Origin of the sequence: Paraburkholderia sp. BR10923 (assembly GCF_040948765.1) — a bacterium.
In the GTDB taxonomy this organism is placed as follows: domain Bacteria; phylum Pseudomonadota; class Gammaproteobacteria; order Burkholderiales; family Burkholderiaceae; genus Paraburkholderia; species Paraburkholderia youngii.
Genome location: NZ_JBFPKO010000039.1, coordinates 1 through 43,243, shown reverse-complemented (window position 1 = coordinate 43,243; position 43,243 = coordinate 1). Strand labels below are relative to the sequence as shown.

Below are 43,243 nucleotides of genomic sequence, written 5' to 3'. Positions count from 1 at the left end.
GGCAAACGCCCGCGTGCAATGCCCGCAAGGGCCAAAAACCAAAGGATGACCGTCGGCTTCACGACCTGAACACCTCTACATCGCCGACACGTCGCAAATTCAGCTGCTTGTTCAGCGTAGCCCTAAGACCTGTGCTCGCTTCATTGATCACTGCCCTGTCGGTCGCAAACACCGCGCCGGTGAGCCCGTACGGGCTGGTTTCGTCGACGAGCTTGAGAATTTCAGGCCACTCTTCATCGTGGTACACATACACAGACAGGACCGGCCCGAAGATCTCCTCCTGCATCATGACAAATCGAGGATCGCTGACCTCAATGACCGTGGGCGACACAAAGTAGCCTTTACGGGCGTCACACTGCCCGCCGGCGATGATCGACGCCTCACCGGAACGCCGCGCGGTGTCGATATAGCCATTGATTCGCTCGTAGGCACGCTGATCGATAACCGCTCCCAAGAAGTTCGAGAGATCCCGCACGTCCCCCATCTTCAAAGTCGAAAGATCGTCGAGGAGTCGCGCTTTGACCCGCGGCCAGAGCGATGCCGGGACGTATGCGCGCGACGCCGCGCTGCACTTTTGCCCCTGGTATTCGAATGCGCCTCGGAGCAAGGCGGTGCTCAGGGCGTCCGCATCCGCCGACGCATGAGCAAGAACGAAGTCCTTCCCGCCCGTCTCACCAACCAGCCGGGGATAGCTTCGATATTTCGGAAGCTGCTCCGAGACGGCACGCCAGAGGTTGTCGAACACCGCAGTCGAGCCAGTGAAATGGAGGCCCGCAAATGAAAGTGAGCTAAGCGCGACAGACGAAACCGTCTTTGCGTCTCCTGGGACAAAATTGATGACCCCAGGCGGGAGTCCCGCCGCCTCGAGTAGTTGCAGAACATAGTAGTTGCTGAGCGCCGAGGTGGCTGCCGGCTTCCATAGCACAGAGTTGCCCATCAGCGCGGGCGCACAGGCCAGGTTGCCGCCGATGGCCGTGAAGTTGAAGGGGGTAACCGCGTAAACGAAGCCTTCGAGCGGCCGATACTCAAGTGCATTTCGCGCACCCGCAGCGGAGATTGGCTGCAACTCCTGCAACTCTCGCGCGAACTGGACATTCCACCGCAGGAAATCGATCAGTTCACACGCCGAGTCGATCTCGGCCTGATATACGGTCTTGCTCTGCCCCAGCATTGTCGCGGCGTTCATTTTGTGACGCCACGGCCCCGAAAGCAGATCGGCGGCCCGCAGGAACACCGCTGCACGCTCCTCCAGCGGCCAGTTGGACCACTCCAGTTGATTCTCACGATGCGACTGTATGGCCGCCTGCACGTTTTCTGTCGACGCCTGCTGCACGTTTGCGATCAGGTGATTATGATCATGGGGACACGTTACCGGCAGCCGTTCTCCCCCCCAATTCGCTCGCCATTGACGATAACCGGAATATTGACGACCTCTGCGGCCTGACACACGAGTTCACTTTCGAGCGCGGCGCGCTCCGGTGAACCCGGAGCATATGTGAGGATAGGTTCATTCTGTACATGCGCACATGCCATAAGGCTCGTCTCCAATTCTCTAGAAGTTCGAAGGAATTGAAAACGTATCCAATACCAGCGTCTCCAACCATCCTTCCAAGGGAGGAGCACGTTGCCGACGTCGCTTCAACGACAGCACCGGACAGTACAGGTTTGCGATTCAGCTGCAGTGAGCAGAAAGCGTCGCATCTCCAGTCCGACTTTTGATGCGAATGGACGTTCGTTTTCCTGCAAGGGGTTCCTATCATAAGCGCCGGTGTTATGAAAACTGATTGGCTTATGTAGAAGTCCGTATAAACAACCTCCTGCTTGAAGTCCCGTGCGGCAAACGCCTGATCGAACTGTCGGGCGCGCTGCACTTCATCGCTGTGCAGATAGGTCGAGGTCGTCGAGATCGACGAATGGCGCAGATTGTCGCGCACCATGAGCAGCTCGGCGCCCCGCGCCAGCGCGTGCGAGGCGTGTGTGTGCCGCACCCAGTGCGGGCTCGCCCGGCGCAGCTTCTCGGCCGTCCCGGGCCGCTCTTCCTGGATGGCATCGGCTACCAGCACGAAGAACCGCCTCAGCACGCGCGAGAGCCGCGTGCTTTCGATGCCGGCGGCGTCCCCCTCGAGGCTAGCCACAAGCGGCGTCGCCGGGTTCCAGCGCGCGGGCGTGACCGGCAGGCCGCGCTGCACGAGATACTGGTCAAGTGCCGTTCGTGAAAGCGGCGGCAACGCCACCTTGCCGCGCTTGCCCCCTTGCCGGCCACGTGCAACCAGTGATCGCCGTGCTCGTCCCGGCGGATGTCTGCGAGCGTCGCGCCAACCAGCTCGCTAGCGCGCGGGCCCGTCGCATAGCCGAAGTCCAGCAGAATACAGCGGACACCGAACAGGGCGACATTCCGATGGACTATGTTATCGATGTCGGAGCGCAGGTCGCGAAGCGTTTCCCGGCGTACGAGACGGCAGGCATTGCGTCGTCGTGGACCGGCGTGTACGACGTGACACCAGACTGGAACCCGGTGCTCGGTACACTGCCCGGCATCAGCGGGCTGGTGGTGGTCGGCTACGGCTTCTCGGGCCACGGATTCAAACTGTCGCCGACAGTCGGCAAAATCCTAGCGCAAGCAGCCCTTGGCCAGCCCACCGACGTTTCGCTCAAGCCGTACTCAGTCGAACGTTTCGCCACCGGCGAGCTTTTGACGGGAAAATATGGCCTCGGTGCAGTTTCTTGATGCGATGAGGTCCGCTCACCTCGCGATTCGTCCGCTGGCGTCATTCACGCCGCAGCCGTGGCGCAACGGCGGCCGGCAGGAATGGTATCGAGCGGAGGGAAAAAGTGCAGTTGCTGGAAGACCTTCAGCAGCACCAGCAGGCCCAGTCGAGGTCGCTCGCCGCGCGTCGACCGACGTGCCCAATCGAGCTCGTCGGGCAGTGGCGTGTAGCAGGTTTGCAGTTCCCGGGGTGCCAGGACCTCGGGGGAAGCGCGGGTACGCGGAGCGTTCGAGGGTAGCCATTGCGGATCGTCCGGATCAGCAGAGGGCCGCTCAGATTAGCACAAGAAAAATCAGACGTTACCGCTGATACCCCTTCATCGGCCAGCAATTCGATAACCGTGCGCAGAAGGCTCCGGATCGACGTGAACTGCGATGTTGATGTGACTCTTATGCACTTGACTCACAGTCACGATAAAGCGCGCCGTGGCCGCACTGCGCCATCATCAGGGGCCGCCAGCGCCCGCGCGCCGGTTCTTGGCGATAGACGCGAAATCGACAGACAGTGTTTGTGATTTCTAGTCCGTTGACCTGCTCACGCCCTAGCGACGATCGCTGTGCATTTCGGACGGTCGATTTTCTAAATTGGTGACCGTAGAAGACGGCGGCGATATCGGTACCACCGGCGGCCTGATGGAAACGAGAAAGATTGCGGCGATGGCCGAGGCCTCCAATCTGCGCCTCGCGCCGCATAATTGTGCTAGGGAAGGTCTGCACAACTCGTTTTCAGAGAGTTGGCCGTTTGCCACTTGCGTTGTATCAGCCATGAGAGTCTGCTGGCAGGTTGGTCGCCTGGCTTTTTGAAGCGTGACGACCACTGTTTGCCGAGATTCGCGGCCTGAATCTGCGAGCGTTTCAAGCGTTCCACAAAGCCTTGCGTGCCATCCACAGGTTGCCCAGAGCAAATAGTGTCGTGATCTGGGCGGTGTTCTTCATCAACCCCCGGTACCGGGTCTTCGTATAGCCAAACTGCTGTTTGAGGACGCGGAACGGATGTTCAACCTTGGCGCGGACGCCGGCCTTCAGGCGTTCAATCTGATCGAATATCGCGTCCAGCCGATCGGTTAGGTCCAGTTGTCTGCGCCTGCCTGGTCGCATCGCGACATGCCAGCGAACCGCGCTTACCTGGCAGCGCTTTTCGATACCCTGATATCCGGCGTCAGCGGACACATCCATTTCCTGGCCGTGCAACAGCGCTTCGGCCGCATTGATGTCATGAACGTTGGCGGCTGTGCCGATGACCGTGTGGACCAGGCCCGACTCTGCGTCCACGCCGACGTGCGCTTTCATCCCGAAGTACCATTGATTTCCCTTCTTCGTCTGGTGCATTTCCGGGTCCCGTGTACCAGAGCCGTTCTTCGTCGAAGTGGGTGCGGAAATCAAGGTAGCGTCGACCGCCGACCCCACCTTCAGCATCAAGCCTTTCTCGCTCAGGATCTCATTGACCAGCGTGAGCATCTGCGCAGCCAGGCCGTGCGTTTCGAGAAGGTGACGGAACCGGAGAATCGTGCTCTCGTCCGGCAAACGCGTCATACCCTCGTCCAGCCCAGCAAATTCACGATACAGCGGCACGTCATAAAGCGCCTCTTCCATCGCCGGGTCTGACAGACCAAACCACTGCTGCATGAAGTGGATCTGCAGCATCGTCGCAATAGGAAACGGCGGCCTTCCAGTCTTACCCCTTGGATAGTGCGGTTCGATCAACGCAATCAACCTCGACCATGGCACAACGCGCCTCATCTCATCGAGAAATTCCCGCTTGCGCGTGCGTTTCGTTGAAAGATCCAGACCAAGACCAAGCTGTGTCATCGAGGTACCCCTTAAACCTGCCTTCTCCCAGGATAGTCCACCGAGACGTCAACGCCAGGACTTTTGCAGACCCTCCCTAGCATGTTGTGCACAGCAGGCACGCTGCAAGTAAGCGTTACCCTCACAGACTTCATGACGCTCGAAATCTATCCATACTTCAGCGACGCCCAAAACTACGTGCAAGTACTCGAGAACCCGCCCGAAGCTCGTTGCGCCGGCTTCCCAGGCTTTTTATCGGCTTTCCTGCATGGTTAGCGATCGCAACGTCCGGCGAGTTTGAGTAACGATTTGCACAAGAGATTCGCTCCCGCCTCTAGCTGCTCTGGCGCGGTCCATTCATCTTCGTGATGGCTGATACCACTTCGTGAAGGAACAAAAATCATTCCGGTCGAGACAACTTTGGAGAGCCGGCACGCGTCGTGCATCGCACCACTGGTCATCCGCAATGCCTTATAACCGTCACTCAGAGCCGATGATTCGACGATATCCACGATTTCATGGTTGAATTGGATAGCTGGAACGCGCATCGTAGATCTCACCGTCGCTTCAACTCGCTCATCCGCCGCGAACGTCGCTGCAATGTCGCTCACGGATTGCTCGATCCGATCAAGTACTGCCTCGCTCTGATGCCGCAGATCAATGGTAAAAGACGAAAAGCCGGGAACCGTATTCGGTTACCTGGGCTGAACGGCAACTCTTCCAATTGTGAATCGAACTTCGCTATCGAGAGAAAGCGCAAACCGCCTCATTGCTTCGGCCATTCGCGCAACCGCGAAAAAGCTGTCTTGCCTGTCATCCATCGGGGTTGTGCCGGCATGACGATCACTGCCGGATACATCTACTTCGTACCAGCGAACACCCTGAACGCCCGTGACGACGCCGATTTCCCGACGGCAACGCTCGAGGACCGGTCCTTGCTCAATATGAAGTTCAATGTAAGCGGCAGGCTTGATAGCGTCTCTGTCCATCGAGCCGGCGTAACCGATGCGTCCGAGTTCAGCGATGAAGTTCTTGCCATCGGCGCCAGTGATTGCCGAGGCTAGGCTGCCCCTATGTCGATATGCCCCGAAAAGCCGCTCGAACCCGTGAGCCCCGGTGAGAATCGCGCACCTTCCTCATTGGTCCAGTCAATGACGACTATCGGTCTGCTCGTTCGAATGTTGTGATCATTCAACGTACGGATGACTTCAAGGCCGGCCAAGACGCCATAAACGCCGTCCAGCTTACCTCCATTCGGTTGCGTGTCCAGATGGCTACCAGTAAGCACCATGCCACTGTCCCCGTCCGAGCCGCAGCGAACCGCAAAGATGTTTCCAAAAGCATCGACGTGAACCTGACATCCGGCTTCAGTGCACCATTCAACGAAACGGTCTCGCCCCTGTTTGTCTTCATCAGTGAGAGCGATCCGACAACAGCCCCCATTCGATTTGATCCCGAAACGAGCCATTTCGGCGATGGATTGTTCAAGTCTCGGTAAGTTAATCTTCGGAAATGTATTCATCGCTTGTCCAGGCAAAGGTTCGGGGTTCCAATGCTTGCTTATTCGCCCCGCTACCAAGTCAGTCTCGTCGGCTAGATCAGGTTAAACCAGGTGGTCTTCAACGCTGTGTACTTTTCGAGCGCATGCAGCGATAGGTCACGACCGATACGCGGTCTGATCATAGCCGTTCAAGCTGGTTGCCACATCATCCGCGTTGCGAATCCCGTAAAACGGCAGCTCCTCGACCATCAAACGCGCGACGATCTCGATCTTGCCGCGATCTGCAACGCGGTCTTCTGCGACAGGATCTCCCGCTGCCCGACCAGGAACGTAAAGAGCTTGATTTGTTGCCGGTCGAGCGCGTCGTGCACATCGCGCAACCACTCGTATTCGTTATCGTTGTAGCGCTGCGCCTCATCGCAAAACAGCAGCAGCGTCCCACTGCCCTCCCGCTCGGCCGCCTCGCGGATACGCAAGGTCAGGCGCATCCGTTTGGCGGAGTTGATGCCCGCATTGGCGCGTGGTCGCCGACCGCTTCCAGCAGGTTCACGACGAACGGCCCCTCCGCGTGAGAGGGTTTGTGTTCGCACTGCGCGTGGTAGCTCGTCAATTTCGGCAGGTCGCGGGCCAGCAGCAACCGCATACTCGATCGCGCGGGTCTTGCCGATGCGCGGGGGACCGTAGATCAACGCCCCCATGATCGGGTAGCGCAAGCATTTCATCACAAGTTCGTGGAGCACTTCGATCGCGGGCGTCGCGATTCGGTAGTTGCCGGTCGCCAGCGGACGAAGCGAAGGATCGATGGGACGTGGAATCTCGACGGACATGATGCCCTCCTCTCGGAAGCGGTGGATCAACCTACCTGGCCGGTACCGATCTTCAGCTTGCGTGGATGGACCCTCGCCCGGGAGGTTTCGGACTGCCCTACATTGGGAGCCATGTCGGAGACGGCGGTCTGTCAATGCCGACCGTAATTTCCCCAAGGGGGATTATTTATCCGACAGCGACAGCCTGTCGCTACGACGCAGGGACGTGCGCGGTGCCGGCGATGCCTCGCCGGCCGACGGTGGCCGCAATGATTCGAAATCGGGCTGCGCCCCGAAGCCCGACGGTGTGCTCGCCTTGGCCGCGGCGGCGGCCCCCGAACCGGCGAATAGCGGGGCGGCGGATGATCCATTGGCAGGCGACGCAGCAGCCGAATCGGTAGTTGAAACGGCCGTCGAAGCATCCGGCGCAGTAGCCAATGAATCCTCGGCGCCGAGTGCAACCGGCGCGGCGAAGTCGGCCACCTGTCGCACACCGGCGCCCGTGGCTTCGTGCGCGGGCACGGTCTGGACCGGTGATGCGCTCCACGCGCCGCCCGGAGCGAAGCTCCGTGGCGCCGTGCTGCTGAAATAGGAGGACGCCGGAGACGGCTAACCGTAGGCACCGGCGGACAACGGCGTGTTATCGCTCATGACGAGGGTCTGGCTCGCCCTTCACGCGAATAAAGAGATGAGAGATACGTTATCTTTCAAACGTACCACGGGTAGACGGGAGCGCCGCCCACCCGTGGAGCATTGTTCTACATCTTTGGATGTCAGAATCGGTGACGCATACCGACAACCACCAGTGTCTGGGAGTTACCGTTTCCGGTCAGCCCATATGAACCCACCGATGCAACTGCGTCAACGAGCCCTCCGGCGACGGTTCGCTGCGTTCCGCTCGCATGCTGGTAAGCGGCAACCGCGTAGAAGTCCGTGCGCTTCGACAAGGCGTAGGTAACGCCCCCCGTCACCTGGTTATACGTTGCAGACGTATCACCTCCAGCGCGGGTGTAGATGTACCCGATTCCGCCAAGGACACTGGGAGTAATCTGATAGAGGGCATACACTTTTCCCGAATTGAAGTGCTCTTGCGATTTGAACGTCGACTGCGCGTCCGCGTTAAACGCCGAATAGCTATACACAGCTCCGAGGGTCAACGCAGAAAGCTGGTAGCGGGCCGCCGCATGCGCAATTCCGATCGATGCCGCTGTTTGATAGCCGTTGCTGATGGGTCCGTCAAAAATCGAATCCATCGTACCGCTCCAGGTGGTCCGCAGCTGTCCCGGGGCAGCCGCAGTATTACTTCCATGAAGATAGCCTGCCGCGATGCTCAAGGGTCCGCCGGTATAACTGGCTGCCGCAGAGTAGGTATTTCCTGAGCCAGGTTGCCCCGCCACACCGTTCAGTGCGTACAGTCCTTCGAACCGGATACCTCCAAACAAGGGGCTAACGTATTTGATTGCGTTCGAGATGCGCGCACTGTTGTCGTTGTTATCGACGTCTCCGGGGGTTGTGGCTGGAGATCCGAAGACGCTTTCGAGTGTCAACCCTTGAACCTTGTCAACCATCGGGTCATACTGCCGCCCCAGCTTAAGAGTGCCGACACTGGCGCTCGTGATACCGACCCACGACTGCCGGCCAAATTCGCGCCCACCTTGACCAAGTGTCCCGGTGCCAACATTAAAACCATTTTCAATCTGAAAGATTGCCGCCAACCCACCACCTAGGTCTTCTACGCCTTTCAAACCCCATCGATCACCATTGAGATTACCGTTCATCATCGCATAGCGGCTGCCTTGATTGGTGTTGACGTAGCCAAAACCTGCGTCAATCAAACCGTACAAGGTAACGCTCGGTTCCGCATGGGCCACGCCAGCGAGTGCGGTTGACGCCAACACAACAGCAACAGACTTTTTCTTTTGCATTTGATCTCCATGAATCGTTGAATAATGACTGCGCAGACTGAGACACAGTGCCCTGTTTTTATATGTTGTACTAAGTTGATAGCCATCCGCCATGCCCCCCGTCGTGACCGGACCGCGTCTTGAACAAGTCCGACGTTCCCCATCACGTACACATGTCCATTTGAATTCGAACGGACACGGTCGACAGCGCGTCCGAATCAAGGTGACTCCTACGGAGTGGCGTTACGGCTGGATTGCGTCAAGCTCAAGCATCGCTATCAAACATGAACAGTTGTTGATTCATACAACGACGACTGTTACTGCCGACAACCGCGGACCCCGGTCAGCGGGGCAGGCATCCGTGCCGCGTCAGCGACGTTCGTCCCCACTCCGGAAGCCGAGCCGACGCATGGTAGAAAGCTCGCCTGCAAGGGATGAGCGTCAGACGCGGCACGCCGTCGGGGGCCAGCAGAGAGCACGCCCGCCCCCGGCCCCACTGTCACTCGCCAGGCCGTCTGGGACTGCGACGGGCTCGTTCTCAGGCGGCTTGTTGCGGCAAGCGGGGGGGAGTTCGGCGGGCATCAGACAGGTGAATGGGTCAAGCGCACTTTGTCGCCGGAACTCATCCTTGATGGCCGTACGGAGCCTATCGTCCGTCAAGACGTCCGCTCCGGTTGCCGCCATGATCTTTGCGGCATAGGCCAAACCCTTGCGGGCCGGATCCGAATTGCTCTGCGCGGTCCATTGCCAAGTGTGGGACGGCGGGCCAATGACATGAGTCGCCGCCAGAAGCTGCACTGTTGGCACCGTGCGACTCACATCACCGACGTCCGTCGATCCCATGACCGGCTCAGTGACGTCGCGCAACGGCCAGACTTCGTCACACAGCACCGTGTGCTCGCGCGGCGCGAGCTGCCACAACTCGTAGGAAGCAGCGATCGCTTTCGCCGAACAGGACGTCTGAAAAGGCGCTGCGATTGCGCGGTCACGTTCGTCGAAGCCAGTAGGCCCCAACTTCACCAAATTGGCGTGGAGCGCTTCTTCCAAGGGACGATTGCGAAGCAAGCTTGCGACCGCAGCGTGCACGTCTTCGCTCACCTCGGTCTCTGTCATCAACGCTGCGCCTTTGGCTACCTTGCGGACCCGTTCGGCCAGTTCGACCAATTCCGTCTGTTGGGCCGCGCGGATCGAATAACGAACCGTAGCGTGGCTCTGCACGACATTCGGCGCGATGCCGCCCGCATCGATAATGGCATAGTGTATGCGGGCATGGCGCGACATGTGCTCGCGCATATAGTTTACGCCGACGTTCATGAGTTCGACGGCGTCCAGCGCGCTGCGGCCGAGATGGGGCGTAGCTGCAGCATGGGCGGTGCGCCCCGTAAAGCTGAAGTCGATTCCGAGAGTGGCGAGAGAGCCAGAGTCCCATACCATGTTAAAAAAGGCTGGATGCCACGTGATGGCGGCGTCGACGTCGTCGAAGGCGCCTGCGCGCGCCATAAAAGCCTTGCCCGCTCCGCCCTCCTCTGCTGGACAGCCGTAGTAACGCACGCGCCCTTTCAATCCGTTAGCCGCGAGATAGTCCTTCACAGCCGTCGCCGCCAGGAGAGCCGCGGCGCCAAGAAGGTTATGCCCACACCCGTGTCCGTGTCCGTCCTTTTCGACCGGCGAGAACTCGGCCAGTCCGGCCGCCTGGCTCAGTCCCGGAAGCGCGTCGTATTCGCCCAGGAACGCGATGATGGGTCCGCCTTCGCCGGCCTCACCCATAACGGCGGTCGGAATGCCGGCGACATTTCGGACAATGCGAAACCCCTCCTGCTCCAGCATCGCCACATGCTCCGTAACCGATCTGAACTCGTTATAGGACAGTTCAGGCGTTGCCCATACTTTGTCACTGAGCACGAAGAAGTCTTCCTTTTTTACATCGACGAGGTTCCAGATTTCTTCCGCGACTGCCATTGATTTGCCTCTCTGCATCAGTTGAAAATAGGTTTGAAACTCTAGCCTTCCGAGGGACAGTCCGCCTTCAATCCAACACAACTCCATTCGCGTGACCGAATCGGTCAAGACCTTTTGGAAAGGCCATGATGGCAAACAGCATGACCGCGCTTGCCATAACCGCATAGAACGCGGGAGAAGCGGGATTGCCGGTGTGTTTCAGCAACCAGGTGACGACAACCTGTGCGGTGCCACCGAAGCTAGTGATCGGAACGGCATAAGTGACACTGAGGCCGAGAGCTCGCACGCGCGCCGGCAACGCTTCGCCAATCAGCATCAGAACCGAAGGTCCCGCCACGGCCGGCATGGCACTCATCAATATGGTGGCGATGAGCAAGGTCGACACGCTCTGCGAGAGAATAAGAAGGTGGTATGCCGGGTAGATTCCCGCGAGCAGGACCGTGTATGGAAGCGCCACTATGACCCGGACGTTATAGCGATCACAGAGCCACCCACCAAGCAGACCGAACACGATCAGCGACGCACCTAACACTATCGCCGAAAACATGCCGATATGCGGCGGCATTTTCAGTACCGCGATGGAGTATGTGGTCATGTAGACCGCTACGTAGAAAACCGCGGTGCTAGCTCCCAGCATCGCCATACCGGGCAAAATGGCTCGGCGATGGCGCCACAAATCGCGCCATGGAGTGGCCGTCGTATTCGCCCCACGGCTACGGCCATCGAAGGTCTCGGGCATCTGTTTGCGCAAGTAGAGCGCAACCGGGACGAGTAGGAGCCCAAGGGCGAACGCTAATCGCCATCCCCAACTCTGCATGTTCTCCGGCGCCAGTAGCGATGTGAACGTGACGCCGACAATCCCTGCGGCGAAACCCGAAATGCCCTGGCTGGCGGTCGACCAACTCGTATAGAAACCGCGTCGCCCCTCGGGAGCAGCTTCCATAAGGAATGCGACGGCCGGCCCGACTTCGCCGCCCAAGCCGAACCCCTGGATGAGCCGGCTGATGACCACGATGATCGGAGCGGCGACACCGATGGTAGCCTGATCGGGAGTCAAGGCCAGTCCCATAGTGCCGACAATGATCAGCGCGATGGTAAGAAGCAAGGCCGGCTTGCGTCCGAGGCGGTCGCCGAGCCGGCCGATGAACAGCGCACCAAGAGGGCGAGTCACGAAACCCACCCCAAAAACTGCGACGGAAGCAAGAATTCCTGTCAGTCCGTCCAAGGATGGAAAGAAAGCCCTTGCTGCGTAGACCGCGAAGAACGAGTAGATCCCAAAATCGTAGAACTCAAGAGCATTGCCCGCGATCGCCGCAACAACCGCTCTCGTAGGCACTCGTCGTTCCGATTGCGCGAATCGCGAGTGTGGCGGCCGGCGCTCATCAAGCACAGTCATCTTCTGTCTCCATTGGGCGAATTCTTCGTTCGCGGTTCGTGATTCGTTGCTGTCCTCCACTAACGAATGCAGTGGCATCGATAGAAGTCTGCCTCGCTGATGTGAATGACACAATCCGGCCAAAATAGGTCAGGTATTTGAAACCCGTATAGGGTGCGCCTCGATACCGATACTGGATCGACTCGCCAGCATCCGGTGCTTCACTAGGGTAGACTTGATACGTCCTTTGAAGTAATTCTCACAAAAGACCGTACCGACATTCGAACTGGCGAGCCACGTGAAAACATCAGACGGAGCGTGTCACTACGTCAGCATTCAATACAGACAACGACTGACTGAGGCTAGAATCGACCCGTCGGTCGGCAGCCGGCCGACGACCGCGAGAACGCGCTGCATGAACCGATGAACGGCATCTCCAAGACGGAACCGTTTCATCGCCGCGCCCCTTGGAAAACGAGGGAATCCGTCGAATAGGCAACCCTGGAATGTGTGGGCTGGCAAGACCGTCATCGTCTGATGGAATCGCTCGGCTATCTCCCGCACGCTGGGGCTGAAGCAAGCTATTACAGGCAAGTCTGAAGTGCCTGCATGTAGTTAAACCAACCAGCCTGCGGTTCAGCTCGCTTGCACGTGTCCGCAACACAGCGATGATCGGACTCTTGGATCGGAGCGACAATGACTGTGCGTGTGACTGTGCGTGGAAAGCACATTCAGCGGATCCTCACATCGGCCACACAAAGGGCTGTTAGCTTACTCAAAGCTATCCGGAATCATCTCCGTCTTTCCCGGCAATCGTACTCGTGGATAAGTCTTGTAAAGAACGTCGTCCGAAAAGCCTCTCACATTCGATTTTGAACGCCTCGATCTCTCGCCACTTCTCCGCAGAGGAAAGGCCAGGCTCCGTCGCTAGCACGGACGCTGCTTGATCGAGCTCAGCCTCGCTGAATTGACGCCGCCAACCAAGTCCGGTGCGCCGAAAAAGAAGATCCATGAGGGTCACGGCATGTTCTTTCTGTATGCCATGCTGGAGATCTGATAGTCGTGTTGACAGCCCCGATACCAATGCGGGCGAACTGTCGCTTGCGGGCGGCTGCTTTGGCGCATAGTCTGGTCGTTGCCGTCGGCGCCGGGGTCTTAGCCGCTTTGCCACCGCCTTAGAGCGTGTTAGGAACTTCGATTGAGACCTGGTATCCTGGCGGGATGAAAACAACGGACCGCAAAGGGTATCCGACTGATGTGTCGGATGAGGAATGGAGTTTCGCGGCGCCGTATCTGACGCTGATGGACGTTGACGCGCCCCAGCGCAAATACGAACTGCGCGACATGTTTGATGCATTGCGCTGGATGGCTCGTGCCGGCGCGCCGTGGAGGATGCTGCCCAATGATTTCCCGCCGTGGGAGTTGGTGTATCAGCAGACTCAACGCTGGTTGCAGGCTGGCTGCTTTGAGAGCATGGTGAGTGACCTGCGCTCGGTGATAGGCGTGGGACAGGGCCGTCGGGGACAGCCCAGCGCGGTCATCCTCGATGGCCGCACGATACAGTCGACCTGCGAGAGCGGCCCGCGTGCGGGTTATGACGGTTATAAGCGCAAGCGCGGTAGTAAGGTACAGATTGCAGTAGACACGTTGGGACAGTTGCTGGCGGTGCACGTGACCCCAGCCAATGAACAGGAGCGCGCACAGGTAGCGGAGCTTGCGCGGCAGGTCCAGCAGGTAACGGGACGAACGGTCAAGGTGGCATTTGCCGATCAGGGATACACGGGCAAAGAGCCCGCGCAGGCTGCGTTCGACGAGGGCATTGACCTTCAGGTGATCAAACTCGAAGAAACGAAAAAGGGTTTCGTTCTGCTCCCCCGCCGGTGGGTGGTCGAGCGCAGCTTTGGCTGGCTCAACCGTTTCCGGCGTCTCGCACGTGACTATGAACGGCTCCCCGAAACTCTCGCTGGGCTTCATTTCGTCGTCTTCGCAATGCTCATGCTTGTCCACGCCGTGTCAGTACTTCAAAGTTCCTAACACGCTCTAGCCAATCGCGGTGCCTGCCGCCCGGAGTCTGGCCGGCGACAAGCGATCCCACGGACCACGGTAACCCTTATGCGTTTTATGACGCCGGAATGGGGTTCGTGCAGGCAGGAATTGCAACGGTGAAGGAGGAAGGACCGAGTTCTTCCACGAACTTTCGCAAACAGGCGATCTTTACGCTGACCGAAGAAGGTAAGAAGCTGCTGGTTACGAATGAGCGGCAGCCGTTTCCCAGCAAGCTGTACGGCGCATTCTGCTATGGGAAAGCAAAACTCACGAAGGTCCTGAACTGGGACGAACCGATGAAACTAGGCGGCGCCGTGGTCACGACTGTGACGTACGCCTACGAACTAACAGACGTACCGAAGTGGGCGGAAAACAAACAGCTTCAGACGTCATTCCCCGCCTTAGGCAACGACGTCACAGGCAAGGGTAAAGCGAACCTTGGTGTTTCGTTGACCGATGGGCATTGGCAGCCTGCCACCTGATTGGCTCGCTGGGGCTGAAAATCTGCCCAATGCAGCCTCACCGTGCCATGGGCGGAAATCGAACGTGGCCGGTGCCACAGAACGTGCGTGCTCGAAGCAAGAATCGCGAACTTTCGACCGTTACCGCCCTACGACCGAGCCCCTCGGTGATTCACCATTGACTCGCATTCGCTCACAACTGTATGGGCGTCGGGAATCGTTAATGTAGCGCCGAGCTTCATCGCAAAGGCCAATCGACAAGGGTTGACGATTTTCCGGCGTCGGCAGTGACATCGGCTAAGTAAGAACATTTTATCAATAACAAAACGGGGTAACCGTGAAGGAAAGATTTGAGGCAGAAGCGCGGTGCCAAAATCTCATTGACGCGCTTGAAATGCAAGGAATTTGCCGCGGTATTCCAGAGCTGCCGCAGCGGCTGGCCAATACGGTGGACTTGTCGAGTTTCAAGACAATGAAAAGCTCATCACACAGGGCGAGCAATCCAGCGACGTTTATTTTTTGTTGACTGGGACTACGAAGATCATTGTTGGTAAGAAAGAAGTCGATCGCGTTGATGCCGGTCGGCACGTAGGTGAAATGGCGGCAATTGAGGCACTGCCGCGCTCCGCGACTGTGATCGCTGACCGCGCTATTGTCGCTATTAAACTATCCGAGACTCAATTCATCGAGCTGTGCGATCAGTTTCCCCGGATCTACGAGCACCTTGCTGTGGAACTTGCGCGGCGGCTGGAGCGACGCAACAAGGCGCTTGCGCGCTCAGACGAAAAAGTGAATGTCTTCGCGATTTCATCAGTCGAAGCCCTGTCGGTCGCTGAGACCGGTGTCCTCGCGTTCGAACATGCGGAAAACATCAAGTTTTGGAACTGGCCAGACAATGTGTTCGGAGTGAGCAGTTATCCGCTCGACGACCTCGAGCGTCATCTGGACACGGCGGACTTCGCGATTGCCATCGCACAGGATGATGACCTCACTACATCCCGCAAGGAGAGGAAGCCAAATCCACGCGATAACGTCATCTTTGAATTGGGACTTTTTATGGGGAGATTGGGGTTCGCCGCCGAGCCACCTTGATGAAGCCAAAGGGCGTCGCTGTAAAGCTGCCTAGCGATCTTGCGGGCGTGACTACTATCGAGTATCCAGCAAAACTGTCTGAAGACTCACCTGACCGTGACATGGCGGCGGCATGGACGAAAGTCCGTGCGCATATCGAGAAGGTAAATCGATGAACAATGGTGAGATAGCGAAAGTCCGTGATGCAATCGAGCAAGGTCTCGATCGCGCTGAATCCAATTGGGAGAAGGTCGGGCACCTGAGTGAGGCGCGACTGCATAAGTCGGTCGAATCGTACGCTATGGACAGCGCCGACTCGAATATCCCTGGTTATCCAGTTGCGTCAGCAGATAGACCAAAAGTCGACGAGTTCATTGCGCTAGAATTGACATGCGGGGATCGACTCAAAGACTCAAGACAATTATCAAAACCGCAAAGATCTACGGACTGCAACGGGTCTATTACGAGACGTCTGCGCTTTTGCCTGCCGTCGCCGTTCCCTGTGGCTTTCAAGGCGGGACGGTCACGGAATATTTGGGTGACGGCGGGTTGATATTGTTCGGGGTGGACAAGGACGACAGGGAGAAGTCTGTCCGGCTCGCATACCGTTCCGCGGAGAATTGTATCGGTAGAGTCGAGATGTGGCGCGGTAGCAGTAGGTCCGGTTTGTCTGTTGTCCGCCCCTTTCGTTTGGCGGTGTCCCATTAACCTCGCCGTAACCCCGTTTCCACATCCCGCTCATCGAACCGGACGTGCAGATCTCCCGCATCCGGCTCTCGGACAAGACTTCACGCCTTCACACACGCCAGGCTACACCTCCGCGCGCGCTCAAACGTACGAGACCGAAGTGCCCGTAGAGGTGCGAGGATGGATAGCTCCCGCCCCTTCGTCGCCTGAGCTTATGCTTGTTGCGCAGCCACCGGCGCAACCGCGTCGCGGTGTAGCTGTCGAGCGCACGGTAGGCGCGGCTAACGCTTCCAACCTGGAAGTAGTTGGCCCACCCACGTAACGTGCGGTTCAACTTGCCCACCAACTCCGTGGTCTCTTGCCATGCCATCCTGAGCGCGGTCATCGCATGAATCTTCTCGACCATGCGACGCATACTCTTCTTCGACGGGCGCATACCCATACGGGCCTGGCCAGTCGTCGGTGAGTACATCTGCCCAAACGTGTAACCCAGGAAGTCGAATTCACCTTCCGGGACCTTGCAGATTCGTGTCTTTTCCTCGTTGACCGTCAACTTCAGTTTGCCCATGATCCCGCGCAGGTTCAGCAGCGCCTCTTCGGCCTTGCCTCTCTTGCACAGGATCACGAGATCGTCCGCGTAGGTCACGATGCGACTGCCAAGACTGCGCTGAAGTCCGAGCTTCTTCCATGCCAGTACGAACCGGCGCATGTAGACATTTGCCAGCAGTGGTGAGATGGGAGAGCCCTGTGGGATACCTCGCCGGCCGTCTCTGGCCTCCGTCGTGCGCTTCTTGCGGCCTCGGTTGTCGGTTTCTTCAACGGGACATTCCAGCCACATCCTGATCAGATGCAGCACACGCCGATCCACGATGCGACGCGCGAGCGACAACATCAATTCGGCGTGTGGAATACTTCCGAAGTAGTCCGCCAAGTCCGCGTCAACGACGGCCGTTTGCCCTCGGTGCAGCCGCTCCTCCACCTCGACTACCGCTTGCTGGGCATTGCGCCCCGGGCGGTAAGCGTACTGCTCTGACGGAAGATCCGCTTCGAAGATCGGTTCGAGTACCAGCATCGCTGCTGTCATGCACACCCGATCCCGCAGGGTCGAGATGCCCAGTGGCCTCAACTTGCCATTGGCCTTCGGGATAAACACTCTTCTGATATGGTCCGGTCGGTAAGTCTCCTGCCTGAGCGCAAGCGCCAGTTCACCGAGCCACTTCTCCACCCCGTACGCCTCGACCTCCGCGAAGTCCTGCCGATCGACACCCGGTGCGCCCTTATTCGAGCGGCACTGAGCGTACGCATGCGCCAGCACATCCTCGCTATAGATCTTGTCGTACAGCGCGTAGAAGCGATACCCGGCTTCTGCCTTCGCTTTCGCGTGTAACGCCATCTGCAGCTTCTGAACACGAATCGGAGTTGATAGGTTGCCCAATCTCCACGCCCTCACTACGTATTGCGTCTGTCTTGAACTGAGGCCCCTTTCCTCCGCCGGCATTACACCGGCTTCATCGGTACTACGGGCCTCTCCGTCACCCCAAGGCGCCCGGCCTGTCCCTCACGGGCGTCCGGTTGGTCATCCCTGACCACGCCGAGGGGCTTCCCGTGTTGCGTGCGCTTTCCTTGTGTGCATGCTGTCGCCACTACCCCGGCGCAGCGGCTGGGCGTCCTGCCTGCTCATTCACCCAGACGTATCAGCCTTCCCCGATATGGCTGTCGGGTCGGCCTGCGCATCGACCTTTTCGAGGCTTGCTCAGCGTTCACTCGCGTTACGGCCTGCACACTCGCGCTGTCACCGTATTTCGTGACACGCTTCACCGAAGGCTTCAACCGCTTCGTTACCTCCACGATTGCTCCGGTTGCTTCCGGCTGGAGCGGTTGCCGGGTGGGGCTTTCACCCACTGGAAAAGCGCCGCCTTGTCACGGCGCACGCCATATGCGGTCGCTGATCAACGACGCCATCGCAAAACGTTACTCGCTACCGGCAGTTTCACTTGGAGCTGGGCTCGCAATGAGCAAAGCAATGATCACCTTGGTCGGAATACAAGGAACTATCAGCCTAAAGCGATTGGTTCGTGTGTATGGGATGCCACGAAACTCAGTGGCGGAGTAAACGCCGTCCACGTTTCGCGCGATATAAACGGCGTATGGCCAACATCACAAGGCGGCTTAATGCGATTCAGGCAGCTTGATCTGAAACACGTCGAGGGGTACAAAATGTATAAGGAACCGGCGACAAGCCAACGAGCCCTCGCGAATTGAATGACCGTTTCCCGGGCAGATTGGAGATCTGTCCGAGCGACGTCGCAAGCGAACGACTACTGATGGCCGACTTTTGCCTAGGCGACCTATCCTTTTAATCTACAAGGGGTAACTGCGGGCCGCTGGTCGTATCGGCCACCGGAGATTTCCGCGGGGGAAGAGGGTATGCCTCCGCGAGCATTGCTTCCACTGGATAGAGGTTCAAAAAAGAGCGCGCCTCGTCGATCGATCGGGTTACCTCGCTTGCCCCGTGTCGTAAACACGCCTGTATTCAGGGGCATTCGCATTTGCTCACTGCACCTTCGCGGTATCATCGATCGCAGCAGGCGGACGCATGCTATGACCGATCGTCTGCATTCACTTCTTCATCGTCCTCCGGGAGCTCGAGCGGCGCGTTCGATTCCGCATCTGACCATGCGGCGGGTATGGCATCAATCGCTTTCAACCCATAATCCTCCGGGCACTCAACGATCGCATCGATCTCTTCAATGATGAGTTCGCGTACATATGCGTTCTCGTCCTGCCCGAACCGTCGCCACGCGCGCTCGATGACGTGGTGCACCATCACGACGGATCGCGCATCTATCTCAATCGCTATGCGGATATTCAGAAATGGATTACTCGCCCGTGGAGACTGCCACCGACCAACCAGAAACTTCGCGCTCATCATTCAACCCGGGATGTTATTCGCACCAGCATACCCAGCGCAGACGGTAGTCAAGTTGACGTGCTTGCTCAATCGACAAGCGGTAGCTGCGGATCGCCGGGTCGGTCGGCCACTCGCAATTTACGCGGCGGAAGGGGATATGGTTCCGCGTGCATTGCTTCAACTGGATAAAGCTTCAGAAAGGACCGCGCTTCATCGGTCGATCCGCAGGAGAGCCAATCGCCATACTGCGCCGGCGGGACAATGACGACTGAGCGCTTCTCGGCACCGGGCTTGTGAAAGCGCTTCATCAGCGGATGCTCGTCTGAGTTAACGGTGAGCATCGTGAAGGAGAGGGTATGCGAGCCGTCGACTTCCTTCCAGGGAGCGCCAGAGCCCGGCGATCGCGAGCGGTTCACCGCTAGCTGTGCCGATTCTCCAACGCACAGCCGTACCTGTCTCGTAGTTGGGTTCAAAGAATGCACTACACGGGACAAGGCAGAGTTGGAGATTCTTCCACGCGCCGCAGAAGCTGCGTTTCTTCCCGACTGATTCCGAACGCGCGTTCATCGTATCGAACGCCTTCACACCCGGAGGAATATGCCGCCGCGGAACGATGCCGAACCAAGCGCCAAACGTCTCGAATGCGTCGCCACCGCGGCGCAAGATCGGCGCGTAGTAGTCCTTATAGATCTCGCGCTTGTAGTCGAAGTCCGGCTCCGGGAACAGGCTAAAAGCGTCCCAGGCGTCGTTAGGATTTGCGTCGTAGCTCGTGCACATCAGTTCTCTCCGATATTTCGCCACGTTTCGCCGACGCTCGATGCTTACGGTTGCGGCTTCAGCGCTCCGGTAGCGGCCGAAAAACAGTAAGGCAGCTTCGGGCGACTGGATACCGGTTCATTGCCGTGGTGAGCGTCGAGCCCGTGATCACTTCTGTATCTCATGCTTAAACATTGAGCAAGGCATTCAAATGGGTTGGCTCCCAGTGTCGTGCGCGGACGCACTGCGCATGACATGGTTCCGGCGCCGCCCGAAAAACCGGTGTGATCGTGCGTAGCGACCGTGGCGGTCACTATCGTCGCAGCCAGAGTTGGCGCAATCCCTCGGCGACGCTCACATTGCGCGCTTTCCGACACTGACATGGCGAATTGGCATACACCTGACAATATCGACACCATCTGGCCATCGCATACCTGCCCGAACCATCTCGGCACGTCTCTTGCACGTTCGCTGGCGTCATGCGTGAGTTGTGGAATATCGCTCCAGGCTGCGGCAATAGCGTTGCCGCGCGATGACTCCCGCTTGCCGATTGAACCGGCTCGTTTGGCTGCAAGCTGAAAAAAGCTTCGGATAACATAATGAGGATTACCAAATGCAAAGTAAACAGCACGTGATGGGGGACAGGGATCATCGCGCTTGGGTGGGTCCACCTGATTATTACGACCGCTTGGGTGCCGTGCAATTCGTTACATTGCTTCTGCTGGGGTTGAGAGAGGAACACTTTTTATTGGATATCGGATGTGGTTCACTACGTGGAGGCAGGTTCCCTTTGATGTACCTCAATCCCGATCGCTATTTCGGCATTGAACCGGAAGAATGGTGTCTTCGGCAAGGCATCGAGGCGGAGGTTGGCTCCGCACTTGTCACTTTGAAGCGACCACAATTTTCATTCAATTCTGATTTAAATACAACCAGTTTCAATTGCCAGTTTGACTACATAATTGCCGCCGGCATATTCATGCACGCGAGCAAAACGCAAATTATAACGTGCTTAAAATCAGTGTCTCGGAGTTTGCGATCTAATGGGAAATTTGTGGCGGCTTTTCTGGAGGGAGGTTCAGACAGCAGCTGCGCACACTGGTCGTATCCGGCAGTTCAGTATTACAAGGCTTCAACCCTTCGTTTGCTCGCGGGGGAATGTCGATTAGAGCTCGTCCTCCTCGATGCTCCGCACCCACTAGGGCATCAATGGGTTGTTCTAACGCATATGAAGGAGCAGCAACACGTTAATCATCACCTTGGACTCGATGCGTTCTCGTGGGAAGAATATCTTTCGTTTCAGTTATCGAAACGAGGAATAGCTCCCAAGAGTCATGAAGGCTATTTGCGTCATGACCTGAGCAGGGTCATTCGCGGCGACGACGAATCTGTTGTTCCGCAAGCGAAATTGTCGTCATCAGAGCCACCAATCGACGACGCTGCGGCTCACACAATGGAGACTTAGGGCGCGCGCCAAAGCGCCGTTGTGGCGATTGTCGCCGTGCGATTCTTGACCATCGGCAACGCTGAATGTCCGTGCGGTAGGCTCGCGAGCGCCCGGGGCGCATAACGTTCTTGCTTCCCCTCGCTGTTGAGAAATCGGTAGTTGGCTGCGGACCCCTGAACCAGGGGCTAACTGTTCGCAAGAGACGTTGCGACAGCGCATGATGGGCGGGACCGTTGGCTACGCTTCGCCGTGCGATTTGAAAATACACACGGTTGGCACAACCGCTTTCGAATCTAGCAGTTCGGTGGAGCCCAATTCACGGAAACGGATGCAGACGCTTTTTAACGTGTAGCAGGCGACGGTCTTAATGCTTCGCTCCGAGGGAGGTCTTTGATGTCACAGGTAGCAAAAACAAGGGTATCAAGAGCTGGCACCGTGGACAAAGCGCCGTCAATCCGCTATCCGATATCGAAGATCCATCAGACGTTACGTGATCGGATCTGCACTCTGTATTATCCCCCCGGCACCGTATTGCGCGAGACGGCGCTTGCGGATGAATTCCACGTCAGTCGCACACCGATTCGGCAGAGTCTTCAGAGGCTCGCATACGAAGGCCTCGTGGAAACAAGAAATGGCATCGGTACGATAGTCACGGGCGGTGATCTCCGGGAATATCGTGACACTTACGCATTCCGGCTAAGGTTGAGCGAGATTCTTGGCGACTTTTGCTCTCCAGCAGACGCTCCCCACGCGCTCGAGCGGATGCAACAGTTGGCGGTTAAAGCGACGACGCTGCAACACAGGCCACCGAATTCAGGAGCATTCTGGAAAGTCCTCGATGAGTTGCATTCCGTAATCAACGGCCTCATAACGAACGTACAAGTGCGCCAAACGCATAACCGCTGTTACGTGCAAGTCTCACGGGTTAGGCTGAATATTGTGGAACTTGTATGGGACGAAGAACTTAGAAGTCTTAATAGGGAGCTGGACGAATGCTGCTTGGCGCTGCGCGCGGGGGACATGCGTGCTCTTGGACTTGTGCAACGCAACCACATCTCGTTCGGTCTCGCACGCATCGCTCGGCTGATCTCATAGTGTGCCGGACAGGTCGTGTAGTTTGGTCGGTGCCGCCGTGCTGTAATTCGAAAATGCGCCAATACAGAAATGAAGACCGGCTCACACAGCCTGACAGAATCACGATGTTCGCGTTCCTCGGGATGTCGCGTTCGACTGCTCTTGCCTGATATCGGTACCTGGGTAGAACTTCAGGCGCTTGCAGCCTATCGGAGCCCTCGGCCTGGCTACATATTCGGATAGTTCGGCCCGCCACCGCCTTCCGGCGTGACCCACACGATATTCTGCGTCGGGTCCTTGATATCGCAGGTCTTGCAGTGCACGCAGTTCTGCGCATTGATGACGAGCCGCTCGTTGCCTTCGTCGTTCTTCACGAACTCGTACACGCCAGCCGGGCAATAACGCGACTCCGGTCCGGCGTAAGTCTGCCAGTTCACGTTGACCGGCACGGTCGGATCCTTCAGCGTCAGGTGCGCCGGCTGATTTTCCTCGTGGTTTGTGTTCGAGATGAACACCGAAGAGAGCCGGTCGAACGTCAGCTTGCCGTCCGGCTTCGGATACGTGATCGGCTTGCACTGCGAAGCCGGCTTCAGCATCTCATGATCGGAATGCTGGTGATGCAGCGTCCAGGGCACGTTGCCGCCGAGCAGCTTCTGCTCGACGCCGACCATCAGCGTGCCGAGGTAGAGACCCTTGCTCATCCACTGCTTGAAGTTACGCGCGCGATACAGCTCGGTGTACAGCCACGACGTCTTGAAGGTTTCCGGATAAGCGGTCAGTTCGTCCGACTGACGGCCGGCCTGTACGGCGGCGAATGCGGCGTCGGCGGCGAGCATGCCGGTCTTGATCGCGGCGTGCGAACCCTTGATGCGCGACGCGTTCAGGAAGCCCGCGTCGTCGCCGACAAGTGCGCCGCCCGGGAACACCAGCTTCGGCAGCGACATCAGACCGCCCGCGGTGATCGCGCGCGCACCATACGACACGCGCTTGCCGCCTTCCAGAATCGCGCGGATCGCCGGATGCGTCTTGTAGCGCTGGAATTCCTCGAACGGTGACAGATACGGATTCGAATAGCCGAGGCCGACCACGAAGCCGACCACGACCTGGTTGTTGTCCATGTGATAGAGGAACGAGCCGCCGTAGGTGTCGTTTTCGAGCGGCCAGCCGGCCGTGTGCATCACCAGACCCGGCTGGTGCTTGGCGGGATCGATCTCCCACAGCTCCTTGATGCCGATGCCGTACACCTGCGGATCGACGCCGTCGCGCAGCTTGAACTTCTCGTTCAGCTGGCGGCCGAGGTGGCCGCGCGCGCCTTCGCAGAACAGCGTGTACTTCGCGTGCAGCTCCATGCCGAGCTGGAAGTTCTCGGTCGGCTCGCCGTCCTTGCCGATGCCGAGGTTGCCGGTCGCGACGCCCTTGACCGAGCCGTCGTCGTTGTACAACACTTCAGCCGCCGGAAAGCCCGGGAAAATCTCGACGCCGAGCGCCTCGGCCTGCTGACCCAGCCAGCGCGTGACGTTCGCGAGGCTGATCACGTAGTTGCCGTGGTTCTTAAAATTGTCCGGCAGCGCCCAGTTCGGCACGCTCTTCGCACCCGTTTCGCTCAGAAAGAGGAAGCGGTCTTCCGTCACTTCAACATCTAAAGGCGCGCCATTTTCCTTCCAGTCGCAAATGAGTTCGGTGATGGCGCGCGGGTCCATGACCGCGCCGGAGAGAATGTGCGCCCCGATCTCCGAGCCTTTTTCCAGCACGCAGACGCCAATCTCGGCGCCTTTTTCCGCCGCCCGCTGCTTCAGACGGATCGCCGCGGCAAGGCCAGCCGGGCCGCCGCCGACGATCACGACGTCGTATTCCATCGATTCACGCGCGTTCTGCACGGATGCAAGTTGTGAGGTCATGCTCAAGACATTTCTTGTAAAGGTTATTCTCAGCCTACCCGCTTTGAAGTCGAACAGCGCTCACATAAGCGAAGCTTATGGAGCACAAACTGGCGACGCTCCAGGATTCGGGACGGAGCTACCTCTAGCCATCAGCCGAAGAGATAGGCATATGTAGCGATTAAAACCAGTATTCCGACGATCTCCCCCACCACAGACGCTACTGGTTTCGGAGCGAACAGCCGTACGAGGCCTCTCGTCGAAAGGCCAGACAGAAATGCGATGGTGATCGACGCTATCGCTAAATATGCGCCATGCGCGAATGCCAGCAATTGAATTTTGCATCCCGTGGACAACCTTGACGACCCAAATAATGCCACGGGACAAAGTCACCGTACGTGGTCCTCGCCTGTTCGAACGACCCACTTATGACCTTTCATCAGAATTGCTTATTGAAGCATTGGCGAGCATCTTCGGGTGCAGACTCTGATCATCGTTTCTGTCAAAGGACATGGCCGTGAACAACTACGATGTTGTCGTAATTGGAGCTGGGGTGATCGGTACCTCGGTCGCGTTTCACCTACAAAAGCTGGGCGCCAGAAACGTGCTGGTACTCGACCGCGCGACCATTGGCGCAGGCACGACGTCACAATCGTCTGGCATTCTGAGAACGCATTATTCGGTAAAGGAAAACGTCGAATTGGCACGTAAGTCGTGGTCGGTGTTCAACGATTTCGCTGCCTATCTTGGCGACGAAGAAGCTTCTTGCGGCCTGGTCAAGTGCGGCTACATGATCGTCTCGGCGGATAACGAAAAACTTGAACCGCTCCGTGCATCGCTGGAGCAACAGAAGGCCCAGGGTATTCCCCTCGAACTGCTCGATGCGCAGCAGGCAAAAGAACGCATGCCGATTGCCACCTTCGACGACGCCGCGCTAATCGGCTATGAACCGGAAGCTGGGTTCGCGGATGCATATCTCACTGCAACCAGCTTCGCACGCGCCGCGCGACGTGGCGGCGTGACGATCCGCGAGAACGTTACTGTGAACAGGCTGTTGATCGAGAGCGGAAAGGTGGTGGGCGTGTCGACGAGCGTGGGCGATTTCAGTACCGGTGCCGTTATCAGCACGCAAAACATCTGGACGCCGGAGCTGGCTGGCTGGACCGGCAGGACGCTCCCACTTGCGCCGGAACGTCACGCAGTTCTTGCGCTCGAGTGCCCCGAAGCGCCCTACACTTTCCAGATGCCGGTATTCAAGGATCTCGCATCGGAAGGCATGCTGTATTACCGCAGTTACGGCGGGAACCGGATGCTGGTCAGCGAAGGAGTGGTCGGCGAGAAACTGAGCACGGCAGACACCGAACAGGGAGACATCCCGATGGACTATGTCGTCGATGTCGGCGCACAGGTCGCCGAGCGTTTCCCGGCATACGAGACGGCAGGCATCGCGTCTTCATGGACCGGTGTCTATGACGTGACGCCGGACTGGAATCCCGTGCTCGGCGCGCTGCCAGGTATCGATGGCCTGGTGGTCGGCTATGGCTTCTCGGGCCACGGCTTCAAGCTTTCGCCCACGGTTGGGAAGATACTCGCACAGGCTGCGCTGGGTCGGCCGATAGATGTCTCGCTCAAACCCTACTCTATCGAGCGGTTCGCCACCGGCGAGCTGCTGACCGGCAAGTATGGCCTCGGCGCCGTTTCGTGAAGTGACAGCGTCTGTCGAACTGGCGGTCCGGCCACTCGCTTGCATAGCACCGCAAGCCTGGCGCAATGGCCAAAGTACGACGCGTACCCTGGCAGAGGCCGCTGACGGAGGCTGGCGTATCAGCCTCGCCGACGTCGAACGCGATGGCTCATATTCGCGATTCGTCGGTATGAACCGCGTGTCGCTTGTCGTTCGGGGTGTAGGCGTCACGCTAAATGCCGGCTCAAGACGCATAGACATGCGACACGGATGTGTGTCGGCGGAATATGACGGAGACGCCATCTGGCAAGCTAGTCTGCTTGACGGGCCAGTCCTGAAACTCAACGCCATCGTCGCGCGAGAGCGCTACACCGCTCGCATCGTGGTTCTACGGGAACCAATGCATCTACCGTCCGGATGCCTCGCGCTCGTGCTGACCCTGCATGGAGCCATGCATGCTGCGTGCACGCGATCTCTGCGAAACGTTCTTGCTTCCTGAAGCATATGTCTACACGCGCCCGGAAAACGGCGGCGCGTTCGACATCGAGGCAGCCCGCGATAAGGAACAATACGAGTTGAACGGCGAGGCGCACGACGAAGCTCAGGCGCCCTACGCGGCACTCGTCATTATCGAACAGAAAGCGCGCGGATGACATGCGCGCGCTCCCAAATTCCCCCCCCGAGCAACGAGGAAACCAGGCATGAAGGTCATGGCAGCAGTTAAACGCGTTGTCGACTACAACGTAAAGGTCCGCGTGAAGGCTGATCAGACGGGCGTCGACATAGGGAACGTAAAGATGTCGATTAATCCTTTTGACGAGATCGCCGTCGAGGCGGCGACTCGCCTGAAGGAGGCTGGAGTCGCTCACGACGTGATCGCGGTCACTTGCGGCCCCGCGCAAAGCGGCGAGACTCTGCGTACGGCGCTCGCTATCGGTGCCGATCGCGCTCTGCATATCCAGACTGAAGCTGAACTGCAACCGCTGGGGGTCGCGAAGCTGCTGAAGGCCGTGGTCGAGCGCGAGCAACCGCAGCTCGTCATTCTCGGCAAGCAGGCCATTGACGACGACGCCGGTCAGACCGGCCAAATGCTCGCCGCACTTCTCGACTGGCCGCAAGCCACATTCGCAAGCGCTATCGAGATCGAGGGTAACGTCGCCACTGTTACCCGGGAAGTAGACGGCGGCCTCGAAGTGCTTCAGCTGGATCTTCCGGCCATCGTAACGACTGACTTGCGGCTGAACGAGCCACGTTACGTGACGCTACCCAACATCATGAAAGCGAAGAAGAAACCGATGGACACGGTCACGCCGGCCGATCTCGGCGTGGATCCCGCACCGCGGCTGAAGACGCTGAAAGTCGCCGAGCCGGCCGCCCGCAAGGCGGGAGTACGCGTGGCGGACGTCGCCACATTGATCGACAAACTGAAGAATGAAGCAAAGGTGATCTGATGACCACACTCGTCATTGCGGAACACAGAGACGCGGCGGTCTCGTCCGCCACACTGCACACAGTCAACGCAGCGCGCCAGCTCAATAACGGCGTGCACATGCTTGTCACAGGTTATAACGCGCATCCCGTCGCCGAAGCCGCAGCCAGAATCGAAGGCGTCGACGTCGTCATTCTGATCGATGCGCATATTCTGGCCGATGGCCTGGCGGAAAACATCGCCGCACAGGTGATTGCACTGGCGCCGTCTTATACACATGTGCTGTTCGCTGCGACTGCTGCGGGCAAGACCGTCGCACCGCGTGTTGCTGCAAAACTCGACGCATCTCAGATCTCGGACGTCATCGCCATTCATTCGGCCGATACGTTCGACCGTCCGATCTATGCAGACAACGCCATCGCAACCGTGCAGTGCGACGATGCGATCAAGGTAGCGACGATCCGCACTACCGCTTTCGACGCCGCGCCCGCGACTGGCGGCAGCGCATCAATTGTCACGATCGAAGCTGCCGAAGGTACACGGCGGGTACGTTTCGTGCGTCGCGAAGTGGCTGAAAACGAGCGGCCGGAACTAACGTCAGCACGAATCGTCATCTCGGGTGGGCGCGGTATGGGTAGTGCGGAGAACTTTGCGTTACTCGATCCGCTGGCACAGAAGCTCGGTGCGGCGGTAGGTGCGTCACGAGCCGCGGTGGACTCGGGTTTCGCTCCGAACGACTGGCAGGTAGGACAGACCGGCAAGATCGTCGCTCCGCAGTTGTATATCGCCGTGGGCATTTCCGGTGCGATTCAGCATCTGGCCGGCATGAAGGACTCAAAAGTCATCGTCGCTGTGAATAAGGATGCAGAAGCGCCGATCTTTGGAATTGCAGATTATGGGCTGGTCGGCGATCTCTTTTCTGTATTACCGGAGCTAACGAGCCAGATCTGACGCTCGCGATGAGTCCTTCATCATGGGCCGCCGTTCGCTACGGTGGCACAATCCGTTTTTTTCGTCATTCCCCGCGATAGCTATCCGATCGCAAGCCAGCTAGCGCTACATGGCGGAATCTCCTGCCGCGTCAAGCTTTCGCTTCGCACGCCAACCAAGGCCGGCGGAAGCAGCACGGTCCCCATATTGCCGAATAAGACGCACTTGAGTATGCGCCGAACCTTTGGATAGCATGCGAGCACAGTTGCGGACAGCGAGCCGCGATCTGGCAGCAGCACTATCGGCAGTTTCGTGCTGCCGGACACAATCAAAAAACTACCACTAGGCAGTCTATACACCGGGCGGTTCGATATCGGATCAAGACTTAGCATGGACATCAGGCGGCCCTTTGCGCGGTCGCGCTGCCGGCGGGCTACCTGTATCTGCCGACATATCGGCGATCAATTACGGATGTGAAGGCTTGAACGATCGCGGCGAATTTGAGGATATGCCCCCCGCACCTTGACTTGCTCAACGCGACGCATGTCAGGCGCGCGCCAACGAGTTGAATTCCTGAAGCAGATAGCAGCAACGGCTGCGGCTCAATGCACGTGGGTGCTCTCGTGCGGTAGTCCACCCGCACGCCCTCTTCTGGCGCCTCAGCGAACATGCGCCGCTCTTTTTCTCAGCACGCCCATCAACCACATCAAAACAAGCGAAAGCACAATCCAAAGCGTTGCCGCTGCAAGAATAGCCGGGCTGATCTGCTCCCGAAGTCCAGACCACATCTGTCTTGGCAGCGTGAAATACTGCGGACTTGGAAGAATGAAAAGCGCGAAAACTACCTCGTCAAACGATGTGATAAACGCGAGTACCGCGCCGGCCGTCACGCCTGGCATGATGAGCGGAAGCGTTACCTTTCGAAACACCATCCAGGGCGGCGCCCCCATGATGGCGCCCGCCCGTTCAAAGGACCGATCGAGGCCGCTCACAGAGGCAAGCACCGTAACTACAACGAAGGGGATGCCAAGCGCGGTGTGCGCTGCAATGAGACCCCACAAGTTATCAACGAGCCCTACCTTTGCGAATACGAAGTAAGTTCCCGCTCCGGTGACAATCGTTGGTACAACCATCGGTGCGAGAATGAAGCTCATGAGGAGCGACCTGCTGGGCAGCAAACGCTGCCTCAGGCCCAGCGCTGCTGCTGTGCCAATGGACGCAGAAAGAGCCGTTGTGGCAACGCCCACAATGAGGCTGTTCTTGACCGAAAGCAGCCACCTTGGGTTGTCGAAAAACGATTCATACCACCGAAGCGACCACGCATCAGCTTGCAAATGCAACATCGCTCGAGAGAACGTGAAATAGGGTTCCGCGTTGAACGAAAGAGGGATGATGACAAGAACCGGCGCGACGAGGAAAAGAAAGATTGTCGTGCACATTACGGCAAAAAGTATGCTCCATCCCTTTTCGACGGGAGAACGAAACGGCTGGCTATGGACGTTCATGGTTACCCCATCTTGAGATTTTCAGCGCCAACCATTCGGTTGTACACGAAGTAGAGCGCGAGCACCGCAACAAGTAGTACGATGCTAATCGCTGCCGCCAGCCCCCAGTTCAACGAAGTCTGTATGTTGAAAGCGATCATGTTCGAAATCATCTGGCCAGACTGTCCGCCGACAAGTGCAGGCGTGATGTAATAACCCAAAGCAAAGATCAGTACCAGCAAACCACCGGCGCCTACTCCTGGCAAAGTAATCGGAAAATAAACTTTCCAGAACGAAATGAACCGCCCTGCTCCAAGAGATTGTGCAGCTCGCATGTAGCTAGGTGGAACCGCAACCATTACGCTGTATAGCGGCAGAATGAAGAACGGCAACAGGATATGTGTCATGGAGATCAGTGTGCCCGTCAGGTTATAGATCAACATGACACGGTTGTGGTCATTGACCACTCCGGCCAGAACGAGAAGATCGTTGAACACTCCTTGAGATTGCAACATCACCATCCATGCAGTGACGCGAACAAGCATTGACGTCCAGAAAGGCACCAGCACCAGAATCATCAATTTATTCGCAGTGGACTTTGATCGTGTCGCCATGAGGTAAGCAATCGGATACCCCAACACAGAGCACAACGCGGTAACGGCGACGGAAACCAGGAACGTTTTCAGGTAGAGCGAGCGATAGATTCTGCTGTCTTCCGGTTGTGACTCGATACTGCCTTGCTCATCGCGTCGGAAGTCTAGCGCCGCAAGGTAATTATCTAGCGTGAATGGTCGCGTTGCGCGTGCAAGCATCGGTATCACGCCGGGATCAGTCCATACCGGATCCACGTTCGCGAACCACTGAGCAGTCGGTACTTCGTCAGCAGTAGCAGCGCGCCGCGCCGTACGTTCAACGACAGATCGAAGCCCCGAGCGTTCGGCATTCAGTCGCCTCGCGACCAGACCGAGCTTGCCATTTTCTCTTGCAGTAACGAGGTCACGGGCCAGAGCTGTCCACATCTGACCTGCCGCGTCCCTGGAACCGGCGTCGAGGGCTCGAGCGGTCGCCGGAAGAAGGTCGCGCAGCGTTGCATCGTAGACGCTGACCTCAAACATCTTCGCGATCGGCACAACAAAGGTCAGCAGCAGGAACACGATCACCGGCAGGACAAGCAGAAAAGATTTTCGCGTCTCGCGGCGCCTCGCCTTCTGAACCCGGCTCTTTAACGTAGCGCCACATTGTTCGTCATGGGAATCGTCAGGGCCGCTCTCAGCTATTGTCACCGGATTCATGTCGGGCCTCCCGCAGCCAACAGCGCGCGGCTGTCAACTGAGCGCCAGCCGATGGGTAGCGTCTGTCCTGAGCGAAGAGATCCGAGGCTGGACGTGTTCGCGATTTTCACTGAAATTTCGTTGCCGCTCGGAATCTTGCATGTCAGTCTGACGTGATCGCCATAGTAGGTCGACTCAATGATCTCCGAGTTCACACGGTTCTCGAACGCCGTTTCGTGCGAGGCAATCACTACGCGCTCGGGACGCAACACCAGAGACACGCGCGACCCCGACGGCAGCGGCTTTGCAGTGCGTGCCTCAAACTGGCATTCTCCGTGAGTGACTTTTGCGCGGAAGTCGCCGTCCGCCGACGCGTAACATTCGCGTACGACACCGTCCAGCAGATTGTTGTCGCCAACGAACCGCGACACAAACTCGGTGTTTGGGGATTCATAAATCTCGGTCGGCGGACCGATCTGTTCTATGATTCCATTGTTGAAGATTGCGACCCGGTCAGACATGGCCAGCGCTTCATCCTGATCGTGGGTGACATAGACCACCGTCACGCCAAGCATCTTGTGCAGATGCTTGATTTCCGTTTGCATGTGCTCGCGAAGCTGTTTATCCAGAGCACCAAGAGGCTCGTCCATCAGCACCAAGGTGGGCTCGAAGACCAAGGCACGGGCCAGCGCGATCCGCTGCTGCTGGCCGCCAGAGAGCTGAGCCGGCCGACGGGAAGCGAATGCATGCATCTTCACCATTTCCAACGCCGTTGCTACTTTTTTCGCGATCTGGTCTTTGGGAACCTTTCTCGCTGCAAGTGGAAAGGCCACGTTGTCTGCGATCGACATATGAGGAAACAGCGCATAGTTCTGGAAGACCATGCCAATGCCCCGTCTATGCGGCGGCGTCGTTGTCAGATTCACACCGTCGATGCTAATCGTCCCAGCAGTCGGCGCCTCAAAACCCGCCAGCATCATCAAGGTTGTTGTTTTGCCGGATCCCGACGGGCCAAGCAGGGTCAGAAACTCACCCCGCCTGACCGCAAGGGAGAGCGATTTCACCACTTGGGTGCTCCCGTCGTAGCTCTTTTCTACCTGCGAGAATACGACGTGGTTCCCGTCGGCCACTCTCGAACTTCCATTTCGTTGCTGGGAAACGTTTCGCATTTGCGTTACCTTGATCCTTAGCGGGCCATCCAGGCGGCCCAGCGCCGGTTAATTTCGTCCTGCTCATCGTTCCAGAATGCAGTGTCGTTCGCGAGGCCGACCTTCAGATTGGCGGGCGACGTCGGCAGGTTGTCCCGCAAGGACGCGTCAACACGCTGAAGTGCCGAGCGGCGCGCCGGCGCGTAGCTGATATATTTCGTCTGACTTGCAAGCTGCGGCGACGATGTCGCATACCGGATGAAATCGAGTGCGGCCGCCTTGTTTTTGCTCGCCTTGGAGATCGCAAAGACATCTCCGTTGATGATCTGTCCTTGCCAGACGATGCCGAACGGTTTCTTTTCTTTGGTAATAGCGTCGGTGAATCGTCCATTACCGCCTTCGGTCATCGCGACTTCACCGTCGGCAAGAAGTTGAACCGACTGCGCCTGCGCTCCCCAGAACACCGCACTTGGCTTGATCGTGTCCAGTTTCTTGAAGGCGCGCTCAAGTCCTGCCGGCGTTCGCAGCGTCGCGTAGACCTTGTCGCGAGGCACGCCATCCGCCATCAGGGCCCATTCCAGATTTCCGTTCGGTTTATTGCTAAGTCCCCGTTTCCCCGGGAATTTTTTCAGATCAAAGAAGTCTGCGATCGTCGTCGGTTGGGCTCCGGAGAACTTTCTCTTGTCAAATGCGATTACGTTGGACCAGAGAATGGTTCCGGCACCACAGTCCAGCAATGATCCGTTGACGAAGTCGGCCGATGCAGGCTTGCCATCCGGTGAAGGAGCAAGGGAACTCGCCTTGATGGGGTCGATCAACCCCTCGTCGCAGGCTCGCGCGGCATCCTGAAACTCAAGGTCAATGACGTCCCAAGCCCCAGATCCGGCCTGTACCTGGGAGCGCAGCTCCGCGAGACCGCCGTTGTAATCGGCCGGCAAGATCTTGGTGCCGGTCTTCGCGGTGTAAGGCTCAAAGAAGGCCTTGGACTGGCTGGCGGTATATGCCCCACCGAAAGATGCGATGACCAGCTGTTGAGCCTGAGCCGATGTAGCTGGCAGAACTGCTGCCAGGACGGTGAACAGGCACGCCCGTGCTTGCTTCGATGTGTTTCCGATTTTCATACATACCTCTCTCGACGATACGTTAAGGGTCATTGTCACGAGCTAGCAGGCGTTTAGACCTGCGCCAAGTCCTTCTCCAAACGCCGGGCCAACTGGAGAACCCACTTGTCGGCACCTGCGGCGCCAACAAGTTGCACACTTACTGGGAGCCCTCTGTCATCCTGTCCTGATGGCAGTGCAACTGCGGGCGCTCCGACGAGGTTGAAAAACGAGGTGTAAAGTGTCAGCGCATTCCCGACGGGACACAGTTGCTCGCCGATCGGCACCCTGGTGCTCCCGATCTCAGGGGCGACGATTGGACAGGTAGGTGTGAGAACTACGTCGACATTGTCGAACTGGCGCGAGAAGGAGCGTCGATATTCGGTCAGAAGCCTTTGACATTGCACGTAACTCTCAGCGGACAACTGCTGACCTAATATAAAACCACTCCTGATATCGGCACCATACTTTTCCCCGCACGTCTCGATCAACGGCGAGTGATAGGCGAGCGCCTCGGCGAGCTGGATCGTGAGCGACACTGTTCGAGATTCGGCGGCATCGGGCAACTCGATCTCGTGAAAACGGGCTCCCAGCCCGCGCAGCGCAGCCAGAGCCGACTCATAACCGGCTCTGACCGAGGGTTGAAGAACGAGAGCTGCGTCGGGCAGTACGCCCACCCGGAGCGACCTTGCGCACTTGACGGGACTGAATGTGTCCAGGTCGGTCAGCCATGCCGTAACAATCGACACGTCGTCCGCGCTTGCAGCAATGATCCCCACGTGGTCCAACGTCCAGCAAAACGGGATTACTCCCGTCGAGTCGAGCAGTCCAAAAGACGGCTTGAATCCGGTGACGCCGCACAGCGCGGCAGGAACGCGCACTGAGCCGCCGGTATCGGTGCCCAACGCAAATGGCACGATGCCGGCTGCCACAGCTGCGGCGGATCCCCCGCTGGACCCGCCAGCCAATCGACTCCGGTCCCACGGGTTGACTGTTGTGCCAGTGAACAGGTTTTCGCCGGTCGCGCCATAGGCAAACTCGTGCATATTCGCTTTGCCAATCAGGACAGCGCCAGCATCCGCAAGCTTTCGAACGACTACGGAATCTTCCGTTGGATAGTGCTCCGCATATACCCGGCTCCCGGCCGTTGTCCGGATGCCCGCTGTGTTGAAAGCATCCTTTGCGACGTAGGGAACGCCGTCCAGCAATCCTAGCGAAGCCCCGCGGCGACGCCGATCATCCGCCGCCGCTGCTTGCTCCCGACCGCGTTCACTGGTCACGGTTATCAGGCATTTCAGCCATGAATTGGTCGCCTCCGCAAGCGCCAGACTATGCGCGATAAACTCAGACGACGTAGCGTCGCCATTGGCTAGCACTCGCGACATATCTCTGAGGTTTGTGCCCCGTACCGGTGTCATGATTGCGTACCCTCGGCCCACGGCGGCGCCACGTCGCCGAGATCTTTTGCCCGAATCTCCGCAAGGCGCCCGACGAGACTGGACAGGTCCGATACCACGCCGAAACGCGGGTCCACCAGCTCAGTGAGGTCCTTTTCGGTCCAGCGACTGCCGAAGAACTCCCGGTTGACCGCGATGAGGGTCTTCAGTGCGATTCCATCAGCCATAATCTTCACGCCACCGCCAGCTCGCGAGGATAGTTGGTCAGGTATTCGAAGCCATCCGTCGTAACAACTATCGAATCGCCGACTCGCCCGCCAAACTCGCCTTCGATGGTAATGCCGCCATCGACGGCGAACGTCATGCCTGCCTCAAGCGTGCGCTGTTCGCCGCGCTTGAGCTCTGGCGTTTCGAGGAACGAATATCCGATCGAACGTCCGGTGCGATATCCCGGCGCAAAGCCCGCGTCCTTGTACACCTGCTCAGCAGCCGCATTCACATCTTCGCACCGTACTCCGGGCCTGATCTGCGCCAGTGCCGCCTGTTGCGCCGCTACCGCCGCTTCGTAGACGCGAGCCTGCTCGTCGGTCACCGACCCAACGAAGAACTCGCGGTCGAATCCAAGCTTGTAGTTCTTGAAGTTGGCGATTCCGCAGAAACACAAATACACCGGGTCGCCTCGCTTTAACGTGCGAACCGAGGATCTGCGGTGCACGAGGCAGACGTCGCGCCCCGACTGGAGGATCTGCAGGTTGTAAATGGTCGGGGACACAAATCTGTCCTTGTGCTCATCCAGGAATGACGCTGCTTTACGCGTTCCGGCGGCGACGACAGCCAACGCGATTTCATATTCGGGTACGCCTTCCCGGATCACCTGTTTCGCTGCTTCGACCATTGCCACTGCAACGTGACCTGCCTGCTTCATCGTGGCGATTTCGCTCGAGGTCTTGATCGTCCGAAGATCGAGGATGATCTGACCAACATCGACAATGTGGTCCGCATCGACAAGCAGCGCCGCTGCCACGAGCGGCGGCATCTTTGCGCGCTCGACACCGAGGCGTTTAACCTTTGACGCCGCGAGCACTTCCCGCAGCGGCTTGCGCCACTCGTCGTCAATGCCGTCACACCAGGGACGGATGTCCTTGATCCATGTCATCAGCGAGCACATCTCCGATTCCATCAGAGGAGTAATCAGCACCGGGTCGCGATCTTGCGGAACGACCAGCAAAGTTGGCCTGCCGAAATCCATTCCAAGGTAGTTCCAGAAGCCGCCGAAATAGGCCACTGCATCGGGGTCGCTGATCAGAGCAACGTCAATATTCGCGACGCGGAGTGCATCGCGCAGTTTGCTTACCCGGCCTTCGTATTCGCTCACAGTTCCTCCGTCTCGTTAGCTGTATGCAGCAAGTACACAGCTCCACTCTAGGAACAACAATTTTCACTGTCAAGTACGGGATTCGTCTAGGATAAGCACTGTATTCAACCGACGGAATCGGTTTGATAAACGCAGAAATCTTGTTTTGGTTCCGTCACTTAATGCAGAACCACGTCAAGCGCCCCCTGTAACTCACGGCGCGCGGACCTATAAGTGAAAATTATTTCCCACTATCGCAGATCTCGACTAGTCTGTTGCTGTGTACAGGTTGCGTATAGCTGTGGCTTGTAGTTATCATTGGGCACACGCCGCGCTGGTGCGGCACTGACCGGACGCTCCATCACCGCAACAGCGTCCAGCGAGGAACATCAATGGCACGCGTGGTTAAATTGAAGGGCCAAACGCCGCGACCGGCAGCCAAAGCCACGGCTCCTCGTGGCCAGGCGTCTGACATCTACCTGACAGTTCGCGATCGCATCTGTAGTCTCCACTATCCGCCGGGCACCTTCCTCGGAGAAAACGTGCTGGCTGAAGAATTTCAGGTGAGCCGTACGCCCATTCGTCAGGTGTTGCAGCGACTTGAATATGAAGGCCTAGTCGAAACGAAAAACGGCGTCGGGACGATTGTTAGCGGGGTCGATTTCCGCGAGTACAGGGACACGTACAATTTCCGCCTGCGATTGAGCGAGATGCTGGGAGATTTTTGCTCGCCGCTCGACGCCCCACAGGCGCTTGAGCGCATTGAAAGCCTCATCCCCCGAGCCAACGCGTTACTAAACGGTCCCAGGAATTTCGATGAGTTCTGGTCGGTCTTGCATGAGTTACATTTCGCGATCAATGAGCTGATCAGAAATAAGGAGCTGAGGCAGACGCACGACAGGTGCTATTTTCAGGCATCACGCGTTTGGTACAACTTTGTCAGAGACCTCTGGGAAGAGGAGGTTGAATACCTTAACCGAGAACTCGAAGAGTGCTGCCGCGCGCTGCGCGCCGCCGATATGCGTGCTCTAGGCCTGGTTCAGCGGAACTACATTTCATTTGGACTCGCGCGAATCGCCCGCTTCATTACGGGTTAGGCCACCCCTCCATCGCTGCAGGCGTCAAGAACATCTCCCTCATTTCCAATCCTATATAAAGGAGTACGTATTGTGAGCAACCTTGTTGAATTCAAGGCTGAGTTTGACCAGGGCCGACACAATCGCGCCAAGGCAGGCTTTGTGCTGCTCGCGACCGAGCAAACGATCGAAGATGACATGTTCACCCTTCTCCCGAAAGGCGTCGGAATCCATTTCACGCGAGTCCCCAATCCTGACAGCATCACGCGGAAATCCCTCGACAACATTGCTAGCAGTCTCGCCGAGTCTGCGGCGCGGATTCTTCCGGACGGCAGTCTAGATGTTATTTGCTACGGCTGCACGTCTGGAAGTCTGGTTGTCGGCGAAAAGAAGGTCTTTGCAGAATTGTCGCGAGGCGCCCCGAATGCAAAGACGACAAGCATGGTAACAGCCGTCATTCGCGGTCTGCGGGCGGTCGGCGCGAGGCGTATCGTCATCGGCACGCCGTATCTGGACGAAATCAACGAGATGGAGAAAATCTACCTGGAAAACGAGGGCTTCGAAGTTCTGGCAATCCATGGCCTCCAGCTCGAAAAAGACAGCGACATGGTGCGCGTGACTCCGAATAGCATTGCGCAAATGGCGCTGTATCTCGACCGTCCGGACGCTGATGCAATCTTCATTAGTTGTGGGGCACTCAGATCGATCGAAGTCATCGAAGAGATCGAGCAAATAACCGACAAGCCCGTCATTACAAGTAATCAGGCTGTTGCGTGGGATGTTATGCGACTCGCTGGCATCCAGGACCGCATCAGGGGCTTCGGACGGCTGCTGTCCGAGCACTAGGCAACACTCGAGCGGCAGCCGGAGGTCTGTTTCGCATGGTGGGATTGATGCCGGTGTGACGACGAAATTGCTATCTTTTTCCGACTTTCATCGGCATCACAAACCCATCGCATGATTTTTGACCAGGCAAAATCCGATGACACGACCTCGACCAACCATCGACTTGCGGGCTCTGGAAGCATTCGTCACCGTCTGCGAAACGGGGTCGATGACCGCAGCCGCCAAGCGGCTGCAGGTCAGTCAAAGTGCCATCAGCCAATCAATCGCATCCCTCGAACGCGAGCAGAGCACGGAGCTTTTGGACCGGGAGAGCCGGCCGCCCCGGCCCAATCTCGCCGGCCGCGCTCTGCTCAAGCTGGCCGAGCCCCTGTTGAAGCAGGCACAAGATGTCAGCAGCAAGCTTAGGGACACGTCGCGAGGCGAGACGCTGCCGGTTCGACTTGGATGCGTTGACTCGTTCGCTGCCACCGTCGGTCCGGAGCTGATTCGCGCCGTGTCCGGATCAACCCGTCAAATTGAAATGTGGTCTGGGCTTACGCCAGCCCTTTCAGCGCAAATTCATCAGCGCGAGGTTGACGTCGTGGTTTGCACTCAGACCACAATTACCGACACACGACTGGTCGAAGTTCCGCTTTTATCAGAGGCTTTTCTCGCGGTCGCTTCTCGCCGCTGGTTCGAGAGGCATAAGGGAGCAAATCCCGAATGGGGAAGCCTGGCTGCCGAACTGCCGCTGATTCGATACACGGCGCGTTCAGTAATTGGGCAGCAGATTGAGCGGTTAGCTCGACATCTGAATATCGGCAGCGCTCGTCATTACGAATTCGATGCGACGGACCCGCTGCTGAGCCTTGTCAGCGCAAACCTCGGTTTTGCCATTTCCACACCGCTCTGCCTTTGGCAAGCGCGCCACTATCTTGACACTTTAGTCGTATTTCCTCTTCCCAGGAGCCATCTCAGTCGGCGGGATTTTTTCATTTTGCACAGGCGTGGCGAGTGGGACGAACTCGTGGACCAGATCTCGGCTCTTACCGGAAACGTCCTCGACGAGCTGATCCGTCCAGCGCTCAAAAAACTGTTACCGCAGATGCCTGCGACCGCGCTACAACAGTCAAACATAATAAAGGCTCATCGTGACAAAAGTATATGATTTGACGCGAGGGAACGCCCCGCTACTTATTTCGATTCCCCATCTCGGGACAAGCATCCCAGACGACCTGCGAGAGAAATACACCGACTCCGCGCTAAGGCTTTCCGACACTGACTGGCATCTCGACAAACTCTACGAGTTCGCGCATAAGCTCGGGGCGACGGTCACGAGTGCGCACTTGTCCCGCTATGTCATCGATTTGAACAGACCATCTTCTGACGAGAATCTTTATCCCGGGCAACAGACCACCGGCTTATGTCCGGAACAGACGTTCCGTGGCGAGACTGTCTATCGCGATAGGCAGACTCCGACGGCAGATGAAAAGAATTTGCGAGTAAAGTCATACTGGCAACCGTACCATGATCGCCTTGCAGAAGAACTGCGTCGACTTCGCGAGGAACATCCGCATGTACTTCTGTGGGAAGCGCATTCGATTGCGAGCGTTCTACCGCGGCTGTTCCAGGGCAAACTCCCAGATCTGAACATCGGAACGCAGGACGGCCGCACTGCGGCCGATTCGGTACTTCAAGCTGCAATCAATGCAGCAGCGGAAAGCGGGTATTCCTGGATTAGCAACGGCCGATTCAAGGGCGGGTTTATCACCCGTCATTACGGAGTGCCGTCATCCGGTATCCATGCCATCCAGCTTGAGATGTGTCAGAGTACTTACATGGACGAAAATCTTCCGTTTCACCTAATCCCGGATCGCGCGCGGCTGGTTATACCAACATTGGAAACAATGGTCGGTAGGTCACTGGATGCAGTCAGTGCATTGTGAGATCGTCCCGTTGCGATATTCAAAAAAGCGTCCGGCCACTGCAATGTCAAATCGATGTGGGCAAGCAGCGAAGGCCCAATTACCGGAACTCGCTGTCGTAAAGCACCTGTTCGCAAAGACGTCGGCTCAGGTGAACAATCGCGCTGAAAATAGTCACCCGCCCACGCGCCACAATGCGGGGTTTCCGCGAGCGACGTCGCAGGCAGGCAGCGTGCCATGGAACAGAGGCCTAGCCGGGATTCGTAAAAATCCGCCACGGCCTAAGCGGCTGATTTGAATGCGAAATCGATAGTCGAGTCGAGCGGTGGGACGGAGCGCAAGAGATCCAGCAGATAGTCCCCGAACCGGTTGATGTGCTCGCGCCGGTACGGCGACAGCACCTTGAGGACCTCGGCATCGACCGGATGCCCCTTTTCCTGCAGTTCCTTCAGCTTGCGCGACATCCACTGCACGTTGTACAGGATCACCATGCTCGCGACGAGGTGGTTGTACTTGATCACTTTGCGCTGCTCGTGTCGGACGTTTTCGGCGATCACGCCTTCACCACCGAACATCAGCCACTGAGCGAAGTCGTTGAACTGCTTGCTCTTGTTGGTCGCCGCGTGAATCGTGCGACGCAGGTCCGGCTCATTGAGATATTTCAGCAGGAACAGCGTCCGGATCACGCGCCCCAGCTCCCGGAATGCGAAGTAGAGCTTGTTTTTTGTGCTCTCCGATCCGAGGCGGCGCAGGATCGTCGACGGCGTCATCCTGCCTGCTTTGATCGACACTGCAACGCATCATGTCGGCATAGTGACGTTCGATTAGTGCCCAGTCAATCGCCTGACGGCACAAGCTGTCGATGTGCTTGTATTTGCGCCGTCGGTCCGCCTTGTACAGCACGAGATCCTTGATGTTGCGCATGCGCGGCATCAGGTTGATGCCCACTACGTACGACAGACCGAAGACCGGACCGCTTTGTGCCTGCGTATCGCCGTGGATCGTATCGGGCTTGACGTCGGCGCCGTTCAGGATCAGCCCATCGAGGATGTAGACGGCTTCGTGGACGCCGCACGGGATGAAGTGACTGAACAGGGCGATGTACATGTCGGATACGTGATAGTAGCCGATCCCGCCGTATCCCCCATAGCGAACGTGATACTCGGACAGCAACCTCCCTCAGACACGGCGTGGTAATGCCGCCGGGTTCGTCGAGATGGCCGATCAGCGGCGTATCCGGTGCCCAGCGTGCGGGGCTCACGGGCAGGCCGCGCTGCATCAGGTACTGGTCCAACGCAAATCGTGCGAGTGGCGGCAGCACCACCTTGCCAGCCTTCGCCCCCTTACCGGTGAGGTGAAGCCACCGCTCACCGCGCGTGCCGGTCATGATACTGCCGAGTGTAACGCTGACCAGTTCGCCCCGGTCGCCCAACCGAAATCGAGCAGAAAGCGCAGACGCTGTGCGGCGGGAACCGCCCAGCCATGCGACCTTTCCAGGCCATCGGCAATCGTGCGGATCAGTTCCCACTCTCCCGCCGTAAAGGCGCGCGAAATGTCCAGCTACCCATTGCGCTGCGCGCCGCACACCCTGAGGCCGGCAAACGGATTCGCGAGCACGTAGCGCTGCTCGATCAGCCAGCGAAACATTGCACTCGGAACTGACAGCGCATAGGCGATGGAGTCTGGCGACAGCGCGCCCGTGAACGGCCGCCATTCGGACGACGATCGCGGGCGCGCCGGCGCGACCCACCGGGCGCGGGGTGTGGGATGGCGCAGGAAGGCAGGATAAGCGGTCGCATCCTCGCTCATGAGCGAAGACAGCGCCTTGCCGCGCTCAGCAATCGCCCACAGCAGCAGGCGCTCGGCTTCCCGGCGATAGGCACGCTGAGTTTCGGCGGCTTCGTGCCGGTCGAGCCAGGCGCTGATCGCCTGATAGTCATTATCGGCCTTGAGCGAACACATCGGCTTCGGTGCGCGGAAGACACCACACGAGCCGTCGACGTCATGTGGCACGTGGATGTTTTCCCACGGCACCACAGGCTCCGGCGTCGCCACCACGATCAGCGCGCGGGCGCGTTCGGTGAGCACCGGGTGGGCGGCAAAGAAGGTTTCAATGTGCCGTGCGCTGCGCATGCCGAGTCCGTAAATCGTGCGCCACCCAGCGCCGGCGACGAGGGATGCGTACAGTCAGATCAGCCAGCGTCCGGATGCCATGCTGATGCAGCACGGGGACAACACGGGCTGGCAGCCAGACATCGATCACATCGCTCACCTGTGGTTGTGGGATCTCAAGCGTTGGCAAGATATCCAGCGCCCGGGTCGCGGCCTTACGGTGATGGGACCGTTCGCCCACCGCGCACTGGAACAGCTGGGCCAGATCGGCGCGATGCCGGCTGAGGGCGAAACCGGCGAGCTGCCGACGAATCCGTCCGATCACGCCGCGCGCAGACTGGCCGCCTTCGAGCGCCTGCGAGCAATAACGTTCGACCGCCTCGCGAGCGCTGACGCCTGCGTACCACGCGCGCAGCGCGGACAGGGACGCAGGCTCAGGCAAGGACGGGTGCAACGGAACGTTCGGCATCCAGAGATTATAGGCAACGAGATGGCAGGGGAGCGGCGCGTCAGAGGGGTGGCACGTTTCCCGAAACGGGAGTTTCATCGAAAAATGAAATCCTATCGATAACAAGGGTTCGAGCGCGGTGTCGTTGTCAGTTACGAGACGATCCGCCGCTGGTGCGACAAATTCGGCGCGGGCTTCGCACATCGCGTCAAAGCTGCTCGCCGCAAGCCTGGGCGCACATGGCATCTGTACGAAGTCTTCGTTACGTTGCGCGGTGAGCCTTATCTGCTCTGGCGGGCAGTCGACCAGCACGGCGCCGAACTCGACATCCTCCTGCAGAAACGTCGCGATAAGGCCGCAGCAAAGCGCTTCTTCAACCACGTGCTGGCCGCCTGTACCGACGCGCCACGAAGGATTGTCACCGATCAATTGCGCAGCTACCCGGCAGCCAAGGCCGATATCCCCGAACTGGCGAACGTCAAGCATGTGTTCGTCAAGGCTGCGGCCCGGGTGAACAACCGGGCAGAGAACAGTCATCAGCCTACGCGTGAACGTGAGCGGCGCATGCGCGGATTTCGTGACCCGAAGCGCACGCAGGCTTTTCTCTCCAGCTTCGGCCTGATCCGGCAG

At 58.2% G+C, this 43,243-nt stretch carries 35 protein-coding genes and 8 pseudogenes; 19 read left to right on the top strand and 24 right to left on the bottom strand.

What is annotated here, in order from left to right; genetic code table 11:
- Positions 1-58 precede the first annotated feature (58 nt).
- Together pruA and AB3X94_RS37675 are read right to left on the bottom strand one after the other, a co-directional pair.
- Positions 59-1,447, bottom strand: a complete 1,389-nt coding sequence (gene pruA / locus AB3X94_RS37680) for an L-glutamate gamma-semialdehyde dehydrogenase (protein WP_368614197.1) — start codon at positions 1,445-1,447, stop codon at positions 59-61.
- Between the two features lie 364 nt (positions 1,448-1,811).
- Positions 1,812-2,377: pseudogene (locus AB3X94_RS37675) on the bottom strand (tyrosine-type recombinase/integrase); the annotation flags it as partial.
- Between AB3X94_RS37675 and AB3X94_RS37670 the strand changes: the two are divergent.
- Positions 2,366-2,728 (top strand): annotated as a pseudogene (locus AB3X94_RS37670) (NAD(P)/FAD-dependent oxidoreductase); the annotation flags it as partial. The pseudogenes AB3X94_RS37675 and AB3X94_RS37670 overlap by 12 nt on opposite strands.
- A 77-nt stretch (positions 2,729-2,805) precedes the next feature.
- Here the strand turns inward: AB3X94_RS37670 and AB3X94_RS37665 are convergent.
- The 3 genes and pseudogenes from AB3X94_RS37665 to AB3X94_RS37655 form a co-directional block, all read right to left on the bottom strand.
- Positions 2,806-3,010: pseudogene (locus AB3X94_RS37665) on the bottom strand (DUF4158 domain-containing protein); the annotation flags it as partial.
- A 612-nt stretch (positions 3,011-3,622) separates the two neighbouring features.
- Positions 3,623-4,576, bottom strand: coding sequence for an IS5 family transposase (locus AB3X94_RS37660; protein WP_368614196.1), 954 nt, complete (start codon positions 4,574-4,576; stop codon positions 3,623-3,625).
- A 251-nt stretch (positions 4,577-4,827) separates the two neighbouring features.
- Positions 4,828-5,166 carry a M20/M25/M40 family metallo-hydrolase gene (locus tag AB3X94_RS37655; RefSeq protein ID WP_368594283.1) on the bottom strand — a complete coding sequence of 113 codons (339 nt, stop codon included), beginning with the start codon at positions 5,164-5,166 and terminating at the stop codon, positions 4,828-4,830.
- A 3-nt stretch (positions 5,167-5,169) separates the two neighbouring features.
- Between AB3X94_RS37655 and AB3X94_RS37650 the strand changes: the two genes are divergently transcribed.
- Positions 5,170-5,619 carry a hypothetical protein gene (locus AB3X94_RS37650; RefSeq protein ID WP_368614195.1) on the top strand — a complete coding sequence of 150 codons (450 nt, stop codon included), beginning with the start codon at positions 5,170-5,172 and terminating at the stop codon, positions 5,617-5,619.
- Here AB3X94_RS37650 and AB3X94_RS37645 read toward each other — a convergent pair.
- The 5 genes from AB3X94_RS37645 to AB3X94_RS37625 form a co-directional block, all read right to left on the bottom strand.
- The gene (locus AB3X94_RS37645) at positions 5,616-6,077 is read right to left on the bottom strand and encodes a M20/M25/M40 family metallo-hydrolase (protein WP_368614194.1); all 462 of its coding nucleotides are present in this window, start codon (positions 6,075-6,077) and stop codon (positions 5,616-5,618) included. The two genes, AB3X94_RS37650 and AB3X94_RS37645, sit on opposite strands and share 4 nt — an antisense overlap.
- A 227-nt stretch (positions 6,078-6,304) precedes the next feature.
- Positions 6,305-6,883 carry an AAA family ATPase gene (locus tag AB3X94_RS37640; RefSeq protein WP_368614193.1) on the bottom strand — a complete coding sequence of 193 codons (579 nt, stop codon included), beginning with the start codon at positions 6,881-6,883 and terminating at the stop codon, positions 6,305-6,307.
- 752 nt (positions 6,884-7,635) lie between these two features.
- The gene (locus AB3X94_RS37635) at positions 7,636-8,787 is read right to left on the bottom strand and encodes a porin (protein ID WP_368614192.1); all 1,152 of its coding nucleotides are present in this window, start codon (positions 8,785-8,787) and stop codon (positions 7,636-7,638) included.
- 420 nt (positions 8,788-9,207) lie between these two features.
- Positions 9,208-10,833, bottom strand: a complete 1,626-nt coding sequence (locus AB3X94_RS37630) for an amidohydrolase (RefSeq protein WP_368614191.1) — start codon at positions 10,831-10,833, stop codon at positions 9,208-9,210.
- Positions 10,793-12,121, bottom strand: coding sequence for an MFS transporter (locus AB3X94_RS37625; RefSeq protein WP_368594287.1), 1,329 nt, complete (start codon positions 12,119-12,121; stop codon positions 10,793-10,795). Before AB3X94_RS37625 ends, AB3X94_RS37630 begins: the two co-directional genes overlap by 41 nt.
- Positions 12,122-12,425: 304 nt before the next feature.
- Here AB3X94_RS37625 and AB3X94_RS37620 point away from each other — a divergent pair.
- The 4 genes and pseudogenes from AB3X94_RS37620 to AB3X94_RS37605 all read left to right on the top strand — a co-directional run.
- Positions 12,426-12,700 (top strand): annotated as a pseudogene (locus tag AB3X94_RS37620) (IS3 family transposase); the annotation flags it as partial.
- Positions 12,701-13,321: 621 nt separating this feature from the next.
- Positions 13,322-14,134 carry an IS5 family transposase gene (locus AB3X94_RS37615; RefSeq protein ID WP_368614190.1) on the top strand — a complete coding sequence of 271 codons (813 nt, stop codon included), beginning with the start codon at positions 13,322-13,324 and terminating at the stop codon, positions 14,132-14,134.
- A gap of 98 nt (positions 14,135-14,232) precedes the next feature.
- Complete coding sequence (locus AB3X94_RS37610) at positions 14,233-14,628, top strand: hypothetical protein (RefSeq protein WP_368594086.1); 396 nt, start codon at positions 14,233-14,235, stop codon at positions 14,626-14,628.
- A 384-nt stretch (positions 14,629-15,012) separates the two neighbouring features.
- Positions 15,013-15,699: a TIR domain-containing protein gene (locus AB3X94_RS37605; RefSeq protein ID WP_368594087.1), complete on the top strand. Its 687-nt coding sequence runs from the start codon at positions 15,013-15,015 to the stop codon at positions 15,697-15,699.
- Positions 15,700-16,474: 775 nt separating this feature from the next.
- On the opposite strand, the gene ltrA is transcribed toward AB3X94_RS37605, so the two are convergent.
- The 4 genes from ltrA to AB3X94_RS37585 form a co-directional block, all read right to left on the bottom strand.
- Positions 16,475-17,863 (bottom strand): group II intron reverse transcriptase/maturase, encoded by a 1,389-nt coding sequence (gene ltrA / locus AB3X94_RS37600; protein WP_368614189.1) that lies wholly within the window; start codon positions 17,861-17,863, stop codon positions 16,475-16,477.
- Positions 17,864-18,964: 1,101 nt separating this feature from the next.
- Positions 18,965-19,297, bottom strand: coding sequence for a hypothetical protein (locus tag AB3X94_RS37595; RefSeq protein ID WP_368594089.1), 333 nt, complete (start codon positions 19,295-19,297; stop codon positions 18,965-18,967).
- Positions 19,298-19,362: 65 nt separating this feature from the next.
- Positions 19,363-19,584, bottom strand: a complete 222-nt coding sequence (locus AB3X94_RS37590) for a hypothetical protein (RefSeq protein WP_246392449.1) — start codon at positions 19,582-19,584, stop codon at positions 19,363-19,365.
- 19 nt (positions 19,585-19,603) lie between these two features.
- The gene (locus AB3X94_RS37585) at positions 19,604-20,053 is read right to left on the bottom strand and encodes an SOS response-associated peptidase family protein (protein WP_368594090.1); all 450 of its coding nucleotides are present in this window, start codon (positions 20,051-20,053) and stop codon (positions 19,604-19,606) included.
- Positions 20,054-20,645: 592 nt separating this feature from the next.
- Here AB3X94_RS37585 and AB3X94_RS37580 point away from each other — a divergent pair.
- Both AB3X94_RS37580 and AB3X94_RS37575 read left to right on the top strand, forming a co-directional pair.
- A complete protein-coding gene (locus AB3X94_RS37580) occupies positions 20,646-21,497 on the top strand; it encodes a class I SAM-dependent methyltransferase (RefSeq protein ID WP_368594091.1) in 852 nt (283 codons plus the stop codon).
- Between the two features lie 375 nt (positions 21,498-21,872).
- On the top strand, positions 21,873-22,574 hold the full coding sequence (locus AB3X94_RS37575) for a GntR family transcriptional regulator (protein WP_368614188.1): 702 nt from the start codon (positions 21,873-21,875) through the stop codon (positions 22,572-22,574).
- A gap of 206 nt (positions 22,575-22,780) precedes the next feature.
- On the opposite strand, the gene AB3X94_RS37570 is transcribed toward AB3X94_RS37575, so the two are convergent.
- Positions 22,781-24,451: an electron transfer flavoprotein-ubiquinone oxidoreductase gene (locus AB3X94_RS37570; protein WP_368594093.1), complete on the bottom strand. Its 1,671-nt coding sequence runs from the start codon at positions 24,449-24,451 to the stop codon at positions 22,781-22,783.
- Between the two features lie 496 nt (positions 24,452-24,947).
- Here AB3X94_RS37570 and AB3X94_RS37565 point away from each other — a divergent pair, with 496 nt between their 5' ends.
- The 5 genes from AB3X94_RS37565 to AB3X94_RS37545 are packed head-to-tail and all read left to right on the top strand — an operon-like array spanning position 24,948 to position 28,494.
- The gene (locus tag AB3X94_RS37565; RefSeq protein ID WP_368614187.1) at positions 24,948-26,135 is read left to right on the top strand and encodes an NAD(P)/FAD-dependent oxidoreductase; all 1,188 of its coding nucleotides are present in this window, start codon (positions 24,948-24,950) and stop codon (positions 26,133-26,135) included.
- Entirely contained in the window at positions 26,113-26,613 is a 501-nt protein-coding gene (locus tag AB3X94_RS37560) for a HutD family protein (protein ID WP_368614186.1), read from the top strand. Before AB3X94_RS37565 ends, AB3X94_RS37560 begins: the two co-directional genes overlap by 23 nt.
- A complete protein-coding gene (locus tag AB3X94_RS37555) occupies positions 26,570-26,767 on the top strand; it encodes a hypothetical protein (RefSeq protein WP_246392609.1) in 198 nt (65 codons plus the stop codon). The genes AB3X94_RS37560 and AB3X94_RS37555 overlap by 44 nt, the downstream gene beginning before the upstream one ends.
- Positions 26,768-26,815: 48 nt before the next feature.
- Positions 26,816-27,565: an electron transfer flavoprotein subunit beta/FixA family protein gene (locus tag AB3X94_RS37550; RefSeq protein WP_368594096.1), complete on the top strand. Its 750-nt coding sequence runs from the start codon at positions 26,816-26,818 to the stop codon at positions 27,563-27,565.
- Positions 27,565-28,494, top strand: a complete 930-nt coding sequence (locus AB3X94_RS37545) for an electron transfer flavoprotein subunit alpha/FixB family protein (protein WP_368594097.1) — start codon at positions 27,565-27,567, stop codon at positions 28,492-28,494. The genes AB3X94_RS37550 and AB3X94_RS37545 overlap by 1 nt, the downstream gene beginning before the upstream one ends.
- Before the next feature lie 638 nt (positions 28,495-29,132).
- Here AB3X94_RS37545 and AB3X94_RS37540 read toward each other — a convergent pair.
- From AB3X94_RS37540 to AB3X94_RS37510, 7 genes are read right to left on the bottom strand one after another with little or no spacing between them, the layout of a single operon-like run.
- The gene (locus AB3X94_RS37540; protein WP_176112072.1) at positions 29,133-29,978 is read right to left on the bottom strand and encodes an ABC transporter permease; all 846 of its coding nucleotides are present in this window, start codon (positions 29,976-29,978) and stop codon (positions 29,133-29,135) included.
- A gap of 2 nt (positions 29,979-29,980) precedes the next feature.
- Complete coding sequence (locus tag AB3X94_RS37535; RefSeq protein ID WP_368614185.1) at positions 29,981-31,249, bottom strand: ABC transporter permease; 1,269 nt, start codon at positions 31,247-31,249, stop codon at positions 29,981-29,983.
- Positions 31,246-32,397 carry an ABC transporter ATP-binding protein gene (locus AB3X94_RS37530; RefSeq protein ID WP_368614184.1) on the bottom strand — a complete coding sequence of 384 codons (1,152 nt, stop codon included), beginning with the start codon at positions 32,395-32,397 and terminating at the stop codon, positions 31,246-31,248. Before AB3X94_RS37530 ends, AB3X94_RS37535 begins: the two co-directional genes overlap by 4 nt.
- 17 nt (positions 32,398-32,414) lie before the next feature.
- The gene (locus AB3X94_RS37525; protein ID WP_368614183.1) at positions 32,415-33,497 is read right to left on the bottom strand and encodes an ABC transporter substrate-binding protein; all 1,083 of its coding nucleotides are present in this window, start codon (positions 33,495-33,497) and stop codon (positions 32,415-32,417) included.
- A gap of 53 nt (positions 33,498-33,550) precedes the next feature.
- Positions 33,551-34,861: an amidase gene (locus tag AB3X94_RS37520; protein WP_246392568.1), complete on the bottom strand. Its 1,311-nt coding sequence runs from the start codon at positions 34,859-34,861 to the stop codon at positions 33,551-33,553.
- 29 nt (positions 34,862-34,890) lie between these two features.
- Positions 34,891-35,100: a hypothetical protein gene (locus tag AB3X94_RS37515; RefSeq protein ID WP_176112077.1), complete on the bottom strand. Its 210-nt coding sequence runs from the start codon at positions 35,098-35,100 to the stop codon at positions 34,891-34,893.
- Between the two features lie 5 nt (positions 35,101-35,105).
- The gene (locus AB3X94_RS37510) at positions 35,106-36,248 is read right to left on the bottom strand and encodes a M24 family metallopeptidase (protein WP_368594100.1); all 1,143 of its coding nucleotides are present in this window, start codon (positions 36,246-36,248) and stop codon (positions 35,106-35,108) included.
- Positions 36,249-36,619: 371 nt separating this feature from the next.
- On the opposite strand from AB3X94_RS37510, the gene AB3X94_RS37505 reads away from it, so the two are divergent.
- The 5 genes and pseudogenes from AB3X94_RS37505 to AB3X94_RS37485 all read left to right on the top strand — a co-directional run.
- Complete coding sequence (locus AB3X94_RS37505; protein ID WP_176112079.1) at positions 36,620-37,324, top strand: GntR family transcriptional regulator; 705 nt, start codon at positions 36,620-36,622, stop codon at positions 37,322-37,324.
- Positions 37,325-37,396: 72 nt separating this feature from the next.
- Positions 37,397-38,149, top strand: a complete 753-nt coding sequence (locus tag AB3X94_RS37500) for an arylmalonate decarboxylase (RefSeq protein WP_368594101.1) — start codon at positions 37,397-37,399, stop codon at positions 38,147-38,149.
- A gap of 136 nt (positions 38,150-38,285) precedes the next feature.
- On the top strand, positions 38,286-39,296 hold the full coding sequence (locus tag AB3X94_RS37495; protein WP_368594102.1) for a LysR family transcriptional regulator: 1,011 nt from the start codon (positions 38,286-38,288) through the stop codon (positions 39,294-39,296).
- Positions 39,280-40,074: an N-formylglutamate deformylase gene (gene hutG, locus AB3X94_RS37490; RefSeq protein ID WP_368594103.1), complete on the top strand. Its 795-nt coding sequence runs from the start codon at positions 39,280-39,282 to the stop codon at positions 40,072-40,074. Before AB3X94_RS37495 ends, hutG begins: the two co-directional genes overlap by 17 nt.
- Positions 40,075-40,138: 64 nt before the next feature.
- Positions 40,139-40,283, top strand: a pseudogene (locus AB3X94_RS37485) (IS6 family transposase); the annotation flags it as partial.
- A 51-nt stretch (positions 40,284-40,334) separates the two neighbouring features.
- On the opposite strand, the pseudogene AB3X94_RS37480 reads toward AB3X94_RS37485, so the two are convergent.
- Positions 40,335-41,226, bottom strand: a pseudogene (locus tag AB3X94_RS37480) (Tn3 family transposase); the annotation flags it as partial.
- A gap of 7 nt (positions 41,227-41,233) precedes the next feature.
- Positions 41,234-42,634, bottom strand: a pseudogene (locus tag AB3X94_RS37475) (phage integrase family protein); the annotation flags it as partial.
- 108 nt (positions 42,635-42,742) lie between these two features.
- Between AB3X94_RS37475 and AB3X94_RS37470 the strand changes: the two are divergent.
- Positions 42,743-43,243, top strand: a pseudogene (locus AB3X94_RS37470) (IS6 family transposase); the annotation flags it as partial.

Excerpts from the sequence above, each read along its gene's own strand:
- AB3X94_RS37520 (WP_246392568.1), bottom strand. The coding sequence starts at position 34,861 with ATGTCGCGAGTGCTAGCCAATGGCGACGCTACGTCGTCTGAGTTTATC.
- AB3X94_RS37560 (WP_368614186.1), top strand. The coding sequence starts at position 26,113 with ATGGCCTCGGCGCCGTTTCGTGAAGTGACAGCGTCTGTCGAACTGGCG.
- AB3X94_RS37640 (WP_368614193.1), bottom strand. The coding sequence starts at position 6,883 with ATGTCCGTCGAGATTCCACGTCCCATCGATCCTTCGCTTCGTCCGCTG.
- AB3X94_RS37645 (WP_368614194.1), bottom strand. The coding sequence starts at position 6,077 with ATGAATACATTTCCGAAGATTAACTTACCGAGACTTGAACAATCCATC.
- AB3X94_RS37580 (WP_368594091.1), top strand. The coding sequence starts at position 20,646 with ATGCAAAGTAAACAGCACGTGATGGGGGACAGGGATCATCGCGCTTGG.
- AB3X94_RS37535 (WP_368614185.1), bottom strand. The coding sequence starts at position 31,249 with ATGAATCCGGTGACAATAGCTGAGAGCGGCCCTGACGATTCCCATGAC.
- AB3X94_RS37555 (WP_246392609.1), top strand. The coding sequence starts at position 26,570 with ATGCTGCGTGCACGCGATCTCTGCGAAACGTTCTTGCTTCCTGAAGCA.
- AB3X94_RS37660 (WP_368614196.1), bottom strand. The coding sequence starts at position 4,576 with ATGACACAGCTTGGTCTTGGTCTGGATCTTTCAACGAAACGCACGCGC.
- AB3X94_RS37590 (WP_246392449.1), bottom strand. The coding sequence starts at position 19,584 with ATGAAGCGCTTTCACAAGCCCGGTGCCGAGAAGCGCTCAGTCGTCATT.
- AB3X94_RS37610 (WP_368594086.1), top strand. The coding sequence starts at position 14,233 with ATGGGGTTCGTGCAGGCAGGAATTGCAACGGTGAAGGAGGAAGGACCG.
- AB3X94_RS37625 (WP_368594287.1), bottom strand. The coding sequence starts at position 12,121 with ATGACTGTGCTTGATGAGCGCCGGCCGCCACACTCGCGATTCGCGCAA.
- AB3X94_RS37575 (WP_368614188.1), top strand. The coding sequence starts at position 21,873 with ATGTCACAGGTAGCAAAAACAAGGGTATCAAGAGCTGGCACCGTGGAC.
- AB3X94_RS37585 (WP_368594090.1), bottom strand. The coding sequence starts at position 20,053 with ATGTGCACGAGCTACGACGCAAATCCTAACGACGCCTGGGACGCTTTT.
- AB3X94_RS37595 (WP_368594089.1), bottom strand. The coding sequence starts at position 19,297 with ATGATGAGCGCGAAGTTTCTGGTTGGTCGGTGGCAGTCTCCACGGGCG.
- AB3X94_RS37515 (WP_176112077.1), bottom strand. The coding sequence starts at position 35,100 with ATGGCTGATGGAATCGCACTGAAGACCCTCATCGCGGTCAACCGGGAG.
- AB3X94_RS37530 (WP_368614184.1), bottom strand. The coding sequence starts at position 32,397 with ATGCGAAACGTTTCCCAGCAACGAAATGGAAGTTCGAGAGTGGCCGAC.
- AB3X94_RS37505 (WP_176112079.1), top strand. The coding sequence starts at position 36,620 with ATGGCACGCGTGGTTAAATTGAAGGGCCAAACGCCGCGACCGGCAGCC.
- AB3X94_RS37540 (WP_176112072.1), bottom strand. The coding sequence starts at position 29,978 with ATGAACGTCCATAGCCAGCCGTTTCGTTCTCCCGTCGAAAAGGGATGG.
- AB3X94_RS37495 (WP_368594102.1), top strand. The coding sequence starts at position 38,286 with ATGACACGACCTCGACCAACCATCGACTTGCGGGCTCTGGAAGCATTC.
- AB3X94_RS37550 (WP_368594096.1), top strand. The coding sequence starts at position 26,816 with ATGAAGGTCATGGCAGCAGTTAAACGCGTTGTCGACTACAACGTAAAG.
- AB3X94_RS37525 (WP_368614183.1), bottom strand. The coding sequence starts at position 33,497 with ATGAAAATCGGAAACACATCGAAGCAAGCACGGGCGTGCCTGTTCACC.
- AB3X94_RS37615 (WP_368614190.1), top strand. The coding sequence starts at position 13,322 with ATGAAAACAACGGACCGCAAAGGGTATCCGACTGATGTGTCGGATGAG.
- ltrA (WP_368614189.1), bottom strand. The coding sequence starts at position 17,863 with ATGCCGGCGGAGGAAAGGGGCCTCAGTTCAAGACAGACGCAATACGTA.
- AB3X94_RS37635 (WP_368614192.1), bottom strand. The coding sequence starts at position 8,787 with ATGCAAAAGAAAAAGTCTGTTGCTGTTGTGTTGGCGTCAACCGCACTC.
- AB3X94_RS37545 (WP_368594097.1), top strand. The coding sequence starts at position 27,565 with ATGACCACACTCGTCATTGCGGAACACAGAGACGCGGCGGTCTCGTCC.
- AB3X94_RS37570 (WP_368594093.1), bottom strand. The coding sequence starts at position 24,451 with ATGACCTCACAACTTGCATCCGTGCAGAACGCGCGTGAATCGATGGAA.